33 protein-coding genes (1 of these 33 only partly in view) are annotated in these 47,239 nt (G+C 68.8%); 17 read left to right on the top strand and 16 right to left on the bottom strand.

The features are described from left to right. The first annotated feature begins 251 nt into the window (after window positions 1-251). Window positions 252-1,076: a helix-turn-helix transcriptional regulator gene (locus tag ABZ342_RS26305; RefSeq protein ID WP_155541175.1), complete on the top strand. Its 825-nt coding sequence runs from the start codon at window positions 252-254 to the stop codon at window positions 1,074-1,076. On the opposite strand, the gene ABZ342_RS26300 is transcribed toward ABZ342_RS26305, so the two are convergent. Continuing rightward, entirely contained in the window at window positions 1,071-2,276 is a 1,206-nt protein-coding gene (locus tag ABZ342_RS26300; protein WP_360478016.1) for a low temperature requirement protein A, read from the bottom strand. The two genes, ABZ342_RS26305 and ABZ342_RS26300, sit on opposite strands and share 6 nt — an antisense overlap. Before the next feature lie 154 nt (window positions 2,277-2,430). Between ABZ342_RS26300 and ABZ342_RS26295 the strand changes: the two genes are divergently transcribed. From ABZ342_RS26295 to fxsT (ABZ342_RS26280), 4 genes are all read left to right on the top strand, one after another. Beyond that, the gene (locus ABZ342_RS26295) at window positions 2,431-3,315 is read left to right on the top strand and encodes a hypothetical protein (protein ID WP_360478013.1); all 885 of its coding nucleotides are present in this window, start codon (window positions 2,431-2,433) and stop codon (window positions 3,313-3,315) included. Window positions 3,316-3,462: 147 nt separating this feature from the next. Next, window positions 3,463-4,896, top strand: coding sequence for a hypothetical protein (locus tag ABZ342_RS26290; RefSeq protein ID WP_360478010.1), 1,434 nt, complete (start codon window positions 3,463-3,465; stop codon window positions 4,894-4,896). Next, window positions 4,874-5,917: an AAA family ATPase gene (locus ABZ342_RS26285; protein WP_360478007.1), complete on the top strand. Its 1,044-nt coding sequence runs from the start codon at window positions 4,874-4,876 to the stop codon at window positions 5,915-5,917. Before ABZ342_RS26290 ends, ABZ342_RS26285 begins: the two co-directional genes overlap by 23 nt. Before the next feature lies 1 nt (window position 5,918). After that, window positions 5,919-10,361 carry an FxSxx-COOH system tetratricopeptide repeat protein gene (fxsT, locus tag ABZ342_RS26280; protein WP_360478004.1) on the top strand — a complete coding sequence of 1,481 codons (4,443 nt, stop codon included), beginning with the start codon at window positions 5,919-5,921 and terminating at the stop codon, window positions 10,359-10,361. An 8-nt stretch (window positions 10,362-10,369) separates the two neighbouring features. Here the strand turns inward: fxsT (ABZ342_RS26280) and ABZ342_RS26275 are convergent, their stop codons facing one another. Next, window positions 10,370-11,695 (bottom strand): HEXXH motif-containing putative peptide modification protein, encoded by a 1,326-nt coding sequence (locus ABZ342_RS26275; RefSeq protein ID WP_360478001.1) that lies wholly within the window; start codon window positions 11,693-11,695, stop codon window positions 10,370-10,372. Between the two features lie 872 nt (window positions 11,696-12,567). Here ABZ342_RS26275 and ABZ342_RS26270 point away from each other — a divergent pair. The 4 genes from ABZ342_RS26270 to fxsT (ABZ342_RS26255) all read left to right on the top strand — a co-directional run bounded on the left by ABZ342_RS26270 (window position 12,568) and on the right by fxsT (ABZ342_RS26255) (window position 20,422). Beyond that, a complete protein-coding gene (locus ABZ342_RS26270) occupies window positions 12,568-13,458 on the top strand; it encodes a hypothetical protein (protein WP_360478028.1) in 891 nt (296 codons plus the stop codon). A gap of 128 nt (window positions 13,459-13,586) precedes the next feature. After that, the gene (locus tag ABZ342_RS26265; RefSeq protein WP_360477998.1) at window positions 13,587-15,116 is read left to right on the top strand and encodes a hypothetical protein; all 1,530 of its coding nucleotides are present in this window, start codon (window positions 13,587-13,589) and stop codon (window positions 15,114-15,116) included. Continuing rightward, a complete protein-coding gene (locus ABZ342_RS26260; RefSeq protein WP_360477995.1) occupies window positions 15,094-16,137 on the top strand; it encodes an AAA family ATPase in 1,044 nt (347 codons plus the stop codon). The genes ABZ342_RS26265 and ABZ342_RS26260 overlap by 23 nt, the downstream gene beginning before the upstream one ends. Before the next feature lies 1 nt (window position 16,138). Further along, window positions 16,139-20,422 (top strand): FxSxx-COOH system tetratricopeptide repeat protein, encoded by a 4,284-nt coding sequence (gene fxsT / locus ABZ342_RS26255; protein ID WP_360477992.1) that lies wholly within the window; start codon window positions 16,139-16,141, stop codon window positions 20,420-20,422. A gap of 6 nt (window positions 20,423-20,428) precedes the next feature. Here the strand turns inward: fxsT (ABZ342_RS26255) and ABZ342_RS26250 are convergent, their stop codons facing one another. The 3 genes from ABZ342_RS26250 to ABZ342_RS26240 form a co-directional block, all read right to left on the bottom strand. Beyond that, window positions 20,429-22,225, bottom strand: coding sequence for an HEXXH motif domain-containing protein (locus ABZ342_RS26250; protein WP_360477989.1), 1,797 nt, complete (start codon window positions 22,223-22,225; stop codon window positions 20,429-20,431). A gap of 18 nt (window positions 22,226-22,243) precedes the next feature. Next, window positions 22,244-22,435, bottom strand: a complete 192-nt coding sequence (locus ABZ342_RS26245; protein WP_360477986.1) for a hypothetical protein — start codon at window positions 22,433-22,435, stop codon at window positions 22,244-22,246. 286 nt (window positions 22,436-22,721) lie between these two features. Next, window positions 22,722-23,903, bottom strand: coding sequence for a TetR/AcrR family transcriptional regulator (locus ABZ342_RS26240; RefSeq protein WP_360477983.1), 1,182 nt, complete (start codon window positions 23,901-23,903; stop codon window positions 22,722-22,724). A 149-nt stretch (window positions 23,904-24,052) separates the two neighbouring features. Between ABZ342_RS26240 and ABZ342_RS26235 the strand changes: the two genes are divergently transcribed. Together ABZ342_RS26235 and ABZ342_RS26230 are read left to right on the top strand one after the other, a co-directional pair. Then, on the top strand, window positions 24,053-25,264 hold the full coding sequence (locus tag ABZ342_RS26235; protein WP_155541188.1) for an acetyl-CoA C-acetyltransferase: 1,212 nt from the start codon (window positions 24,053-24,055) through the stop codon (window positions 25,262-25,264). An 8-nt stretch (window positions 25,265-25,272) separates the two neighbouring features. Continuing rightward, entirely contained in the window at window positions 25,273-27,444 is a 2,172-nt protein-coding gene (locus tag ABZ342_RS26230) for a 3-hydroxyacyl-CoA dehydrogenase NAD-binding domain-containing protein (protein WP_360477979.1), read from the top strand. A gap of 41 nt (window positions 27,445-27,485) precedes the next feature. Here the strand turns inward: ABZ342_RS26230 and ABZ342_RS26225 are convergent, their stop codons facing one another. Then, a complete protein-coding gene (locus ABZ342_RS26225) occupies window positions 27,486-27,935 on the bottom strand; it encodes a hypothetical protein (RefSeq protein ID WP_360477976.1) in 450 nt (149 codons plus the stop codon). A 327-nt stretch (window positions 27,936-28,262) separates the two neighbouring features. On the opposite strand from ABZ342_RS26225, the gene ABZ342_RS26220 reads away from it, so the two are divergent. Continuing rightward, complete coding sequence (locus ABZ342_RS26220; RefSeq protein ID WP_360477973.1) at window positions 28,263-30,596, top strand: GH92 family glycosyl hydrolase; 2,334 nt, start codon at window positions 28,263-28,265, stop codon at window positions 30,594-30,596. Between the two features lie 50 nt (window positions 30,597-30,646). Here the strand turns inward: ABZ342_RS26220 and ABZ342_RS26215 are convergent, their stop codons facing one another. From ABZ342_RS26215 to ABZ342_RS26205, 3 genes are all read right to left on the bottom strand, one after another. Further along, on the bottom strand, window positions 30,647-32,704 hold the full coding sequence (locus ABZ342_RS26215; RefSeq protein ID WP_360477970.1) for an MMPL family transporter: 2,058 nt from the start codon (window positions 32,702-32,704) through the stop codon (window positions 30,647-30,649). Between the two features lie 112 nt (window positions 32,705-32,816). Further along, entirely contained in the window at window positions 32,817-33,482 is a 666-nt protein-coding gene (locus ABZ342_RS26210; RefSeq protein WP_360477967.1) for a response regulator transcription factor, read from the bottom strand. Window positions 33,483-33,489: 7 nt separating this feature from the next. Further along, window positions 33,490-34,554 carry a sensor histidine kinase gene (locus ABZ342_RS26205; RefSeq protein ID WP_360477964.1) on the bottom strand — a complete coding sequence of 355 codons (1,065 nt, stop codon included), beginning with the start codon at window positions 34,552-34,554 and terminating at the stop codon, window positions 33,490-33,492. 318 nt (window positions 34,555-34,872) lie between these two features. On the opposite strand from ABZ342_RS26205, the gene ABZ342_RS26200 reads away from it, so the two are divergent. From ABZ342_RS26200 to ABZ342_RS26190, 3 genes are all read left to right on the top strand, one after another. Beyond that, entirely contained in the window at window positions 34,873-35,901 is a 1,029-nt protein-coding gene (locus tag ABZ342_RS26200; RefSeq protein WP_360477961.1) for a hypothetical protein, read from the top strand. A 463-nt stretch (window positions 35,902-36,364) separates the two neighbouring features. Beyond that, complete coding sequence (locus ABZ342_RS26195) at window positions 36,365-36,829, top strand: DUF3761 domain-containing protein (protein ID WP_360477958.1); 465 nt, start codon at window positions 36,365-36,367, stop codon at window positions 36,827-36,829. Between the two features lie 86 nt (window positions 36,830-36,915). Next, window positions 36,916-38,328 carry an MFS transporter gene (locus tag ABZ342_RS26190; protein ID WP_360477955.1) on the top strand — a complete coding sequence of 471 codons (1,413 nt, stop codon included), beginning with the start codon at window positions 36,916-36,918 and terminating at the stop codon, window positions 38,326-38,328. Here the strand turns inward: ABZ342_RS26190 and ABZ342_RS26185 are convergent. The 5 genes from ABZ342_RS26185 to ABZ342_RS26165 are packed head-to-tail and all read right to left on the bottom strand — an operon-like array spanning window position 38,325 to window position 43,769. Next, a complete protein-coding gene (locus ABZ342_RS26185) occupies window positions 38,325-39,131 on the bottom strand; it encodes an SAM-dependent methyltransferase (protein WP_360477952.1) in 807 nt (268 codons plus the stop codon). The genes ABZ342_RS26190 and ABZ342_RS26185 overlap by 4 nt on opposite strands. A 52-nt stretch (window positions 39,132-39,183) precedes the next feature. After that, complete coding sequence (locus ABZ342_RS26180) at window positions 39,184-39,987, bottom strand: SAM-dependent methyltransferase (RefSeq protein ID WP_360477949.1); 804 nt, start codon at window positions 39,985-39,987, stop codon at window positions 39,184-39,186. Then, on the bottom strand, window positions 39,984-40,781 hold the full coding sequence (locus ABZ342_RS26175; protein ID WP_360477946.1) for an SAM-dependent methyltransferase: 798 nt from the start codon (window positions 40,779-40,781) through the stop codon (window positions 39,984-39,986). The genes ABZ342_RS26180 and ABZ342_RS26175 overlap by 4 nt, the downstream gene beginning before the upstream one ends. A 43-nt stretch (window positions 40,782-40,824) precedes the next feature. After that, complete coding sequence (locus tag ABZ342_RS26170) at window positions 40,825-42,387, bottom strand: acetolactate synthase large subunit (protein ID WP_360477943.1); 1,563 nt, start codon at window positions 42,385-42,387, stop codon at window positions 40,825-40,827. Next, window positions 42,384-43,769 (bottom strand): FAD-binding oxidoreductase, encoded by a 1,386-nt coding sequence (locus ABZ342_RS26165; protein WP_360478025.1) that lies wholly within the window; start codon window positions 43,767-43,769, stop codon window positions 42,384-42,386. Before ABZ342_RS26165 ends, ABZ342_RS26170 begins: the two co-directional genes overlap by 4 nt. Window positions 43,770-43,949: 180 nt before the next feature. Here ABZ342_RS26165 and ABZ342_RS26160 point away from each other — a divergent pair, with 180 nt between their 5' ends. After that, window positions 43,950-44,771, top strand: coding sequence for an aldo/keto reductase (locus tag ABZ342_RS26160; RefSeq protein WP_360477940.1), 822 nt, complete (start codon window positions 43,950-43,952; stop codon window positions 44,769-44,771). Between the two features lie 540 nt (window positions 44,772-45,311). Here ABZ342_RS26160 and ABZ342_RS26155 read toward each other — a convergent pair. Then, a complete protein-coding gene (locus tag ABZ342_RS26155) occupies window positions 45,312-45,809 on the bottom strand; it encodes a DUF3830 family protein (protein WP_360477937.1) in 498 nt (165 codons plus the stop codon). 2 nt (window positions 45,810-45,811) lie between these two features. After that, entirely contained in the window at window positions 45,812-47,068 is a 1,257-nt protein-coding gene (locus ABZ342_RS26150; RefSeq protein WP_360477934.1) for an aminotransferase class III-fold pyridoxal phosphate-dependent enzyme, read from the bottom strand. A 92-nt stretch (window positions 47,069-47,160) separates the two neighbouring features. Between ABZ342_RS26150 and ABZ342_RS26145 the strand changes: the two genes are divergently transcribed. Further along, window positions 47,161-47,239, top strand: the start of a protein-coding gene (locus ABZ342_RS26145) for an NAD-dependent succinate-semialdehyde dehydrogenase (RefSeq protein ID WP_360477931.1). It continues 1,385 nt past the right edge of the window; only the first 79 of its 1,464 coding nucleotides appear in the window; it begins with the start codon at window positions 47,161-47,163; its stop codon lies off the right edge, out of view.

The raw sequence follows: 47,239 nt of genomic DNA, 5'->3' as shown, positions 1-47,239 counted from the left end.
CGAGGTGCCGGACCTCGACCTCGCCCGGCGGCGGCGTGACGCGGGCGAGGTCGCGCACGGCGAGGACGACCCGGTGTCCCCGGGCCGCGAGTTCCCGGGCGGTGATGGCGCCGAGGCCGCCGCCGGCCCCGGTGATGAGGTAAGTGGTCATGGCATCAGCGTCGCCGCGTCGCGGACGCCGTGGCAGAGCGCGCCGATCGGGGGATCGGCGATCCCTGGCGCCGGCCGTGAGAGCGCCGATAATCGACGGCGTGGACCGTGCCGAGCTCGCCGACTTCCTGCGCCGCCGCCGCGAGGCCCTGCGCCCGGACGACGTCGGGCTGCCGCTCGGGCAGCGTCGCCGGACGTCCGGCCTGCGTCGCGAAGAGGTCGCGACGCTGTCGGGCATGTCCACCGACTACTACACGCGGCTGGAGCAGCAGCGCGGGCCGCGGCCGTCGGAGCAGATGCTGGCCGCGATCGCCCGCGGCCTGCGGCTGACGCTGGACGAGCGCGACCACCTGTTCCGGCTCGCCGGGCACACGGCGCCGTCGCGCGTGTCGCGCGCGGACCACGTCAGCCCGGCGCTGATGCGCGTGCTGGACCGGCTGCACGACACACCCGCGCAGGTGATGTCGAACCTCGGCGAGACGCTGGTGCAGAACCGCCCGGCTCAGGCGCTGCTCGGGGACGAGACCGGCCACGCCGGGCCCGCGCGCAGCGCCGCCTACCGGTGGTTCACCGACCCGGCGGAGCAGCTCTTGTACCCGCCCGCCGACCGCGGACGTCACGCCCGGTTCCTGGTGGCGAGCCTGCGCGCGGCGTCGGGCAGCGACCCCCGGGCCGCGGAGCTGGCGCGGCTGCTGGCGGCGAAGAGCGCGGAGTTCGCGAAGCTGTGGGAGGCGCACGAAGTCGCGGTGCCGTTCGAGCGGCGCAAGACGCTCGTGCACCCGGACGTCGGCGAGATCGCGCTCGACTGCCAGCTGCTCCACACCGACGACTTCGCCCAGGTGCTCCTCGTCTTCACCGCCACGCCCGGCACCGAGGACGCCGAGAAGCTGCAGCTGCTGTCGGTCGTCGGCCCGGAGCTGTTATGAGTGCTCGGCGTGCACCTGCCGCCGCCACTCGGCGAACCGCAGGCGTTCGAAGCCGATGAGCCCGAGCACGAGCCCGGCGACGACCAGCAGCAGCACGGCCGCGGGCACGTGCTCCAGCAACGGCGTCGCGGCGACCAGCAGGACGCCGGCGGCCAGCCGCTGGACGTTCCAGCTGCCGAGGTTGCGCTTGCGCAGGGCGCTCAGCGCGACCAGGTAGAGCGCGAGACCTCCGGTCAGCGTCCAGATCGGCACGCCGTGCAGCGCTTCGCCGGGCGTGTGGTGCTCGGTGTCGGCGAGGTAGAGGAGCGACTTCTTCAGACCGAGGGCGACGAGCACGATCCCGGCGATCAGCGGCAGGTGCAGGAAGGTGTAGGAGTCGGTGGCGAGCTTCGTCCGCTCGGTGCCGGTGGCCTGGGTCAGCCGGTGTTCGGAGACGCGCGCGACGACGTCGAAGTAGGTCCACCACATCCCGGCGGCCAGCGCCAGCCCGCACACGGCGCCGCCGGCGACCAGCCACGACATCGGCAGCGCCCCGATCCCGATGCCGATCGCGACGATCGACTCCCCGAGCGCGATGATCACGATCAGCCCGAACCGCTCGGCGAAGTGCGCGGGCGAGTTCAGCCGCCAGCCCTCGGGCCCGGCGAGGTAGACGTTGAGGTAGTCGGCCAGCAGCGCGACGACCCACAGGCCCAGCTGCCACGGCCCGCTCAGCGCGGTGCTGACGGCGAGCAGCGCGACGGAGGGCAGCAGCCCCACGAACATCTTGAGCAGGACTTTGCGCAACCCGGGATCATGCCGCGCGGCCCCGAGGTAGGCGACGAGGTGCAGCAGCCGCACGAGCGCGTAGCAGACAACGAACAACCCGGGCGCGAACAAGCCGCCGGGATGGTCGACGAAGGCCTCGGGGATCGTGAGCGAAACGAGGAACATGACGGTCATGGCCCCGAACATCGCCAGCCGCGCGATCCCGTGGTCGACGTGGATGGTGGTCCCGAGCCAGGCATAGGAGCACCAGCACCACCACAGGACGGCGAGCATGGCGAGCCCCTGCCCGACACCCATGGGGCTCAGGTGGTCGGCCATCAGCTGAGTGGTCTGGGTGATGGCGTAGACGAAGACGAGGTCGAAGAAGAGCTCGATGGTGGAGACGCGGTGGTCCTCATCCGCGCTCACCAGGTGCAGGCGTGTCGTGGGCACGCCGAATTATGGCCGTCGCGGTACCACCGGCGTCGCGTTTCGGGGTAACGCCCTGCGCGAACATGGCCGAGCGTGCATACGTCTGGGACACTGAGTGCGGGACGTGGGGAGGTGGATCGTGCATTCCTATGCTGCCGCACACCACAAAACGATCATGGCCGTCGACATCGCCGGCTACAACAACCCGAACCGCACGCTGGTCCACCTGCACGAAGTGCACGAGGGACTCTGGGCGGTCCTCAAGGGGACTTTCGCCGAAACGGGCATCCCTTGGGACGTCTGCTTCGTCGAGAACACTGGCGACGGCGCGATGATCCTGCTGCCGCCCGAGATCGCGAAGGCGGACCTCGTCGCGCAGTTCCCGGAGCGGATGCACGCGGAGCTGCGCCGGTACAACGCGGTCCACTCCGAAGCCGCCCGGATGCACCTGCGGCTGGCGCTGAACGCCGGCGAGGTCGGTCAGGGCGGGCACGGTTCGGTCAGCAAGGCCGTGAGCTTCACGTTCCGGCTGCTGGACGCGCCCGAGGCGAAGGCCGCGCAGAAGGCCACGGGTGCGGAACTGGCGCTGATCGCCGCCGACGCGTTCTACCACGACGTCGTGACCGAGGACCCGGCCGCGGCTCCGGATGAGTACCGTCGGATTCCGGTAGCCGTCAAGGAAACCACGACCACGGCGTGGTTACGCCTTCTGGGTGCCCCGCCGATCGCACCCGTGGTGCCGGTATCGCGGTTCGATCCCCGCGGCGGACCGGCGCCTTTCGCGGTGCTGGTCGAAGCGCTGCTGGCGGTCACTTGCGTGCGGAACGCGGACAGCCGGCGGCTCCTGCTGGGCATGGTTCCCCGGCGGGAAATCGCGGCGGCGGTTCCGCACCAGGCGGAAGACAGGCTGCACGTGATCGAATTGGCGCGCACGTGCGAACGGTACGAGGGTGGCCTCGAGGAACTGCTCGCCGTGGTGCGACTGCTCGACCCGGGATCGCCGCAGGTGGAAGAGCTGGCCGCGGTGGTCGCGAGCCGCTCGGGTCCTCGAGTTCGTTAGCAGTTGTCCGGCTTTTGCCCCTTTTCCGGCGTCGCCTGATAGGTAGACTCCCGATCTTCGGGGCACTTCGCGGGGGCGGGAGGTGGTACGCCGGTGTCGGCAAGGCAAGGGCGTCCCCCCATCGGCATCGCGATTCGCCGCGCACTCGTGGACGTACTGGTGGTCGCGGGTTTCGCCGACGACAAGTCCATCCGCACATTGATGGTCGCGGAGTTGCGACGAGCTCTTGACAATCCCTTCACCGTGCCGGATCAGCTGGCGCCACGTGCCCAGTTGATCGAGATCGTCAACGGGTGCTGCTTGATCGAGGAGGGGCTGCCGACGCTCGCCGACGTGCTCGAATTCCTCCGGCCGGGTACGAAAGAGTGCACACAATTCCGCGATCTGGTGGATTCCCTGCCGCTGCGGGATGTGGTATCGGAATCGGAGCAGGAGCGGTTCCGGCAGCAACTGGAAGGATTCGCGCCGCCCGGCCTCCGGGCGGCCGTTCGCCGCGCCGCCCGGCACGTCTTCCCGGTGCCGGTCTTCCCGGACGCGGCGGAGGCTTTCTCCGGCCTTGCGGACTTCAACGCCGCGCCCGGAGAGCTGCCACCGGTGGTGGCTTTCGCCGAGCTGATCGCGGCCGAATGCGACGAACAGCCGGCCGCGAACCTGCGCAGGTGGGCCGATGGACAGGCTCACCGGCTTCGGCTCGAAGGGGCCCTTCGCGAACTTCGTTCGCAGGTCACTCCATTGCGGTCGGGCCGGCTGCACCTGACGATCATGATCAGCCCGGACCCGGTCGACGCCGATCGACACGAGATCTCGCACTGGCGGCAGGACGATCCGGACGAATGGCCGCCACCTCGCGGGGAAACCGTCGTGACCACGACGGCGGAACTCGAAGCCGAAGTGGCGAAAACGATCTCCGCGGCGGAAGAGGCGTGGTCGGAAAGCGACGCGGAGGTCGCCATCGAGTTCGTGCTCCCGCGCGCTTTACTGGATCTTCCGGTGCACACCTGGCGCACGGAGCGCGAGTTCGGTGGGCCGCAGCCGTTGTACATGACTTATCCGACGGTTATTCGTTCACTGGAGCGGATGGGTTCCCGGCGTTCGCACCGGGTTTGGCGACGACGCTGGGCCTCCTGGACGGAGGAACCATCCGTCGAACGGGTATATTTCTGCGAGCCCGGCGACACCGAAGATCAGCAGCACCTCGACGCGGTTTTCAGCGACGAGCGGTGGCTCATGACGGTGTTGACCACTACGCCGCCGGCGAACCCGATTCCCGGCCGGGACGAGCTTTTCGCCGCTTTGCGCGCGGGGTTGCCGGTCGTCGTTTGGCACCCTACGGTCTCTTCGGAAGTTGTGCGTGAGGTGGTAACCTGGTTGGCCGGAAGTGACGATTTGGGGAATTTGCCGGCACTGACCAGGAAACACCGGCTCGACGTGCTCCGAAATCGGTCGTCGTCCCCGGATGGCGGCATCCTGGGGGATCTGGTGGTGCTATGGGACGACCCGAACCGGATGCTCCCTCTCGCCGACGGCGGAACCGGTCCGGTTCCGGGAGGGGGTGCCGATGAGCACGACCGAGCGTCCTGAGAGCACGCATGACTGGTGGATCTATCGCGGTACCGGTCGTCCGCTGCAGGACACGCACCTGGCCGATCGGCTGCCGCCACCACCGCCGTGGCGCGACTTCCGACGGGACGACGATCCGCCGGCCGCCGACGTGCCCCAGGACGACGCCGAGACCGACCGGCGCCTGGGCGTGGAGCTGAGCTTCACCGCCGGGCACGCCGACCGTGCCGAGGTCGACATGGTCAATGCCGCCTTGTACCTGCGCCGTCCGCTCCTGGTGACCGGGAAACCCGGCAGCGGGAAATCGACCTTGGCCTACCGGATATCCCGTGAGCTGCGACTGGGGCGCGTGCTCCGCTGGCCGGTCACTTCGCAGACCACGCTGAGATCCGGGCTCTACGACTACGACGCCCTCGGCCGCCTGCAGGCGTCGCAGGCGCGTGGCTCCGGCGCGGAGGATCGGCCCATCGGTGACTTCTTCCGGCTGGGCGAACTGGGGACGGCGTTCTTGCCGCGCCGGCTGCCCCGGGTGCTGCTCGTCGACGAGCTGGACAAGGCCGAATCCGACCTGCCCCACGACCTGTTGTCGATCTTCGAGGACGGCGAGTTCCTCATCCCGGAGCTCGCGCGAGACGCCGGTCGCACGCCCATCGCCGAAGTGTTCACAGCGGACCCCGGCCACACGGCGGAGATCGAGAACGGGGTCGTCCGGTGCTCGGCGTTCCCCGTCGTCATCATCACCAGCAACGGGGAACGAGACTTCCCACCCGCGTTCCTGCGCCGGTGCCTGCGCCTGGAGATGAAGGATCCCGGGCCGGCGAAGCTGGCTGAGATCGTCGCCGCGCACGCGCTCGACCCGAAGCACCGCGCGGTGCTCATCGAGGACTTCGTCGCACGGCGGACCGCGCTCGGGGGACTGCCCGCGGACAAACTGCTCGACGCGATCTTCCTGGCGACGTCCGGGGCCTACCGGCCGGACGACCCGGGCTGGCCGGACCTGGTCGAGGCACTCTGGCAGCACCTGAACCAGCAGGGGCACTGAAATGCCGGAAATCCCGGGTGGTCCTGACGACCGCGAACTGACGGCGAGCGAGGTCGCCGACGGATTGTGGCTGATGGCCGCCATCGCGGCGAATTCGGCGGACGAACCTGAGCCGCCTGCCCCGACGGACCCTCCAACCCGGGACGAGCCGCCTGAGACAGCCGCGGTGCATCCTCCACCGATGGTCCCGCGAGAAGAACCTGGGCCCGGCGGTGATCGGCTGCCGCCCCCCGACCTGCCGCCGGTCGTCCTGACCGAACTCGGGAACCACCGGGCATCCGCGAGTGCGGGCGGTCTGCTCGACGGCGGAGAGGAATCACCGTCGGCCGGCGCGACGTCTCCGTTACCCGACATCGGGAAGCTCGTCCGCGCATTCCGGGCGTTCAAGCGGAAGGTCCCCTCTGGCCATCCGGAAGACGTCGAACTCGACGAGGAGCTGACGGTCGACCGCAGCGTGGAAGCGGGGATGGTCTTCCCCGTCACCAAACGGACACGCGTGCCTTGGCTGCACCTGACCCTGGTGGTCGAGCAGGCACCGTCGATGGCGCTCTGGACTCCGACCATCGCGGCGTTCGTCGCACTGTGCCAGCGGCGGCTCGGGATCTTCCGCTCGGTCCAGGTGCGGCTGCTGGAGACGGGAAAGACCGGGCGTGCCGAGGGCGGCATGGTCCTGGGACCGGTGCTCCGCGGCGGGACGCCGGACAGCCCGGCGCGTGGGGCAGGCGAACCGGTCGGCTCCTCCGGACGGCGGGTGATGCTCGTCCTGACCGACGGGATCAGCGATGCGTGGCGGCGCGACCTCGTGCAGCCCTTGCTGGCACGGTGGGGGCGCAAGGTCCCGGTCGCGGTGGTGCACCTGCTGCCCCGGCGGCTCTGGGCCCGTGGCGGCGTCGACGCGCAGAACGCCGAGATCACGACCAAGGGACCGGTGCGTCCCAACGCCTCGTACCTCGTCCGGTTGACCGATTTCCTGCTCGACGAGCTCGACCAGGCGGAACTGACCGCGAACTCCGTCGCGGTGCCGGTTCTGGAACTGGAAGAACGGTGGTTCCGCAGGTGGGCGGAGGTCGTCACCGGCCGGGCCGATGTCCCGCGGAAATGTTCGGTCATGGTGATTCGGGACCGGACGGCGGGAACAGTAACCGAATCGAGTGAAAATCCGGCTTCGGGTGAGAATGAGGTGAACTCGAGCGATCGAGTGAGGGACTTTCACAGTCAGGCTTCGCCGTCGGCGTTCCGGCTGGCCACCCTCCTCGCCGCGGTTCCGGTCGACCTCGACGTCGCGTCCGCGGTGCAGGCGGAGATGCTGCCCGGGTCCGGCCCGGATCACCTCGTGGAGGTGTTCACGAGCGGTCTGCTGCGACACGACGGTGATCGGCAGCCCTGGGACCGCAACACCCCGTGGGAATTCTCCGGTCAGACCAGGAGAGTACTGCTCAGCGGGGCGCGGAGATCGGATACCGCGCACGCGGTGCGGGCGGCGTCCCGGCAGTACGGTGAGCAGAACCCCACGCTGGCCCGGCTGCAGGCGGCGCTGGTCGAACCGGACTCGACGCCGGACCCGGAACCCGAGTCGGCGTCACGCGCTGAGATTGCCCTCGAACGAGATGTGATGAGTGCGTTGTCAGGTCCTTACTTATCGCGAGCCGATCGTTTGGCTAAACTGAACACGGGTTCTCCGGGTTCACCCGGTTTGCGGGGTTCCCCTACTATGGATAACGATGTTAGCGCTGCTAACATCCCGGCGGTGACGATGTCGCAGGAACTCAAGCAGTCGGGTATCCCTGGCGAGCCCGCAGCCACGGACGTGGCGGACCCGGACCAGACGGAACGCTCTTCGGAGACGAAAGACAAAACTGCGGGTCATACGAGTGTCGTTGCCAGCGTAGGGGTGTCCACCTCGCGCCAGGTAAGGCGTTCGGGTGAAGAGGTCCCGCCGGTCTGGGGAGCGATCCCACCGCCGAACCCCAACTTCACCGGACGTGGCGACCTGCTCGCTCAACTGAGTGACCGACTGGGCGCCGGTACCACCGCGGTCCTTCCCGCGACTTTGCACGGTATGGGCGGCATCGGCAAGACGCAGATGGCCATCGAGTACATCTACCGGCATTTGCAGGACTACGACATCGTCTGGTGGATCCAGGCCACGCGGCCGACCCAGATCCACGCGTCCCTCACCGAACTCGCTCAGCACCTCCGCCTGCCCGGCGCCGACGAGGCCATCACGGCCGTGCCCGCGGTCAAGGAGGCACTCCGCCTCGGCCGGCCGTACCGGCGGTGGCTGCTTGTTTTCGACTCGGCCGAAGATCCGGAAATGGTCCGCCCGTTCTTCCCGGTCGGCGGCACCGGCGACATTCTCGTGACCTCACGCAACCCGAACTGGGCGGGGGTGGCACGTCCGCTCGAGGTCGCCATCTTCGAGCGCAGTGAAAGCAAGATGCTGCTGAGCCGGCGTGGGCCCCAACTCGACGACCTGGACGCCGACCGCATCGCCGACAAGCTGGGCGACCTGCCACTGGCGATCGAGCAAGCCGCGGCCTGGCTGGCCGAAACCGGTATGCGGGCCGGTGAGTACCTGCAACTGTTCGACGAGAAGGTCGCGGAAATCCTCGAGACCTCGAGCCCGCAGGACTACGAAACATCGGTCGCCGCGGCGTGGAACGTGTCGTTCGACCAGCTGAGTGTCAGCAACCCGGCGGCCCATCAGCTGCTGCAGGTGTGCGCCTTCTTCGCCCCCGAACCGGTGTCGCGCAACTTGTTCGCCGGCGTTCGCGGGCTCACGGTGTCACCCGAACTCGACACGGCGTTGCGTGATCCGATCAAGCTGAGCCGCGCCATTCGCGACATCAACCGGTTCGGACTCGCGAAGATCGACCACCGCACGGACACCATCCTCCTGCACCGGCTCGTGCAGCTGGTCCTGCGCAACCGCATGTCGGAGCAGCACCGCAACGACATGCGACACGGCGCGCACCAGCTGCTGGCCAACCTGGATCCCAGGGACCCGGAATCACCTCAGCAGTGGCAGCGCTACCTCGAGGTACTGCCACACATCTACGACGCCGAGCTGATCGAGTGCACGGACCAGTGGGTGCGGCAGCTGGTGATCAACCTGATGAAGTTCCTCTACCACTGGGGTGACCACGACGGCGCGGTCACGCTCGCGGAACGCGCGGTGGCAGCCTGGCAACAGGATCGGCTCGAACGGCAACGCAGAGGCGAAGCGCCCATCGAAGACCCGCCGTTGCAAGAGCTGGCGGCGTCCGAGCGGCTGGCGTTCTTCCAATGGACTGTCGGGCGCTACGAAGACGCGGCGAGGATCAGCCATGACACCTACGACCGCTACCGGGAACTGATCGGTCCGGACCGGGAGGAGACGCTCGAAGCTGCTCTGACCTATGCGGTGATCCTGAAGGCACGGGGGGACTTCGCGGAAGCCGCCCAGCGCAATGAAGAAATTTACGTCAAAGCACGAGGCTTGTTCGGTAACGACGACCCGATCACGCTGAACGCCGGCCGTGACTACGTCGCGGCCTTGCTCCTGGTCGGCGACTATCGGCGAGCGAACGATTTGGGCATCGATACCTATCGCAGGCGTGTCGAGGTCTTCGGGTACGACAAAGCGACGACTGTCGCCACTCAGGTCCTCATGGTTATCGCCCGGCGCGAGCTGGGTGACTACCCGTGGGCGCGGATCGAGCAGCAGCAGATCACCGACCGGGTCGAGCAACTCTACGGTGCGGACAGCATCAGCACTCTGCGCCGCAAGTACCATCTGGCGGTCGCGTGCCGGAAGGACGGCGACCATGACGCGGCTCGCGCGATCTCCGAGGACGCGCTCCGCCGGTTCCGCATCCGATACGGTGACAAACACCCGAACGCACTCGCTTGCGCGCTCGGCTACTCGATCGACCTCCGGCACGCCCGCGAGTTCGCTCGGGCACGTGAAGTGGGCGAGGAGGTCTTCGATCTCTACCGCGAAAGCCTGGGGGAGAAGCACCCGCACACGCTTTCCGCGGCGCTCGATCTCGGCGTGACCCTGCGGCTGTCCGGCGACCCGTCGAGCGCGCGACTCCTGGACGAACGTTCGCTGGAGGAGTTCCGAGAGCAGTTGGGTGAGGACCACCCGCACACGATCGTGTGCGCGATCGATGTCGCGAGCGATCTCGCCGCGTTGGATCGCGTCGAAGAGGCCTCGGATCGCGACGCCGAACTACTCGAGCGTTCACGCCGGGTCCTAGGTGAGGACCACCCGACGACGCTGGCGGTTCAGCTCAACTATTCTCTCGACCTCAGAACCCAGGGGCAGGTGGAACAGGCGGATGAGCTGTACAAGGACGTCATGAACCGCTACCGCCGAGTCCTGGGTGAGGCCCACCCCGGCACGGTGGCGGCGTCGCGCGGCGTCCGCGCCGACTGTGATATCGATCCGATGCCGCTGTAAAGCCATGGTCAGTGGGTGAACCGGCCGATCCACCCGGCGACGGTTTCGATGTCGGGGGTGGCGTCCGCGCTCGTTCGCAGCACTCGGTGCACCGCCCGGACCAGTTCCGGGCGGTGCAGCAACGCTCGTGCCGCGGGGCCGGTGCCGCGCGCCGTCAGGGCCAGCCCGAGACCGACGAGCGCGGTGGGAAGATCCGGGTCTGCCACCAACAGCTCCCGGTAGCCGTCCACCGCCGACTCGTTGGCTCCGCTGATCAAGGCCAGATCGGCGCCGGTGACGCCGGGAACGTCAGGGCCGTGTTCGGCCAGCGTCGCACCGCCGTCCCGGCCCAGCCGGAGCCGGATCAGGTCGGTCCGGGCGTCGGCCCAGCCGCCGTCCGGAACCGGCGTAGGTGTCCGTGGTTCCGGTAGTTCGCCGAGCTTGGGCCACGAATCCCGGTAGCGCCAGGCCTCGGCGAGCGCCGAGACGGTGCGGACAGCCGGACGCAGATGCCGAAGACGCCAGGTCGCGTAGTGGTCGAGCGCGGCCGTCGTCGCCCAAGCTGCCGGTCCGGCCGCGACCGGTTCTTCCTGCCAGGGTTCGATTTCGGTCGCGATTCCGTCGAGGAATCGGCGTCCGGTGTCAGTCAAGCTTTCGTCCGAGTACACCGCGCGCAGAGTTCGCCAGGACGCCGATCGCCAGAAGGCGAACTCGAACGACGCGAGCGCGTTGTCCGGTTCGGTCGCGGCCAGCGCACGCCAAAAGGCGGTCACACCGAAGAACGCGTAGATCCCGTGCAGCACACCACCGATCGGCCGAGGATCGTCTCGCCAAGGCGCGTAGAACCGCTCGCGGGGATCGTCGGTGTGCAAACTGGCCAGGTGCTGGACACCGCCGAGCCGGATGTGCTGGAACTCGTGGACGAGGGCAGCAGCGAGCTGTTCGGGATCACTGCTGTACGCGACGACCGCACTGCCGAATGCTTCACCTGTCGACGCGCTGGGCAACCGGAAGGCGACCGCCGGGGCCGGTACCACCGACTCGAGACACTCGGGCAGCGTTTCGGCGACACCCGGGAGGTGGGTGGTGAGCAGCCGCCACGCGTCGTCGACGACGGTCCGCCACGACTCCACCTCGAACGTCGTGAGCCGTCGCGGGGGGACCGGTTCGTACAGCCCACGGTACGGATCGAGGTCGTCGAGCCTGATCGTCAGCTGGCGGTCGCCGTGCCGGCTGGTGACCCCGCGGATCGGGTGCCAGCCTGTGGTTTCGACGCTGAGGTCGTCCGGCAACCGGACCGTGTTCCGCCGGTCGAGGAAGGTGATCCCGTTGTCGTCGGCGACTACCCTCGCCACCCCGAATGCTTCCCCGCTGTGAAACCGAACCATCCCCAGGGTCGGTAGTGACACGTTTCCCTGCCAGATCGGGAGTTCCGCCTCGAAGAGGAGACCGGCGCGAACCGCCGCGGCCGCGGCCAAGCAGTGCAAGTGGCCCAGGTGCACCCAGAACGGGCAGACGCCGGTCACGTCCTGTCTGCACAACCGGGTGGTGTAGCCGGCCCAGGTTCCGGTGTACGGGTGGGCCAAAATCGTCTCGACCGCTTCGGGTGCCAGACGCTGTACGCCGGCCAGTAGTTCCCACGCCGACTCGGGCGACGGCAGCGGCTCGGACGCCTCGGGGGATTTCGCGGCCTGATCGACTATCCCTCTCAGCAGGAGCAGTCGCCTGCTCCGCTCGGTCGCGCGAAGCCGCCGCACCGGTTCCAGGCCGCCGGCGCCGTGAGCGAAAGCGTCGAAATCGGTCCACGACAGGTGATGGGGGACGAGTCCGTCGGAAGTCACGGTCAGTCGACTCGTTTGGCTCCTCCGCTCCCACTCGCCGTCACCGGGATATAAGAAACCCGCTCCGCTGCGTGTCGCAATGCTTTGCGCAATTCGCTGCCGTCCAAGGTGCGCAGCTCCGACAGTGGTACCGCACCGAGATCGAGGACTGCGGATTCGATTCCCGCTTCCTTGCCGGAGCGTGCAGCCTGCATCGCGATTCCCCTCTCACAGGGAGAACGGACCCCGTCGGCCCGCTTGGTATTGTCCCGCATTCCCGGCGATTGCGATAGGGACGGAGGCCGTACGCCGTTCGGGCGATGCCGCGACGTCGGTGGAGCGTAGCCGCTGACGGCTTGACCTGTGACAATGACAGCCTGCCGCGAACTCGGGGAGGTCCGGTGGTCATGGACTCGGCCGCGTACCACAAGACGATCATGGCGCTGGACATCGCCGGTTACAACGATCCCAGGCGCACCACGGCGCACCGCCTGGTGGTGCACGACGGGTTCTGGAACCTCTTGCGCACGTCGTTCGCGGAGGTCGGTGTGCCCTGGGACGTCCTCTTCCGGGAGAACACCGGTGACGGTGCGATGATTCAACTGCCCGCCCAGGCGGCGAAAGCGGATCTCGTGGCCGCGTTGCCCGACCGGATGCTGGCGGAACTGCGGCGCTACAACGCGGTGCACGCCGAAGAAGCGCACGTGCAGTTGCGCGTGGCCTTCCACGCCGGCGAGGTTTACCAAGCCAGTCACGGCACGGTCAGTGACGCGACCAGCCACGCGTTCCGCTTGGTGGACGCGCCGGAAGCGAAGAGTGCGTTGAAGAGGTCCGGTGCGGCACTGGCCCTGATCGTTTCGGATTCGTTCTACCAGGATGTCGTGCGCGCCGACCCTGCGGCGGACGCATCCTCGTACCACCGCATCCGTGTTTCGGTCAAGGAAACGAAGACGGAAGCTTGGCTGCGTCTGCTGGGCGCTGCCGTCAACGGGTTCCCGGTTCGTGAAGTGCCGCACCCGGTGGTGGCAGACGTGTTTTCGGCGTTGGTGGACGCTTTGCTCGCGGTGCCGTGCGTCCGAAAGGCGGAAAGCCGCCACCTCCTGCTTGACCTGTTTCCGCGCCGGGAAATCGCGGACCTGGTTCCGCACCACGCCGAAGACCGCCTGCACGTGATCGCGCTGGCCAGGACCTGTCAGCGGTTCACGCGTGGCCTCGCCGACCTGCTGGACGCGATCAGGACGCTGGAGCCGGAGTCTCCACAGGTCGACGCGCTCGCCGCGATCATCGAAGGGTTGTGACGCAACGGGTATTCGGCCGGTTGTCCCACCGCGCAGTACCTTGTGTCCATCTTTTGCCCCTATTCCGCCCGGGATCGATGGGTAAAATCACGGGTCCCGGGCACCCGGGCGGGGAGGTGGTTCGTCAGGTGTCGGCCGGTGAGCAAATCCGCGGACCGGGCCGGGAGCTGCACCTCCCGTCCACGGTTCGAGTAGCGGTCCGGGAGGCGATCGTCAATCTCCTCGCCAACGCCGGACTGGCCGCCGACCGGCCGAGCCGGTCACTGATGCTGGAATTGATTCACGACAATCTCGGGTTCCCGCTGACGCTTTCGGAACACGCGACCGGACGCGACCAGCTGATCGACATCGTCAACGCCTGTGCCCGTGCGGATGGTGGGATGCACGCACTCGATTACGCCGTGCGCATGTTGCGGCCGGCTTCCCCGGAATTCGAGCTCCTGCACCGGCTCGTGCATGAACCGCGGATGCACGACCTCCTGCCGGATTCGGAATTGTCGTGGTTGCGTTCCGTGCTGGTCGGATTCACTCCGCCCAGGCTCGGCATCCTGGTCCGGCGCGCGGCGAGCCCGGCGACGTGCCCGGCCGCCGAGCCGGGTGACGCCTGGGATGCGTTCTGCCTGTTGACCGAGCTCAACACACCCGCGCACGGGCTCCCACCGGCGCTGGCTTTCGTCGAGTTGGTCGCCGCGAAGTGTGCCCGCCCGCTCGGTGACGAACTACGGGAATGGAACACCTGGCAGGCTCGGCGGGTACAGGGCGAGGCGCGGCTGCGGGAACTCCGCACCGAACGCGAGCACAACGGCGGCGGTGAACTCCGCCTGCACCTGGTGATCATGGTGGAGCTGGACGGGATCGACCCCGACCGGCACGTGGTCTCCCACTGGCGCCAGGAAGATCCGCAAGAGTGGCCGCCGGCCCGAGGTGGCATCGCCACCATCCGCGGCGCGGACCTCGAGTACCACGTCGACCAGTTGATCGTCGACGCGGAACGAGCTTGGTCGGAATACCGCGAAGAGGTGGCACTCGAATTCGTGCTGCCTCGGGCGCTCGTGAACCTTCCCGTGCACCGGTGGTGCAAGGAACACGAAACGGGCGATCCCCGGCCGCTGTTCCTGGATTATCCGATCGTCATCCGGTCACTGGAACGGATGTTCTCCCGGCAGTGGCACCGGGCATGGCGAATCCGATGGGAGGCGATGAGCGGGAACCCCTCCGTTGAACGGGTGTACTACTGCTCGCCGCAGGAGACCGCCGGGCCCCATCGGCTCGACGCGATTCTCAGCGACGGAAAATGGTTGATGATGGTCCTCGCCGGTCCGCCGCCGACGCGGCCGCGCCCCGGCGGGGACGAGATGGCGACGGGGTTGCGTTCCGGGATTCCCGTGCTGCTGTGGCACCCCGACGCCACCACCGACGTGCTGCAGGAGGTCGTCGCCTGGCTGCTCGACAGCGGTGGTCTCGGTGACCTGCCCGCACGGACCCGGGATTCCCGGCGAGCGGCGTTTCGCGAGGTGACCATTCCCGTCGACCTGCGGATCGCCCGTGATCTGGTCGTCCTGTGGGACGACCCGAGCAGACTGCTTTTCCTGGACGACGGTCCTTACCTGCCGGACTCGATACGGGAGGATTCAGATGAACGCGGTAGAGCATCCTGAGCGGCCGGATTGGTGGATCTACCGTGGCACCGGCCGTCCCCTCCCCGGTGCCTCCCTGGCCGATCTGCTCCCACCGCCGCCACCGTGGCGGGCGTTCGACGGCGGCCCGCTGCCGGTAGAGGACGTCGTACCGCAGGACGAGGGCGAGGCGGACCGGCGGCTGGGTTCCGAGCACCGGCTGCCGGCCCGGCACGTCGACCCGCACGAGATCGACATGGTCAACGCGGCGCTGTACTTGCGTAGGCCCCTGCTGGTGACCGGCCGCCCGGGAAGCGGGAAGTCGAGCCTCGCGTACCGGGTCGCGCGGGAGCTGAGGCTGGGCCGGGTGCTGCGGTGGCCGATCACCTCCCGTACCACTCTCAAAGGCGGTCTCTACAACTACGACGCGATCGGCCGCGCCCAAGCGGCCGCCGGCCGCACCGCCGACCGGGAACCGCCGATCGGCGAGTACCTCAGACTCGGCGAACTCGGCACGGTCTTCCTGCCGCGACGGCAGCCGCGTGTGCTGCTGATCGACGAACTGGATAAGAGTGAAGCGGATCTGCCCAACGACCTGCTCAGCCTGTTCGAGGACGGCGAGTTCCTGATCCCCGAGCTGGTGCGGATGCGCACCCGCAGCCGCGAAGTCGAGGTGTTCACGGCGGACCCGGACGCGACGGCCACGATCCCGGACGGCCGGGTCCGGTGCGCCGCGTTCCCCTTCGTCGTGATCACCAGCAACGGCGATCGCGACTTCCCGCCGGCCTTTCTGCGCCGGTGTCTCCGGCTCGAAATCCAGGATCCGGACATCGAACAGCTGGCCGCGATGGTGGCCGCGCACGCGCTCGACCCGAGCGACACCCACCGGTCCCGCATCATCGAAGAGTTCGTCAGCCGCAGTGAGGCCTTCGGCGGGCTGCCGGTCGACAAGCTCCTCGAAGCCGTCTACCTCGCGACTTCGGGGGCCTACCACGAGGAAGGTGAGTCCTGGCCCCGGTTGGTAGACGCGATTTGGCGGCAGTTGAACTCCGTGGTGCCCTGAGATGGCCGGGGAGCCGTCCGAACGCCCGGCCCGCGTCGGGGCGTTGTCGTGGAGTGAGGCCGCGGACGCGGTCTGGCTCGCGGCGGTGCTCGGGGAGCCCGTGGCGCGACGAGCCGGCGAGTCGGTACCGGAGTCCGACCCACCCGAGCCCCAGCCATCGCGGGAGCCGCCGCACCCGGCTCCCGAGCCGGCTCCGGCCGGGGATCCGCCGTCGTCGTCACCGGTCACGGAGCCGGAACCGGCCGCCGGGCATCGTCGACGGCCGGTCTTCGGGGGATTCGCGCGGGACTTTCAAGAGCGCGGCGCCTGGTCGCCGGGAAACGGGCGGGCGCCTGGATCGTCGACGATGCGTGGTGGCCCGGACATCCTGCGGGCCCTCCGGCCGTTGAAGCAGCTGCGTCCCTCCTCGTGGGACGACGACGTCCAGCTGGACGAGGAACTGACCGCTGAACAAGCAGTCCAGGACGGTCTCTGGCTCCCGGTGCTGAAACCCGCCACGACGACCCGCGTCCTGGATCTGACGGTGGTGGTCGACGCCGGGTCGTCGATGGTCCTGTGGCGGCCGGAGGTCGGATCGTTCCTCAAGCTCGTGCAGCAGCTCGGAGCGTTCCGGACGGTTCGGATTCGGTACCTGGAAACGGAGACCCGGGCGACCGATGGCTCCCTGGCCCCGGTGCTGCGTGGCGGCACTCCGGACGCGCCGCAGCACAGTGTGGCCGAACTCCTGGACTGGTACGGCGACCGGCTCATGCTCGTCCTGACCGACGGGGTCGGCGAGGCGTGGCGACGCGACCTGGTTTCGCCGCTGCTCGCGCAGTGGAGCAGGGGCATGCCGGTCGCGCTGGTGCACCTGCTGCCCCAGCACATGTGGAAGAAGGCCGGCATCCCGCTGCACCGGGCGTTGCTGACGTCACCAGGTCCGTTCCGGCCGAACCGTCGCTACGGGTTCGACCTGCCGGACGCCTGGATGACCATGGCGGAGCCCGAAAAGGCCCTCAACGGCGCGGTGCCGATCCCGGTCCTCGAGCTGGGCGGGCGGTGGTTCAGCTGGTGGGTGCGGCTCATTTCGCGCTCGGTGACCGAGGCGGTGCCGGGTACCGTACTGCTCGCGCGTGACCAGCCGATGCCCGAGACGGGGGACGACGAAGAGCCGGTCAGACCGCCGACGGCCCAGGAACGGGTCCGCCGGTTCCTCGGTACCGCGACGCCACCGGCGTTCCGCCTAGCGACCCTGCTGGCCGCGGTTCCGGTCAGCCTGCCGATCGCCCGGTTCGTTCGGACGGAACTGGTGCCCGAGGCTGACACGTCGCATCTCGCAGAGGTGTTCACGAGCGGGCTTCTCGGTCCGCAGACAGACCGTCCGGATCTCGCCGGGGACGACGCCGTCTTCGCGTTCTCGGCCTCGGTCCGCGAGGCTCTGCTCACGGCTGGACGGCGCTCGGAGACCGTACAGGTCGTCATCGCGGCCGGAGAGCGGTTCGGCGAGCAGCACCCCGTTCTGCTGAGGATCGCGGACGCACTGGCCGATCCCGACCGGGCGGACCTGCCCGAAGAGGGCGCGGACGTGACCCTCGAGCGCGTGGTGATGCGCGCGCTTTCCGGGCCGTACGCCTGGCGCGCCGAACGGTTGCACGAGCGAGAGCTCGCGGTCGCGGCGGCGGAGACCGACACCGCCGGAGAGGACGACGCCGAGGACGCGGTGGGCCTGCCGGTGTCGGTCGAACCGGAAGTCGCGGACGAACGGCTGGTCGCGAAAGTCCGGGAGGAAGCAGCCACTTCCCTGCGCCGCGTCCGGCGGATCACCACCGACGCACCGGTGATCTGGGGCGCGGTCCCCGCGCGCAACCCGGAGTTCATCGGTCGCCGGGATCTGCTCGACCGGCTCGGAGCGAGCCTGGATTCGGCCGGCAGCGCGATCTTGCACGGGCCTGGTGGCCTCGGCAAGACCCAGCTCGCGGTTGAGTACATCTACCGGCGGCTCCGGGACCACGACCTCGTGTGGTGGGTCAGCGCGACCCAGGAATCCCAGATCCGGGCGTCCTTGATGGAACTCGCCCGGCAACTGCGCCTGCCGGGCACGGACGAGACGGTCGCCGCGGTACCGGCGGTCCTGGACGCGCTCCGCGCCGGCAAGCCGTACCGCCGCTGGCTGATCGTCTTCGACGCGGCCGACGAACCCGAGTTCCTCCGGCCGTTCCTCCCGGTCGGCGGTCCGGGACGGATCCTGGTCACCGCACGCGACGCCGCCTCCGGCTCCTTCCCTGCGGAGCCGATCGAAGTCGACCGGTTCTCCCGCGCCGAAAGCGTCGACCTCCTGCGCCGCCGGGACGGCACAGTCACCACGGCGGATGCCGATGCTCTGGCGGAGAAGCTGGGTGACCTGCCGATCGCACTGGCCCAGGCCGCGGCTTGGCGGGCCGAGACCGGGATGCCGGTCGCTGCCTACACCCGGCTGCTCGACGAGAAGATGGCCGAACTCTTCACCCTGTCCCCGCGGCCGACGGATTACGAGATTTCCGTGACCGCGGCGTGGAACGTCTCCTTCGACGGGCTCTCGACCCGCAACCCGGCCGCACATCAGCTGCTCCAGGTGTGCGCGTTCTTCGCCGCCGAACCGATTTCCCGCAGCCTGTTCGCCGGGGTCCGTGGCGTGTCGATCGCGCCGGAGCTGGACACGGCGATGCGCGACCCCGTCCTGCTGGACCGGGCGCTCCGGGAGATCAACCGGTGCCGGCTGGCGAAGCTGGACCACCGCAGCGGCACGCTGCTCCTGCACCGGCTCGCGCAGCAGGTGTTGCGGGCGACGATGACGGACGAGAACCGCGCCCGGATGCAGCACGGCGCCCACCTGCTGCTCGGCAACCTCGATCCGAACAACCCCGAGGCAGCCCTGCAGTGGCCGCAGTATCAGCTGGTGCTGCCGCACCTCCGCCACGCCGAGCTGATCGACTGCGACGATCCGTGGGTCCGGCGGCTGGTGCTCAACCTGATGAAGTTCCTGTACTTCTCCGGGGACCACACGGGTGCGCTCACCCTCTCCGAAGAGGTTGTCGCCGCCTGGACGGAGCGGTACGGCGCCGAGGACCCGCAGACACTTGCGGCGGCGGAGCAACTCGGATTCGTGCTCTGGGTGCTCGGCCGGTACGAGGCGTCGTCGGAGGTCAGCAGGCGGACGCTCCGGCTCTACCGACGGACCTTCGGCCCGGAATCCGAACAGGCGCTGGGTGCCGAGGTGCTGGTGGCGACCGGGTTGAAGGCCAACGGCGACTTCTTCGCAGCCCGTGACCTCAATCGGCAGACCTACGAAAAGGTCCGTTCACTGTTCGGCGACGACGATCCGACGGCGCTCGAAGCGGCCCACGACCTCGTCGTCTCACTGCTGCTGGCCGGCGACTACGAGCAGGCTCGCTGGCTCAGCGAGGACACCTATGAGCGCCGGTCCGAGATCTTCGGGTACGACAACTGGGAGACCATCGGGACACTGAACATCATGATCATCTGCCGACGGGAGCTTGGCGATTACTCGTGGGCGCGGATCGAACAGGAAAGGGCCGTGGAGCGCGTTCGTGGCCTGTTCGGCTCGGGAACCGACGGTGTCATCCGCCGCGATTACCACCTCTCGGTGGCCCAACGCAAAGACGGCTACCACGAGGCCGCGCTGAGCCTGTCCGGCAGCGCCCTTCAGCGTTTCCGGCTCAAGTACCGGTCGGACCACCCCAACGCGATGGCCTGCGCGCTCGCCCATTCGATCGACTTGCGCAACGCCGGCGAACTGACGGCGTCGCTGGAACTCGGCGAACAGGCGCTGTCGCTGTACCGGGGTAGCCTGGGCGACCGGCACCCGCACACGCTGGCTGCTGAGGCCGACATCGGCGTCACCCTGCGTCTGCTCGGCGATCCGGCGAACGCGCTGGTCCGGGACGAGCGCGCGCTCTCCGGCCTGCGTGATCGGCTGGGTCCGGCCCACCCGCACGTCTTGGCCTGCGCGATCAACACGGCGAACGACTGGTTCGCGCTCGGCGACGTGCAGCGATCGCTGCGGATGAACACCGACACGCTGGCGCGGTTGCGCCGCGCCCTGCCCGAGAGTCACCCCACCACTCTCGCCGCGCGACTCAACCGGGCCCTGGACCTCGAGCGGCTCGGCCGCGTCCGCGAAGCATTGAGCCAGCACCGGGACGTGCTCGTGGTGGCCGACCGGATGCTGCGCCCCGGCCATCCCGCGATCACGGCAGCGGAGAACGCGGTTCGTGCGGAGTGCGACATCGACCCGATGCCGTTGTAGCCAGGGTCAGGCCGGCGCCTCGCCGATCCAGCTGGCCACCTCATCGACGGCCGGTGACGTTCGCGCATCGCGCAGCAAACGGTGCACCGCGCGCACCAGTTCCGGCATTTCGAGCAAGGCGCGCTTGGCCGGCCCGGACGGCAGGGAAAGCCCGAGACCGATCAGCGCCGCGGCGTGCTCCGGATCCTGATCGAGCACGGCGCGGTAGGCGGTACGGGCTTCATGGTCCGAGCCGGCGATCAGCCAGCGGTCACCCTCGAGCACACCCGGCACCTGCGACCACACCTGCGACAGCCGGCGTTCGCCGTCCCGGCCGAACCGGACCCGGATCAGATCGGCACGGGCGTTCGCCCACTCCCCGTCCGAAACGGTGTCGAGACGGCCACCCGACGCCACCCGCGGGCAGGGCTCACCTTCAAGCCAGGTGCGAGCGAGATCCGCGGTCAATTCCGGCTCGGGGCGGATGTGACGGAGCCGCCAGCCGGCATAATGGTCCGCGGCCAGCTTCTCCGCCCAGTGCACTGCTTCAGGGGCGCCTGGTTCGTTTTGCCACGGGCCGAAAACGGTGGCGAGTTCGTCCAGGAACCGTCGTCCCGCGTCGGTCAGCGCGGCGTCGTCCCGGATTGATTCGAGGGTCTGCCATGTCTGCGCGCGCCAGTGAGCGAACTCGAAGGCGGCCAACCGGTCTTCCGGGTGCGCTCGTGACAGCGCGCGCCAGAAGGCCGAAACGCCGAAGAACGCATAGACCCCGTGCACCAGCCCACCGAGCGGGCGTGGGTCTTCCCGCCACGGGGCGTAGAGCCGTTCGGTGCGGTCGTCGTCGTGCAGCCGCGCCAATTGCAACAAGCCGCCAAGTCGGATGTGCTGGAACTCGTGCACCAGAGCCGCGGCGAGAGTGGCGGGCTCTTCAGCCTCGGGCGAGGCGATGACCGCGCTCCCGAACGCTTCGCCGGTCGAAGCGCTGGGGAGCCGGAACGGGACGGCCGGGTTCGGCACGATCGACGTCAGGTCCGCAGGTAGGATCTCCGCGTACTCAGGCAGATGCTCGACGATCAGTCGCCACGCTTCGCCGAGCAGGTCGTGCCAGCCCGACGCTTCGGTCTCCGTCAGCCGATCCGGCGGAATCGGGTGGTAGAGGCCGCGATGCGGGTCCAGGTCGTCGAGGCGCAGCGCCAAAACCCGGCCCTGGGACTCGAAGCGGAATTCTCGGAGGGGGCTCCAGGCCGGCGTATCGGGCGTGGCCTGGGAGCGATCACCGCCGATCGTGAAGGACCCGGCGGACCCGCGCACTTCGGCGGTCGTGAACCCGCCGCCTTCGGCCAACTGGGCGGCGCCCAGCGTCGGCAGCACGACGACGTCGTCCCAGACCGGGACTCGGATGGAGAAGTCCAGGCCCGCGTGGATGGCCGCGGCCGCGGCCAGGGTGTGGAGGTAGCCGTAATGGACCCAGAGCGGGCCTTCGCCCATCAGGTCCTGCTCGATCAAGCGGGTCGTGTAGCCCGCCCAGCTTCCGGTATACGGGTGGGCGATCACCCGCTCCAGCGCGTCCGGGTCGGTTTCCTCGGCCCGGACCAGCAGATCCCAGGCTGTTTCGACGGACGTGAGCGGACCTGTCAACCGTTCGTCCGCCTCGGCCAGGTTCACGAGACCGGACAGCAGAAGCAACCGGCGGCTGCGATCGGCGCTGCGCAGCACGCTCCCGGTGCTCATCCCACCGGCACCGACCGCCAGCTTGTCGAAGCTGTCCCAGGAAACCGAGTGCAGGTCCGGAACGGACGTCACATGATTCTTCGTGTGCACCATGAGCTCTCCGGAGCGCTTTCAGTCGACGCGTTTGGCGCCTTGGCTGCCGCTCGCGGTCACCGGGATGTGAGCGGTCCGGTCCGCAGCGTGACGAATCGAACGACGAAACGCGGCGGGGTCGAGTTTTCGCAATTCCGACAGCGAGAACGCACTCAGGTCGAGGAGTTCGGATTTGATCCCCGGTTGCTCATTGCCATCCGGCGACCGCATGCCGATATTTCCTCTTCCGTAACTACCGAATCGATGGGAACGCGCGTAAGTTATCACGCCGCACATTGCTCCAATAGGGTGGCCCCGGTTAGGCGTTTACGCTGGTTGCAGGGGTTTGCGAGCCACGTCTTGATCGAACGTGTATTCGATACACGCGCCGGCTCGGCCAAGCTGACCAAAATTGGGTACGCAGTGTTATGGATAGGTTGCGCTTGGGTACGACCGGGTGGGTGCAATTCCCGGTTGATTCCACCTTTGCGACGGCAAGGATCTTCTGCGGCTGGGGCTAGTCCTCGATGCCGAGGACGGTGTGCAGCAGCGTCGTCAGCTCGGCTTCGAAGTTCGGCCGCGCAGCCAGCCGGCGGGTGCGGGCCAGGTCGTTCGCGATGGTCAGCGCCGCGTGCACCGTGATCTTCGCTTCTCGCGGGGGCAACTCAGGTCGCACTGACGAAAGCAGCGTCACCCACTGCGCCACGTAGTCCCGCTGCACGCGCAGCAGATCGGCCTTGTCGCGATCGGGCATCGTCACCCGGTCCGCCGAGAACGACACCAGCAGCTCCGGCGTGTGCAGGATCGTGTGCACGTACGACGCCGCCAGCCGGCGCAGGGCGGAAAGCTCGTCGGACGTCTGCAGGGCTCGTTCGGCCGCCAGCGCCAGGCGGTCGGCCGCGCGGTGGCCGATCGCCACCATCAAGGCTGCCTTGCTTGGGAAGTGGCGGTAGACGCTCGGGCCCGCGATGCCCGTCGCCGCTCCGATGTCCTCCATGCTCACGTCGTGGAAGCCGCGCTGGGCGAACAGGCCCGTTGCCGCCGCCAAGACCTGCTCGCGGCGGGAGGGCGTGCCCAAGCTCAGTGCCGAAGAAGGCGATGGTGAAGACGGCGTCGGCAGTGTGGCGTTCAGCACACCCAAGGCCAGTTCGACCAGTAGCGCGGCGAACCGGCGGCGCGCCACCGACGTGTGGTGGACGCTCACGCTGCCGAACACCGACAGCGCCGCCCAGCAGAGCAACTCGGCGTCCTCGGCCGGCAAGTCCGGGCGTCGAGTCATCAGCGCTTTCGACCACGTCGTCAGCGCCAGCGTCGAACGTCGGGCGATCTCGCGCTGGTCCTCTTTGGGGAGATGACGTCCCTCCCAGCGCCACAGCGCCGCGATCTCGCGGCGCTCCACGGCCTGCGCCGCGAGTCGGCCGAGGAGGGATTCCAGCTGGTCAGCGGGCGAAACCGAGTCCGACAGGGCCTCCGCTGTCGCCGCCTCGAGGTCCTCGAAGCCGCTTAGTACGACGTAAGCCAGGATCGCCTGCTTGTCCGCGAAGTGACGATAGATCGCCGGGCCGGTGACGCCCGCCGCGTCCGCTATGTCCTTGATGCCGACTCCGGGGAAGCCGCGCGCGCGGAACAGCTCCGCTGCCACCGCGGCCAGCTGGGCCTTGCGGTCGCGGGGGCGTGCACTACGTACGGAGTCGGTCATGGTGAGTCGACGATAGCGGCTAACGGCACACCCGCAACCCATTGACACCATGGGGTTATCCGGCGATATGTTAATGGCCATTAGCGCTACTGGTCGGTATCATCGGCCAAGGTACGAAGACGTCCCACCCGCTCGCGAGGAGTTGTTCTGTGAGTAGCGAGGCCTACATCTACGAGGCGATCCGCACGCCTCGCGGCAAGAACAAGGGCGGTGCCCTGCACGGCACCAAGCCGGTCGACCTGGTGGTCGGCCTGATCAACGAACTCAAGGTCCGCCACCCGAACCTCGACCCCGCGGTGATCGACGACGTCGTACTCGGCGTCGTCTCCCCGGTCGGCGAGCAGGGCGCCGTCATCGCGCGCACCGCCGCGCTGAACGCGGGCCTGCCCGAGACCGTCGCGGGTGTGCAGCTCAACCGCTTCTGCGCCTCCGGCCTGGAGGCCACCAACACCGCCGCGCAGAAGGTCCGTTCCGGCTGGGACAACCTGATCATCGCCGGCGGCGTCGAGTCGATGTCGCGCGTGCCGATGGGCTCCGACGGCGGCGCGCTCTTCATGGACCCGGCCACCGCGTACGACAACTACATCGTCCCGCAGGGTACCGGCGCCGACCTGATCGCGACCATCGAGGGCTTCTCCCGCGAGGACGTCGACCGCTGGGCCGTCCGCTCGCAGGACCGCGCCGAAGCGGCCTGGTCCGGCGGCTACTTCGCCAAGTCCGTCGTCCCGGTCAAGGACATCAACGGCGTCACGGTCCTCGACCACGACGAGCACCGCCGTCCCGGCTCCACCGTCGAGAGCCTCGGCAAGCTCAAGCCCGCCTTCGCCGGCATCGGCGAGCTCGGCGGCTTCGACGCCGTCGCGCTGCAGAAGTACCACTCGGTCGAGCGCATCAACCACGTCCACACCGGCGGTAACTCCTCCGGCATCGTCGACGGCGCCGCGCTGGTGCTTGTCGGCTCCGAGCAGATCGGCAAGACCTTCGGGTTGACGCCGCGCGCCCGGATCGTGGCGACGGCGTCGATCGGCTCCGAGCCGACGATCATGCTCACCGGCCCGACCCCGGCCACCGAAAAGGTCTTGAAGACCGCGGGCCTCAAGCCCGAGGACATCGACCTGTGGGAGCTCAACGAGGCGTTCGCGTCCGTCGTGCTCAAGTGGATCAAGGACCTGCACCTCGACGAGGAGAAGGTCAACGTCAACGGCGGCGCGATCGCCATGGGCCACCCGCTCGGCGCCACCGGCGCGATGCTGGTCGGCACCGTGGTCGACGAGCTCGAACGCCGCCAGGCGCGCCGCGCCCTGGTGACCCTGTGCATCGGCGGCGGCATGGGCGTCGCGACCATCATCGAGCGGGTGTGAGGACCACAATGGCCGAGAGCAAGACCATCCGCTGGGAGCAGGACTCCGACGGCATCGTCACGCTGACCCTGGACGACCCGAACCAGTCGGCGAACACGATGAACGCCGACTTCCGCGAGTCGCTCGGCGTCACCGTGGACCGCCTGGAGGCCGAGAAGGACTCCATCACCGGCGTCGTCATCACGTCCGCCAAGAAGACGTTCTTCGCCGGCGGCGACCTGAACGACCTCATCCAGGCCAAGCCGGAGAACGCGGTCGAGCTGACCGAGGGCAGCACCCTGATGAAGGGGCAGATGCGCCGCATCGAGCAGCTCGGCAAGCCGGTCGTCGCGGCGATCAACGGCGCCGCGCTCGGCGGTGGCCTGGAGATCGCGCTGGCGACGCACCACCGCATCGCCGCCGACGCCAAGGGCAGCCAGATCGGCCTGCCCGAGGTGACGCTGGGCCTGCTGCCCGGCGGCGGCGGTGTCGTGCGCACTGTCCGATTGCTGGGTATCCAGAGCGCGCTGCTGAACGTCCTGCTGCAGGGCCAGCGCCACCGGCCGCGCAAGGCGCTCGAGCTGGGCCTGGTGCACGAGGTCGTCGACACCGTCGAGGAGCTCGTCCCCGCCGCGAAGGCGTGGATCAAGGCGAACCCCGAGGGTGGCGTCCAGCCCTGGGACGTCAAGGGCTACAAGATCCCCGGCGGCACGCCGTCGAACCCGAGCTTCGCGGCCAACCTCCCGGCGTTCCCGGCGAACCTGCGCAAGCAGATCAAGGGCGCGAACATGCCGGCGCCGCGGGCGATCCTGGCCGCCGCGATCGAGGGCGCGCAGGTCGACTTCGACACCGCGATCCTCATCGAGACGCGCTACTTCATCCACCTCGCCACCGGCCAGGTTTCGAAGAACATGACGAAGGCGTTCTTCTTCGACCTGCAGACCATCAACTCGGGTGGTTCGCGGCCGGACGGCTTCGAGAAGTACACCGCTCGCAAGGTGGGCGTGCTGGGCGCGGGCATGATGGGCGCGGCGATCGCGTACGTGTCGGCGAAGGCCGGCATCGACGTCGTCCTCAAGGACGTCTCGCAGGAGGCGGCCGAGAAGGGCAAGGGCTACGCGGCCAAGATCGAGCAGAAGGCTCTTTCGCGCGGCAAGACCACGCAGGAGAAGTCGGACGCGCTGCTGGCGAAGATCAAGCCGACCGCCGACCCGGCCGACTTCGCGGGCGTCGACTTCGTCATCGAGGCCGTGTTCGAGAGCGTCGAGCTGAAGCACAAGGTGTTCGGCGAGATCGAGAGCGTCGTCAACGCCGACGCGGTGCTGGGCTCCAACACCTCGACGCTGCCGATCACCACCCTCGCCGAGGGCGTGCAGCGCACCGAGGACTTCATCGGTATCCACTTCTTCTCGCCGGTGGACAAGATGCCGCTGGTCGAGATCATCTGCGGCGAGAAGACGTCGCCGGCGACGCTGGCGAAGGTCTTCGACTACACGCTGCAGATCAAGAAGACCCCGATCGTCGTCAACGACAGCCGCGGCTTCTTCACCTCGCGCGTGATCGGGACGTTCATCAACGAGGCCGTCGCCGCGCTGGGCGAGGGCGTCGAGCCGGCGTCGATCGAGCAGGCGGGTTCGCAGGCCGGTTACCCGGCGCCGCCGCTGCAGCTGATGGACGAGCTGACGCTGACCCTGCCGCGCAAGATCCGCAAGGAGACGCGCGAAGCGATCGAGGCCGCGGGCGGCACGTGGAAGGCGCACGCGTCGGAAGGCGTCATCGACCGGATGGTCGAGGAGTTCGACCGCAAGGGGCGTTCGACGGGCGCGGGCTTCTACGAGTACGGCGAGGACGGCAAGCGGACCGGGCTGTGGCCGGGGCTGCGCGACGCGTTCAAGTCCGGCTCGACGGAGGTCCCGTTCGAGGACCTCAAGGAGCGGATGCTGTTCGCCGAGGCGCTCGAGACGGTGAAGTGCTTCGACGAGGGCGTGCTGACGTCGGTGGCGGACGCCAACATCGGCTCCATCTTCGGCATCGGCTTCCCGGCGTGGACCGGTGGTGTCATCCAGTACATCAACCAGTACGAGGGTGGCCTGCAGGGCTTCGTCGACCGGTCCCGTGAACTGGCTGCGCGGTACGGCGATCACTTCGAGCCGCCTGCTTCGCTCGTGGAGAAGGCCGCGAAGGGCGAGATCTACGAATAAGCGCTGAACGTCGAAGGCCGTCACTCCGGTGGCGGCCTTCGTCATTTCACGACCAGATTCACTTCCTCGGCGGCTTCGGTCTCGGTCTTCCAGACGGTGGCGCGGGTGTTGTCGCCGGCGTGGAAGCCGTAGCGGGCTTCGCCCTTCTCGATACCGGTGAACCTGAACGTGAAGGTCCGGTTGTAGAGATCCAGGCCCGCGAGTTGCGGGTCGTCGAGTTTCACCAGCTTCAGCGTGGTGACGCCGATGATTTCGTTCTTCTCGTTCGCGACGGTGACCTGGGCGCCGTCGTCGATTTCGTCGTGACCCGACAGTCCACACGGGTAGCAGTTGTAGCTCACGCTGCCCTTGATCTCGAAGGTCGCCGGGCGGGCCGTGGCGATCGAGACGAGCACCGCGACCGCGATGGCCAGAACTGTGCCCAGGGCGAAGGCGAGGACCGGTCTTCTCGTCAGCAGCCGGGCTGGTGTGACGACTTCGGTTTCGGACATCGACGGCCTCCGTGATCGAACTTCACCTGAGGTCGCGCCACCGAGCCGGGTTGTTGCCGGAGTGATGGACTTGTTACGCGGTTGGCCTGCCCCGCGTTTCCGAGCGGAAGCTGCGCCCGAGTTCCGGGCCCAGCCCGAAGTAGTGCCGGAAGTGGTAGATCAGCGGACTCCACGCCGCCGGGCACGACCGCGGCTGGGGCAGTGTGCAACGCGACATCGGGGCCAGGGTCGGGCTGCTGTCGTCGTTTTCGCCGCGGCCCGAAGTGTCCGGCAAGCTGTCCACCCGGAGTTCGCCGCGAAGCCAACAAAGCGGGTTAATCTCCGCCCATGCGCCGTTCCGTCACGGTGGCACTGGCTGCCGCCTTGTTCGCCTCAGCTTTGACAACGATGTCAGCCGCCGCCGATCTGAGTCCCGCCGACTTCGTTGATCCGCTGATCGGTTCGGCCGGGGACGGGAACACCTATCCCGGCGCTACTGCACCCTTCGGCATGCTCTCCTGGAGCCCGACCAGTACGCGTGGGGACCAGACGAGCACCGGCGCCGCAAACGGCTACCAGTACGACACCACCCGCGTCCGCGGCTTCGCGTTAACGCACGTTAACGGCGCCGGCTGCAACCCCGGCGCCGCGGGTGACGTGCCGATCCTGCCCTTCGCCGGCGACGTCACCTCCTCGCCGACCGCCGACACCACCGACGCCGTCTACGCGAGCAACTTCAGCCACGCCGACGAAGCAGCGTCGCCGGGGCGGTACCGTCTCGGCCTGGCCAACGCCGTGACGACCGATGTCGCGACCACCGAACGCACCGCGATCGGCACCCTGCAGTACCCCGCGGACAAGCCCGCCAGCCTGCTCTTCCGGACGTCGAACTCCCTCAACGGCAGCGAGGACGCCGAGACCCACATCGACGCGCAGCACGGCAAGGTCACCGGGTCCGTCCTCACCGGCGCCTTCTGCGGTCGCCGCGCGAACGGCGGCGTCAACAACCGCAAGTCCTACTACCGCCTGTACTTCACGGCGCAGTTCGACCGGCCCGTCACCGGCACCGGGACGTGGAAGGACGCGACACTCCAGCCCGGCGGCACCGACCAGACCGGCGGCGAGGGCTACGCGACCGGCAAGGACCGCGCCGGACGTGGCTCCGGCGGCTATGTCACCTTCGCGCCCGGCAGCAAGGTCACCATGCGGATCGCGATCTCGTACGTGTCGCTCGAAGGCGCGGAACGCAACCTCCGCGCCGAGCAGCCGGCCAGGTCCACTGTGGACAGCATCGCGAACAAGACCAAGCAGGCCTGGAACTCCGAGCTGAGCCGCGTCGATGTTCAAGGCGGCACCGCCAACCAGCGGATCGTCTTCACGACCGCGCTTTATCACGGCCTGCAGCAGCCCAACCTCGTCAGCGACGTCGACGGTCAGTACCTGGGGATGGACCGGAAGCCGCACCGCGTCGAACGCGGGCAGGACGCGCAGTACTCGAACTTCTCCGGCTGGGACCAGTACCGCGCACAGATCCAGCTGCTCGCGCTGCTCGAACCGCGCGTCGCCGGGAACTTCGCGCAGTCGCTCTACAACTACGCGAAGCAGAACGACGGCGTCTGGGACCGCTGGGTGCACGTCAACGGCGCGACGCACGTCATGACCGGCGACCCGTCGGCGGCGACGATCGCGACCTTCTACGCGATGGGCGTCCGCAACTTCGACTACCGCGGCGCGTTCGACTCGCTGTACAAGCAGGCGACGGTCCCGCGTCCGGAGGGGCTGCAGGACGGCGGCTGTCCCGGGCAGTGCGTCGGCCAGCGCCCGAACCTCGCGCAGTACCTTACGTCGTACTACGCGCCCAACGACGTCTGCCACTGCTGGGGCGGCGCCGCCGAGACGCTGGAAGACGCGGTCGCCGACTCCGCAATCGGACATTTCGCGGAGCAGCTCGGCCGCTCTCGCGAAGCCGCGGAGATGCGCGCTCGAGGGGCTTACTGGCTGAATGTGTTCAACCCGGGGACCGGGTACATGCAGGCCCGGAACGTCGACGGCGGCTGGGTGACACCGTTCGACCCGGCGAGCGACCGCGGCTTCGCCCAGGGCAGTGCGGCCGCCTACACCTGGATGGTCCCGCAGGACGTCTCCGGCCTAGCCGACGCGATGGGCGGCAAAACCGCCGCGGTCACCCGGCTCGATGGCTTCTTCCACGACGCGAACGGCAACTGGCAGCTCAAGGGCGGCGGCCCGCTCAAGTATGACCCGACCAACGAGCCCGACATCCACGCGCCGTGGCTGTACAACGAACTCGGGCAGCCGTGGAAAACACAGGAAACCGTGCGGCAGCTGGTGAACTCCGTCTACGCGACCGGACCGTCGGGGCTGCCCGGCAACGACGACCTCGGCACGATGTCCGCCTGGTACGTCTTCGCCGCGCTCGGCATCTACCCGCGGACGCCGGGTTCGGGTGACCTGTTGCTCTCGAGCCCGCTGTTCCCGAGCGCGGTGATCCGGCCGGCGGGTGGCGCGCCGATCCGGATCACGACGTCGGGCAGCGGAAAGTACGTCCAGGACGTCCGCCGTGGAGGCAAGCCGCAGCGCGACTGGAAGGTCGACGCCTCGTTCCTGCGCGGCGGAAGCCTGGACTTCCGCCTGTCCGAGACCCCGACCGCCTGGGGGAGCTGAATTCCGTGAAGGGCACCTTCATGGCGGTGAAGGTGCCCTCCGGCGGCAATTCAGGAGCGCGGTTCCAGCGCGAGGTGCGGCAGCCGGTGGTCCAGCCACCGCGGCAGCCACCACGCGCGTTCCCCGAACAGCCGCATGATCGCCGGGACCAGCAGGCACCGGATCACCAACGCGTCCAGCAGCACCGCGACCGCCAGGCCGAGGCCGAACTGCGCCAGCATCCGCGACGGGTCCAGCAGGAACGCGCCGAACACCAGCACCATGATCGCGCCGGCCGCGGTGATCACACCGCCGGTCGACGCGAGACCTTCGCGCACCGCGAGCCGCGCGTCGCCGGTGCGCCGCCACTCCTCGTGCATGCGCGACACGAGGAACACCTCGTAGTCCATCGACAGCCCGAACACGATCGCGAAGATCATCACCGGCACGAACGCCTCGATCGGGCCGGGCTGGGCGCCGAACCAGCCGTCGCCGAAGACCAGCGTCATGACACCCAGCGAAGCGCCGATGCTCAGCAGGTTCAGCAGCGCGGCCTTGAGCGGGATGAGGATCGAGCGGAACACGACCATCAGCAGCAGCGCGGACAGCCCGACGACGACCAGCACGAACAGCGGCAGCCGGTCGGCGACGGCGCCGGCGAAGTCCGTCGCGGCCGCGACCGAACCGCCGACCAGGTAGTGGCCCGGCAGCGTCGGCAGGACGTCGGTGCGCAGGCGCGTCACCAGTTCGGCGGTCGCCGCGTCCTGGGGTGACGTCGTCGGGAACGCGAGGACGGTACCGTTAACCGGCGTTAACACGCGCGCGACTCCGGGCGTCTCGGTGAGCTTCTGCTGCAGCGCGACGGGGTCGCCGTCCTCGGTGACGATCGCGAGCGGTCCGCTGAAGCCCGGCCCGAAGCCCTCGGCCAGCAGGTCGTACGCCTGCCGCGTCGTCGAGCCGGCCGGGTCGGTGCTCGCGTCGGCGAACCCGAGCCGCATGCCCGCGGCCGGGATGGACAGCCCGACGAGGAGAACCAGGCCGATCGCGAGCGGCGCCAGCGGACGCCGCTGGACGCCGTCGGCGAGTCGTCGCCACCAGCGGCCGTGCTCACGGCGGACGGCGTGCTTGCGGATGCCGCGTTCGAGCCGCTTGCCGAACAGCGAGAGCAATGCGGGCAGGAGCGTCACGGACGCGAGCATCGTCATCAACACGGTGAGCGCGACGGCCACCGCCACCCCGCGCAGGCCACCCAGCCCGAGCGCGAGCAGGCCGAGCAGCGCGATGATCACCGTCGTCCCGGCGAACAGGACCGAGCGGCCGGCGGTGTCGAGCGCCCGCCGCGCGGCCGTGTCACGGTCGTGGCCGGCGAGGATTTCGGTGCGGTAGCGGGAAAAGATCAGCAGTGCGTAGTCGACGCCGACGCCGAACCCGACGAGCATCATCAGCGGCGAGGTGTAGCTCGCGATGTCGACGTAGTGCGAGACGACCGTGATCACGCCAAGCGTGCTGCCGACGGCGAACACCGCGGTGAGCACCGGCAGCCCGGCCGCGAGCAGCGACCGGAACAGGAACACGAGGATGACCAGCGCGGCGAGCAGCCCGACGCCTTCCGCGGGGCCACCACCTTCCGAGATGCGCTCGACCGGGTCACCGGCCAGCGCCACCTCGACGGGGCCTGCCTGCTTCGCCGTGTCGGCGAACTTGACGATGTCGTCGTACGGGAGGTCGGTCGAGGCCGCGTCGAAGGTGACGGTCGCGTAGCCGATCCGGCCGTCGGCCGACAGCGTCTCGAACGGCCCGGTCACCGACCGCACGTGCGGCTGCAATCGGACATTTCCCAGAGTGGTTTCGACCGCGGCACGCTGCGTCGCGAGCCCGTTGTCCTCCTTGAACACGATCTGCGCGCTCGCGCCGGACTGCGCGGTGTTCTTCAGGAGGTCGACGACCTGTTGGGACTCGGTGCCCGGCAGCGAGTTGTCGTCGTGGAACGCGCTGCCGGTGAGGCGGGAGGTGACCGTGACGCCGATGAGGACCAGCGCCCAGAGCGCGACGGCGAGCCACCGGTGGCGCTGCGCCCAGCCGGCCACGCGGGCCAGCGTTCCCCCGGTGGGGCGAGTGATGGTGTCCATGGGGACAAGGATTCGCCGCGGGGGCACTGCTTCGCGTCGAGCGGCGGAGGACACTTGACGTGCTCCCGGCGGTGTCCCTTAAGGCGATTCCCGTACACCCGGGGGAGTACGGCTAGGGGGTGAGCCACCTCGGCGTCACCGCGCCGGACTCGTAGGCGAGGACGACGAGCTGCGCGCGGTCGCGCATGCCGGTCTTCGTCATGATGCGGCTGACGTGCGTCTTCGCCGTCGCGGGACTGAGCGTGAGTTCGCGCGCGATCTCGTCGTTGGACAAGCCGGCCGCGACCAGGGAAAGCACTTCGCGTTCGCGGTCGGTGAGCCGGTCCAGCGCCGGAGCCGGCGACGGACGCGTGACGCGCGCGGCGAACTCCGAGATCAGCCGCCGGGTGATCGACGGCGCCAGCAACGCGTCGCCGCGCGCGACCACGCGCACGGCGTGGATCAGCTCCGCGGGCTCGGTGTCCTTGACCAGGAACCCGCTCGCGCCCGCGCGCAGGGCGCCGTAGACGTCTTCGTCGAGGTCGAACGTTGTAAGAATGACGACCTTACTGTGTACGGCAGGGTCTTCGAGCAGGTGCCGCGTGGCGGCGAGGCCGTCGAGCACCGGCATCCGGATGTCCATCAGCACGACGTCCGGGCGGTGGTCGTGCGCGGCCTGCAAGGCCTCGCGGCCGTCGGCGGCTTCCGCGACGACGTCGATGTCGGCCTCACCGTCCAAAATGGACCGGAAGCCGGCGCGGACCAGCCGCTGGTCATCGACGAGCAGGACCCGGATCATCGGCTCATCATCGCACCGGCAGGCGGGCGCGCACCCGGTAACCGCCGCCCTCGCGGGGCGCCGCGGTCAGCTCGCCGCCGAGCGCCCGCGCGCGTTCGGCCATGCCGCGGATCCCGGTGCCCGGCGGGGCGTCGCCGCCGCGGCCGTCGTCGTCGACCTGCACGGACAGCGCGTCGGTGCCGTAGCCGAGCCGGACGACGACGGTCTTGGCGCCGGCGTGCTTCGCGACGTTCGTCAGCGCCTCCTGCACCACGCGGAACGCGGCGTGCTCGACATCCGGCGGCAGGTCCCGGGCGACGCCGTCGATCTCGGTGCGCACGGTCAGCCCGGACGCGCCGACCGACTCGGCGAGCTCGGCGACCCGGGACAGGCTCGGCTCGGCCTGGCGGAGCATGCCGAGCGTCGCGCGCAACTCCTGGAGTGCGGTCTTGCTGGCGTCCTTGATGGTGCCGAGGGCTTCCTCGGCCTGCGCGGGATCACGCCGGTGCAGCGCGGCGCCCGCCTGGACATTGATCAGCGAGAGATGGTGACCGAGGACGTCGTGCAGCTCGCGGGCGATGCGCAGGCGTTCGTCGGTGGCGCGCGCCCGGGCTTCGGCCTCCTTGGTGCGCTCGGCCTCGGCGCGGTAGTGCGCGACGGCACCCCCGGCGACGAGCGCGACGAACCAGCCGGTCATCAGGAAGAACGCGAAGTTGTCGACGTGCCGGCCGCTCCGCGAGCTGATTTCCCCGGCGGCGACACCCGCCATCGCGGCGACGACGAGCAACGCGGCCCCGCGGATCCGCCCGGCCGCGGCAGCGTTGTAGAGCGTGTAGGCGAAGGCCAGCAGGACAAGACCGTCGGGATCGGTTAGCGGGTAGTAGAGGGCGCAGCAAACGAGCGTTAACCCGGCGACGCTCAGCGGATACTTCCGGCGGAAGAAGACCGCGGCGCAGGCGAGCGCGGTCAGGACCCAGCCGAGCGCGGCGTGGTGGGCCGGCTTCGCGCCGTCGTTCAGGACGGCGAACAGCGAGCCGACGAGCACCGCGACGGTGACCGAGGACTCGGGCGCCCAACGCCGCAACCGGGACATATGCCGAGTCTAGGACCAGGAACTCGAGGTAGCGGTGCGAAGGTGTTGACGACGTGGACGGGCGTAATGACACGACCTGGTGGGAGGTCGATGCCACGATCGAAGCGGCGCGACTTCGGTGTGTAACAGCGCATCGCTGATGTGCGACTGTTCAGCGACCGCTCGGGGTGCCCGGACGTGGAGGTGTGAGCATTGCGCAGCCGAATTCACTTCTCGGCCGATTTCGCGTGCGTGTCAACTGGCGGCTCGTTCGCTACCCTCTTCTACGCTGGTCCATAGTGGACGACGAAGGGAGGTGAACGGGGTGGACAACTAGCAATGGGGGAAGTCGTGGCTGGCAATGATCAACCCGGTGCGCGTCGAGTGAATAACCAGCCGAAGCGTGCGGTCGTGGTTCGGTTGATACTTGTCGGCTTTCTCATCGCCTCGGGCATCCTCTACGCACTGGTCTTCACTGTGTTCCATGAGGGCGTCGCTTACGAGGCGTTGCACTCCATCGCGGAGGCGCTGCTCGTTGCGGTGGTGCTGGGTGTGGCAGGTGACCTCTACCTGAAGTTCCGGCTGGCGGAGGACTCGGTCAGGCGTGGTGTGCAAGCGGCGATCTCGGAGACCTTCGGGTTTCTCGATCCCGCACAACCCGCCGCACTTCAGGCTGCGGTGAAAGAGTTCGCTTCGGCACGGCTCTTTGCCAGGTCCACGCGTTGGACACTGGTCTTCGACTGGGAGGATCGCGAAGCTCAGATCCTCGGCATAAGGCTTTCGGTCGAGAACAACGGCTTGAGCCTGCACGACGACGGCTATCTGCCGGACTCGGAACTCTGGGCTCTTCAGTCGACCATGAGCTACAAGACGAAGTATCTCAAGTACAGCCTGCATTGTCCGGATTGCGAGATCAGCGTCGACGAGACCGAGGCGACGCTCGAACCCTACTTGGATCCCCAGGACAACCGACTGGTGCTGGATCAGGTGAAGTTGCTCCGCGATCGTCTGGGTTCATCGGGGAGGATCGTCTACGGCAAGTCGTTCAACAGTGGCCGGGCGACCCAGATGTACCGGCATGCCTGGGGACATGTTCCGTTGATGCACTCGAACTTCGAAATCGAATGCAGCCTGGCCATCGACGGTGGTGCGCTGGACGACTTGAAGATCGCCGTCTTCCAGCCCAAGAGTGGCAGCAGCGAGCAAGAGTGGCACTTCATCGGTCGTGAAGCCGCAAACAAGCCCATGCGACGTGTCTGGCGAAATGTCACTCCTGGTCAGGCGACGATCGTGAGCTGGGGCTTGGTCGACTCCGAAGCGAAACGCGTCATGCCGATGGCTCGTCCTCAAGATGAGGACCGGCTCTAGCCAGCTTCGATTGCAGACAAGTCCTGGCGGCCGCGCGGAAATTCCTCTCGCATCGCGAGTGAAGCGTCGGTGTGGCCGACGACAGACGATCTCGACGTCGAGCGCGAACAGTCGCCCAAACGACTCGAGGAGGGTCTCCCGGTCGGCGTTGAACGCCCGGTGATGGCCCGGTCGTCCATCTGCGCGACGATGTCGCCGATGAAGGGGACGCCGTGTTCCGGGGGGTGTGCGGCAATGCGGCCGGGATCGCCAGGGCGGCCGCACCGCTGCCGAAGTCGAGGACTTCGCTACACGGTGACCGCGAAGTGATCTCCATGGTTGCACGACTGGGGTCGGCGTCGCGCAATCGGGACGGGATTTGCTCACGGTGTAATCGCCGTCCGCGAACAGGATTTTCGTCTGTAACAAAAGGTTTCGGTACGCCGACTTTGGCGGCATTGGTTCGTGCTGCTAAGGAGTTCTCGTGGGAAAGAAACTGGGGTTGATCCTGGCCGCCGGCCTGCTGGTCGCGGGCTGTGGCGTCGGTGCCCCGCAGGTCAAGGACACGGGCAACGTCGGCGTCCTGGACGCGCCGTCGTCGACGTCTTCGGCGCCGGCCTATTCCGTTCCGGTCACGACGGAAGCGCCGCCCACGACTTCCGAAGCCCCGGTCGTCACGACCGCGCCGACGCAGGCGCAGGCCGTCGCCCCAGCGCCGAAGACGGCCGCCGCCAAGCCCAAGGTGGCGCCGAAGACCACCGCGCCGGCCGCCCCGAAGCCGGCCGAGTGCGGCGCCGACTACTACGTGAACTCGTCCGGCAACTGCGTCCACCGGCCCAGCGACAACCCGGCCGGGGCGACCGCGATCTGCAAGGACGGCACCTACAGCTACAGCCAGCATCGCTCGGGCACGTGCTCCGGCCACGGCGGTGTCCGTAGCTGGTTGTGACGAGAGCACCAATCGAGCGGAAAACCCCCCAGTGCGTAGGTACAGTGCATGAAGTTGCATGACGTGTACTAACTACACACTGGGGGTTGCTGGTGTCCCGACCCGGACGGTCCGATCGCGCGATCGTCGTGGTGCTCGCCTCGTGCGGGCTGGTCGCGTCGTTCATGCAGACGCTGGTCGTGCCGCTCATCCCGGTGTTCCCCCGGCTGCTGAACGCCTCGGCGGCCGACGCGTCCTGGGTCGTCACCGTGACGCTGCTGGCGGCGGCCGTCATCACCCCGGTCAGCGGGCGGCTCGGCGACCTCTACGGCAAGCGGCGGATGATCCTCGTCAGCCTCGCGCTGCTCATCGCCGGCTCGATCGTCTCGGCCACGACGAGCGAGCTCGCGTTCCACATCATCGGCCGCGGGCTGCAGGGCTGTGCGATGGGCGTCATCCCGCTCGGCATCAGCATCATGCGCGACGAGCTCCCGCCCGAACGCGTCGGCGGCGCGATCTCCCTGATGAGCGCGACGCTCGGGGTGGGCGGCGCGATCGGGCTGCCGGTCGCGGCCGTCGTCGCCGAGAACGCCGACTGGCACGCGCTCTTCTGGATGGCCGCCGGCCTCGGGCTGTTCTTCGCGCTGCTGATCGTCAAGTTCGTGCCGGAGTCACCGCTGCGCACTCCCGCGCCGTTCGACTACTTCGGCGCGCTCGGGCTGGCCGCCGGCCTGGTCTGCCTGCTGCTGCCGGTGGTCAAGGGCGCCACGTGGGGCTGGACCAGCGTGCCGACGCTCGGGTTCGCCGCGGCGGCCGTCGTCGTCCTGGCCGGCTGGGGCACCTACCAGCTGCGGCGGCGCGACCCGCTGGTCGACCTGCGGGTGTCCGCGCGCCGCCCGGTGCTGTTCACGAACCTGGCGTCGATCATGGTCGGGTTTTCGATGTACGCCATGGCGCTGTCGTTCCCGCAGTTGCTGCAGGCGTCGTCGTCGACCGGGTACGGGCTGGGCCAGACGATGGTGGAGTCCGGGCTGTCCCTGGCTCCGAACGGCCTGGTGATGATGTTGCTCTCGCCGGTGTCGGCGCGGCTCATCAATCGTTTCGGCCCGCGCCCGACGCTGATGAGCGGCGCGGGCGTGATCGCCGTCGGGTACCTGTTCGCGATCGTGCTGATGGACAACGCGGCCGAGCTGATCACGGCGTCGGTGATCATCGGCGCGGGCGTCGGGATCGCGTACGCGGCGATGCCGGCGTCGATCATGGGCTCGGTGCCGGTCACCGAAACGGCGTCCGCGAACGGCCTGAACTCCCTGATGCGCTCGGTCGGCACGGCGGTTTCGAGCGCGGTGATGGCGGCGATGCTGGCCCAGCTGACGATCACGGCCGGCGGCCTGACCGTGCCGTCGCTGTTCGGCTTCCGGGCGACGTTCGCCGTGGCGGCCTTCGCCGCGCTGACGGGTGTGCTGCTGGCCGGGCTGGTGCCGAAGACGAAGGCGACGCGGGAACTGGTCGCCGTCTAGTTCTTCCGCGCCACCAGGGCCAGCCCGCCGCACTCGGCCGGGTTCGCCGGCACGTCGGCCGGGTCGTCCGGCCGCCACTGCGGGATGAAGACGACGCCCGGGTCGAGGATCTCGAAGCCGTCGACGAGCGCGCGCAGCTCGTCGGCCGTGCGGGGCGTCACCGGGTTGGCGCTCTTCTGGTACATCGCGACGGCGCGGGCGGTGCCGTCGCTCTGCTGCTCCGGGGTCGCCGACGACATCGCCAGGTAGCTGCCGGGCGCGAGCGCGTCGCGGTAGGCGGAGACGATCCGGGCGGGATCGCGCTCGTCCGGGATGAAGTGCACGAACAGCGCCATCACGACCATCACCGGCTGGTCGAGGTCCAGCATCATCTCGGTGGTCTCGTGCTCCAGGACGTCGTCCGGGAACTCGGCGTCGGCGTGCACCATCACCGCGTTCTCGTTGTCTTCCAGCACGATCTCGCTGTGCGCCACGGCGACCGGCTCGTTGTCGACGTAGACGACGCGCGCCGTCGGGTCGATCGCTTGCGCGACCTCGTGGACGTGCCCGACGGTCGGCATGCCCGAGCCGATGTCCAGGAACTGCCGGATGCCCTGGTCCAGCCCGAACCGGATGGCCCGGCGCAGCCACTGCCGGTTCAGCTGCGCGCGCTCCCGCGCGTTCGGCTGGGCGGCGAGCACCTGGTCGGCGAACATCCGGTCGACGGCGTAGTTGAGCCGGCCTCCGAGGATGTAGTCGTACACGCGCGCGGGGTTCGGCTTGTCGAGGTCGATGCCACGCCGCGCGTACTCGTCTTCACTCATGGCCGCTCCAAGATCCGGGGGTGACGGCGAGAATAGCCGACGTGAGACATCCTCAGTTCTTGCGCGCCACCAGGGCGAGCTGGCTCGCCAGCTCCGGGTGCTCGCCGACGTCGGCGAGGTCGTCCGGCCGCCATTCCGGCGTGAACACGATCCCCGGCGGCAGGATCTCGAAGCCGTCCAGCAACGCCCGCAGCTCGTCCTTCGAGCGGGCCACCACGTTCGTACCGCTCTTCTGATACATCTCCGCGGCGCGGCGGACCTCTTCGCCCTGGCCCTCGAACGTGCCCGACGACAGCGCGAAGTAGCTGCCCGGCGCGAGCGCGTCGCGGTAGGTGGCGATCAGCCCGGCGGGGTCGCGCTCGTCCGGGATGAAGTGCACGAACGCGGCCATGATCAGCATGATCGGCTGGTCGAAGTCCAGCAGCATCTCGGTCGTGTCGTGCTCCAGGACGTCCGCCGGGATCTCGGCGTCGGCCTGCACCATCTCGGCGTTCTCGTTGTCCTTCAACACGATCTCGCTGTGCGCCACGGCGACCGGCTCGTTGTCGACGTAGACGACCCGGGACGCGGGGTCGATCGCCTGGACGACCTCGTGGACGTGCCCGACAGTCGGCATGCCCGAGCCGATGTCCAGGAACTGGCGGATGCCCTGCTCGGCGCCGAACCGGACGGCCCGGCGCAGCCAGCGCCGGTTCATCAGGGCCAGTTCCTTGGACTCCGGCCGCACGGCCAGGATCTTCTCGGCGAACATCCGGTCGATGGCGTAGTTCAGCTTGCCGCCGATCAGGTAGTCGTACACGCGCGCCGCGTTCGGCTTGTCGAAGTCGATCTCGCGCTTCGCGTGTTCGTCGGTCATCGCCGCGCCACGAGTGCCAGCCCGCCGGACTGTTCCGGCGGGTCTTCGAGTGGCGCGTCCGGACGCCACTCAGGCGTGAACACCACGCCCGGCGGCAGGATCTCGAAGCCCTTGACCAGCGCCCGCAGCTCGTCGGGCGACCGCAGCGTCAGGGGCGTGCCGCTCTTCTCGTACAGCGCGACCGAGCGCTTCGACTCCTCGCCCTGCCCTTCCCACGTGCCCGACGACAGCGCGAGGTAGCTGCCCGGCGCGAGGACGTCGCGGTAGGTGGCGATCAGTCCCGCGGGGTCGCGCTCGTCCGGGATGAAGTGGACGAACGCCGCCATGATCACCATCACCGGCTCGCTGAAGTCGAGCATCGCCTCGGTGGTCGGGTGCTCCAGCACCTCGTCCGGGTACTCGGCGTCGGCCTGGACCATCGCCGCGTTGTCGTTGCCTTCCAGCACGATCTCGCTGTGCGCGACCGCGATCGGCTCGTTGTCGACGTACACGACCCGCGACGTGGGGTCGATCGCCTGGACGACCTCGTGCACGTGCCCGACCGTCGGCATCCCCGAGCCGATGTCGAGGAACTGCCGGACACCCTGCTCCGCCGCGAACCGCGCCGCGCGACGCAGCCACGCCCGGTTGGTCAGCGCCATGTGCCGCGCGTTCGGCAACACGTGCTGGATCTGGTCGGCGAACATCCGGTCGACGGCGTAGTTCAGCTCGCCGCCGATCATGTAGTCGTACACGCGCGCCGCGTTCGGTCTTTCGAGGTCGATGCCCCGCTTCGCGTGTTCGTCTTCGCTCATCCGCCACTCCCCGGGCTCAGGTGTGACGGCGAGGATAGCCGGGTCAGAGCAGCGGCGGCACCGCCGCGTCGATGAGGTGCGGACCCGGTTCCGCGAAAGCCCGCTGCAGCTGCTCGGCGAGTTCCTCGGCGGTCGTCGCCCGCGTCGCCGGCACGCCCATGCCCTCCGCGATCTTCACGAAGTCCATGTCCGGTCGCGAGAGGTCGAGCAGGTCGTTGGCCTTCGGGCCGCCCGACGCCGCGCCGACGCGCTGCAGCTCCAGCCGCAGGATCGCGTACGCGCGGTTGTTGAGCAGCACCGTCGTGACGTTCAGGTTCTCCCGCGCTTGCGTCCACAGCGCGGAGATCGTGTACAACGCGCTGCCGTCCGATTGCAGGTTCAGGACGGGACGGTCCCGTCCCGCCACCGCCGCGCCGGTCGCCACCGGCATGCCGTAGCCGATCGCGCCGCCGGTGAGCGTCAGCACGTCGTGCCGCGGCGCGCCGGCCGTCGCCGTCGGCAGCAGCAGGCCGGACGTGTTGGCCTCGTCGGCGATGATCGCGTTCTCCGGCAGCAGCGCGCCGATGACGTCGACCCAGTTCTGCGGAGTCAGCGGCCCGGACGGCAGTGCGGGCCGGGACGGCTGCTGCAGCACCGGCTCGGTGTCCGCGGCGACGGCGTCCGCGACCTCGTTCAGCGCGCGCGTGACGTCCTGGCCGACGGACGCGAGCGTGTGCACCTGGGCGCCTTCGGGCACGAGGTCGCTCGGCTTGCCCGGGTAGGCGAAGAACGACACCGGCGCCTTCGTGCCCGCGACGACGAGGTGCTTGACTCCGTCGAGCTGGTAGGTGACCTGCTCGGCGAGGTATCCGAGCCGTTCGATCGTCGGCAGGCCCGCGCCGCGCTCGAGCCGAGATGGGAACGTCTCGACGAACACCTTCGCGCCGGTGGCGGCACCGATCCGGCTCGCCGCGCGCAGCCCTTCCTCGCGGCACGCGGCGCCGCCGATGAGCAGCGCCACCGACTCGCCGGTGCCGAACACCGCGGCGACGTCCTTGACAGTGGTCGCGTCGACGGCCTGCGGCACGCGCGGCGGCACCGGTGCGCACGTCTCGCCGCCGTCACCCCACGAAGCGTCGGCGGGCAGGATCAGCGTCGCCACGCGGCCGGGCGCGTCCTGCGAAGCGGCGACCGCGGCGGCGGCGTCCGCCCCGACGTCCTTGGTGTGCTCCGAACGGCGCACCCAGCCTTCCAGCGAGCCCGCGAGGGCCTCGATGTCCGACTCCAGCGGCGCGTCGTACTGCTTGTGGTAGGTCGCGTGGTCGCCGACGACGTTGACGATCGGCGTGTGCGCGCGCCGCGCGTTGTGCAGGTTCGCCAGGCCGTTGCCCAGGCCGGGGCCGAGGTGCAGCAGCGTCGCGGCGGGCTTGTCCGCGATCCGGGCGTACCCGTCGGCGGCGCCGGTGACGACCCCCTCGAACAGCGCGAGCACGCCCCGCATCTCGGGCACGGTGTCGAGCGCGGCGACGAAGTGCATCTCCGACGTGCCGGGGTTCGCGAAGCACACCTCGACGCCGGCGTCGACCAGCGTGCGGATCAGGGACTGGGCGCCGTTCAGCTCACTCATGCGGTTCCTTCGGGGAAGAGAACGCCGGGGTTGAGGATCCCGGCGGGGTCGAAGCTCTGTTTGATCCGGCGCATCAGCTCGATCTTCGCCGGGTCTTCGAGTGCCTGGTGGTAGCTCGCCTTCGTGCGGCCGAGGCCGTGCTCGCCGGAGATCGCGCCGCCTCGTTCCATGGCGTCCGCGAAGATGTCGGTGAGCAGCTGCTTCCGCTTGTCCGCGTCCTTGCAGAAGATCGCGAGGTGGACGTTGCCGTCGCCGGCGTGCCCGCAGCCGATCGCGCCGCCGCCCGCGGCCATCGCCAGCTCGCGCGCCTTCGTGATGAACGGCGGCATCGCGGTGCGCGGCACGACGACGTCGATCACGTCGTCGGCGCCGGCCGCCTTCGCCGTCCAGAAGGCCTTCTCGCGTGCTTCGATCAGCTTGCGCGCGGCGGGGCCTTCGAGGACGTAGACATCGGTGGCGCCGAGTTCGCCGAGCAGCTCGCCGACCGTCTCGATGTCCTCGTGCAGGCGTCCGTTCTCGCGGTTCTCCAGCGCCACCACGAGGTAGGCCTCGCTGGTGTCGCGGATCTTGTCCGGGACGCCGAGCTCGAGCTTCTCGTTGTAGACGATGGCGGCCATCGTCATGTTGTCGATGTACTCGAGGATGTGCGGCCCGAGGCCGCTGGAGACGATCGCCGGCACGGCGGCCATGACCTGGCCGAAGTCGCCGAACGGGGCGAGCACGGTGGCGCCGTGGGTGAGCCGCGGGTGCAGCTTGACGGTGATCTCCGTGGCCAGCGCGAGCGTGCCCTCGGAGCCGATGATCAGCTGCGTGAGGTCGTAGCCGGTGGAGATCTTCGACGTCTTGCCACCGGTCCGGAGGATCTCGCCGGTCGGCAGGACGGCCTGCAGGCCGAGGACGTTGTTGCGGGTGACGCCGTACTTGACGGCCCGCATCCCGCCGGCGTTGGTGCCGACGTTCCCGCCCACGCTCGCGCTCAGCTCACCGGGGTAGACGGTGTAGCTGAGTCCGGCTTCGGCGGTCTTGACGTCGAGCTCGGCGAGCGTGACGCCGGGCTGGACGACGGCGACGTGGTTCCCGGTGTCGACTTCCAGGACCTGGTTCATCCGCTCGAAGGAGATCAGCAGTCCGTCTTCACGCGGTCGCGCGGCGCCGGAGAGCCCGCTTCCGGAGCCTCGCGCGGTCACGGGCACGTTGTGTTCCGTCGCGACCTTCAGCAGCTCCGCGACTTCTTCCGCGGTTGCCGGCTTCGCGACGTATGCCGGCTTCTGCGGCTCCGCGTTCAGCGCTTCGTCGTGCCCGTAGTCCTCGGAGATCGCTTCGCCGGTCAGCAGGTTCTTGTCCCCGACTATCTCGGCCAGCCGTGCCGCCACGTCGCCCATCGACAGCTTCTCCTCCGCGCCGTTGCTGTGGTTACCGCAGCGTAGTACGTACCGCCGGTACGCCGCCATGAAGGTTTTTCACATTCTGGATGTGTGGCTGTGATCGGGCGGTTACGGAGCAGGATTTAGCTCAGGCTAAATCTCTGGTGGGCGACCCCGCGCCGGGTGAAGCTTCCGGCTATGACATCGACGTACACCTTCGACGACGGCGTTTCCGTGCGGCGGCTCGGTTTCGGCGCGATGCGGCTCACCGAGTGGGACCACGTGCCGGCCGGTGCCGCGACGGTCGCGCGCCGGGCGGCCGAGCTCGGCGTGACGTTCTTCGACACCGCCGACGCCTACGACCTGGGGCTGAACGAGGAGTTGCTCGCCGACGCGCTGCACCCGTACGCAGGGCCGCTTATCGCGACGAAGTGCGGGCACGCGCGTCCGAGCCGGGGCGAATGGGTGCCGCTCGGCCGGCCCGAATACCTGCGGCAGCAGGCGGAGCTCTCGTTGCGGCGCCTGCGCGTCGAGCGCCTCGACCTGCTGCAGCTGCACCGGCTCGACCCGCAGGTGCCGCTCGCCGACCAGATCGGCGCGCTCGCGCGGCTGCGGGACGAGGGCAAGGTCGCGCGGATCGGGTTGTCCGAGGTCAGCGTCGCGCAGCTGGCCGAAGCGCGGTCCATCGCGCCGATCGAGAGCGTCCAGAACCGGTACAACCTGACCGACCGCGCGTCCGACGACGTCCTCGGCTACTGCGAGCGCGAAGGAATCGCGTTCGTGCCCTGGCTGCCGATCGCACGCGGTGACCACGCCGCGGCGGGGGGAGTGCTCGGAAAGGTCGCGGCCGGTCTCGGCGCGACACCCGCCCAGGTGTCGCTCGCCTGGCTGCTGCGCCGGTCGCCGGTGGTGATCCCGATTCCCGGCACGTCGTCGGTCGCGCACCTGGAAGAAAACTGCGGCGCCGCGGATATCACGCTTTCCGACGACGATTTCGCGAGGTTGTCCGAGCAGGCGTGAAAACGGCCCGGCCGCGGTTTCCCGCGGCCGGGCGTCCGGTTGCCGGCTGGATCAGACGAGCCAGCCGAGAACGTGCACCAGGTGGGCCACCGCGCCGGTCAGGATGTCGTGGCAGTAGTGGGCGTGCTGGGCGAACATCTGCATGGAATGACTCCTTGATGAATAACTCATGATTTCCCTGGAGAGCTCCCGGTGGGGAGCGAAATCAGGTTTTCACCACGCCGACGAACTGTCAAAAGAGCCATTTCGGGAAGATTCGGGTGTCGCGAATCTTCCCATGCTAAACACGTAATCCCTTCGTGTTTGACGCCGGGGTGCCCGCTTCGGCGGTCAACCACTGTGGGTAACAACCAGGCGGAATCTCACTGTCGGTAATTCCGACCTTGATCCGGCATCCTGGGCACTCGCGTAACTCGATCCGGTGATCACCGGCCACGAAAGGTGAGCTGGCGATGATCACCCTTTCGGGTAACCGAACGCAGGAAAAAGGGGACGCCAGGAGCGGTGACCGCCCCGGCGTCCCCTTGCGGGACAAAGGATTCAGGCTCGCGCGAACGAGAGCGTCTCGCCTTCGACCCCTCGCAGCCAGAGGTCCTGCGCGGCCGCCGCCATCTCGGCGAGGCCCTCCTCGATCGTGGCGAACACGTTGCCGGGCACCCAGCCCGCGTCGCCGTTGATCAGCAGGTTGTTGCGCCCGTAGAAGATCGCGAGGTCGGTCGCGCCCTGGTCGCCGTGCGCCTCGCTGTCCTCTTCGTAGCCGTACGCGGGGTTGCCGATCTCCCAGGCTTCGAAGCCGAAGTACACGACATCGCCGGGGATCGGCGTGATCGTCGGGTTCTCCCGCCCGGGCTTCGGCTCCGCGAAGGGCGGCACGAGCGTGTAGACCTCGTTGCGCGCGTACTTCGCGTGGTAGGCCGAACCGCTCTGCGGCAGCGCGGCCCACACCGCCTTGCAGGTGCGCGGCGCCTCGTCGTCGAGCAGCCGGGCCCGGCAGGAAACCCCGCGCTTGTCGAGGGTGATCGTGATGTACCGGGCCATGCTCAGCTCCCCGTGACGGACGCGACGACGTCGCCCCAGATGCGCAGCGCGTCGTCGACCTGCTCGGCGTTGACGACCAGCGGCGGCACCATGCGGACGACGTTCATGTACGGCCCACAGGTGAGCAGCAGCAGGCCGTTCTTGGCCGCGGTCTGCTGCGCGGCCGCCGCGGTCGCGGCGTCGGGCTCGCCGTCGGCGGTGGTGAACTCCGAGCCGACCAGCAGCCCGAGCCCGCGCACCTCGCCGATCGCCGGCGTCTTGTCCGCGATCACCCGCGCGCCTTCGACCAGCTGGCGCCCGCGCTCGGCGGCGTTCTCCACCAGGTTCTCCCGCTGGATGACCTCCAGGGTCGCGATCGCCGCGGCGCACGAGACGGCGTTGCCGCCGTACGTGCCACCCTGCGAACCCGGGAGCGCCTTCGCCATGAGCTCCTGCGAAGCCGCGATGCCCGACAGCGGGAAGCCGCTGGCCAGGCCCTTCGCGATGAGCACGATGTCGGGGCGGACGTCGAAGTGGTCGTGCCCCCAGAACTTGCCGGTGCGGCCGAAGCCGGTCTGGATCTCGTCGACGACGAGCAGGATGCCGTGCCGGTCCGCGCGCTCGCGCAGGCCCGCCATGAACTCCGTGTTCGCCGGGACGTAGCCGCCCTCGCCGAGCACGGGCTCGACGAAGATCGCGGCGGTCTCGTTCGGGGCGGTGACCGTCTGGAACAGGAAGTCCAGCTCGCGCAGCGCGAACTTCGTCGCGGTCTGCTCGTCCCAGCCGTAGTGGTAGGCGTAGGGGAACGGCGCGACGTGTACGCCCGCCATCAGCGGGCCGATGCCGGCGCTGAACCGCGTTCCCGACGTCGTCATGGTCGCCGCCGCGACGGTCCGGCCGTGGAAGCCGCCCTGCATGACGATGACGTTCGGGCGCTTCGTCGCCTGCCGCGCGAGCCGCAACGCCGCTTCGACGGCTTCGCTGCCCGAGTTCGCGTAGAAGAGCGAGTCGAGCCCGCTGGGCAGGACGTCGCCGAGGCGCTCGGTCAGCTCGAGCAGCGGCTTGTGCATCACGGTCGTGTACTGCCCGTGGACGAGCTTGCCGATCTGCTCCTGCGCCGCGCGCACGACGTGCGGGTGGCAGTGCCCGGTGCTCGTGACGCCGATGCCGGCGGTGAAGTCGAGGTGGCGTTTGCCGTCGACGTCGTAGAGGTAAACCCCTTCACCGTGGTCGACCACGACGGGCGTTGCCTGCTTGAGCAGCGGAGATAGCTGGGCCATGGCAGCGTGCTCCTTGGTCGGTTGAGCGGGTTGTCGATTGTTGACAATATCCATAGCATGGCCCTCGGGACAACACGTGAGGAGCAGTCGGGATGAGCGCGAGCACCGAGTCCGGCGTCGTCGAGGCGGTCGGCAAGGAACTGTTCATCGGCGGCAAATGGGTCGCCGCCG

The organism is Amycolatopsis sp. NPDC005961, from assembly GCF_040629235.1.
Classification (GTDB): domain Bacteria; phylum Actinomycetota; class Actinomycetes; order Mycobacteriales; family Pseudonocardiaceae; genus Amycolatopsis; species Amycolatopsis camponoti.
The sequence above is the reverse complement of the archived record's forward strand: the minus strand, read 5'-3'. Positions and strand labels throughout refer to the sequence as shown.

Bases quoted from the DNA above. Each gene is read 5' to 3' on its own strand.
- ABZ342_RS26175 (WP_360477946.1), bottom strand. From the start codon at position 40,781: ATGAGCGAAGACGAACACGCGAAGCGGGGCATCGACCTCGAAAGACCG.
- ABZ342_RS26250 (WP_360477989.1), bottom strand. From the start codon at position 22,225: ATGGTGCACACGAAGAATCATGTGACGTCCGTTCCGGACCTGCACTCG.
- ABZ342_RS26155 (WP_360477937.1), bottom strand. From the start codon at position 45,809: ATGGCCCGGTACATCACGATCACCCTCGACAAGCGCGGGGTTTCCTGC.
- ABZ342_RS26215 (WP_360477970.1), bottom strand. From the start codon at position 32,704: ATGGACACCATCACTCGCCCCACCGGGGGAACGCTGGCCCGCGTGGCC.
- ABZ342_RS26245 (WP_360477986.1), bottom strand. From the start codon at position 22,435: ATGCGGTCGCCGGATGGCAATGAGCAACCGGGGATCAAATCCGAACTC.
- ABZ342_RS26210 (WP_360477967.1), bottom strand. From the start codon at position 33,482: ATGATCCGGGTCCTGCTCGTCGATGACCAGCGGCTGGTCCGCGCCGGC.
- ABZ342_RS26240 (WP_360477983.1), bottom strand. From the start codon at position 23,903: ATGACCGACTCCGTACGTAGTGCACGCCCCCGCGACCGCAAGGCCCAG.
- ABZ342_RS26285 (WP_360478007.1), top strand. From the start codon at position 4,874: ATGAGCACGACCGAGCGTCCTGAGAGCACGCATGACTGGTGGATCTAT.
- ABZ342_RS26295 (WP_360478013.1), top strand. From the start codon at position 2,431: ATGGCCGTCGACATCGCCGGCTACAACAACCCGAACCGCACGCTGGTC.
- ABZ342_RS26160 (WP_360477940.1), top strand. From the start codon at position 43,950: ATGACATCGACGTACACCTTCGACGACGGCGTTTCCGTGCGGCGGCTC.
- fxsT (WP_360478004.1), top strand. From the start codon at position 5,919: ATGCCGGAAATCCCGGGTGGTCCTGACGACCGCGAACTGACGGCGAGC.
- ABZ342_RS26185 (WP_360477952.1), bottom strand. From the start codon at position 39,131: ATGAGTGAAGACGAGTACGCGCGGCGTGGCATCGACCTCGACAAGCCG.
- fxsT (WP_360477992.1), top strand. From the start codon at position 16,139: ATGGCCGGGGAGCCGTCCGAACGCCCGGCCCGCGTCGGGGCGTTGTCG.
- ABZ342_RS26165 (WP_360478025.1), bottom strand. From the start codon at position 43,769: ATGGGCGACGTGGCGGCACGGCTGGCCGAGATAGTCGGGGACAAGAAC.
- ABZ342_RS26220 (WP_360477973.1), top strand. From the start codon at position 28,263: ATGCGCCGTTCCGTCACGGTGGCACTGGCTGCCGCCTTGTTCGCCTCA.
- ABZ342_RS26170 (WP_360477943.1), bottom strand. From the start codon at position 42,387: ATGAGTGAGCTGAACGGCGCCCAGTCCCTGATCCGCACGCTGGTCGAC.
- ABZ342_RS26150 (WP_360477934.1), bottom strand. From the start codon at position 47,068: ATGGCCCAGCTATCTCCGCTGCTCAAGCAGGCAACGCCCGTCGTGGTC.
- ABZ342_RS26205 (WP_360477964.1), bottom strand. From the start codon at position 34,554: ATGTCCCGGTTGCGGCGTTGGGCGCCCGAGTCCTCGGTCACCGTCGCG.
- ABZ342_RS26260 (WP_360477995.1), top strand. From the start codon at position 15,094: ATGAACGCGGTAGAGCATCCTGAGCGGCCGGATTGGTGGATCTACCGT.
- ABZ342_RS26225 (WP_360477976.1), bottom strand. From the start codon at position 27,935: ATGTCCGAAACCGAAGTCGTCACACCAGCCCGGCTGCTGACGAGAAGA.
- ABZ342_RS26230 (WP_360477979.1), top strand. From the start codon at position 25,273: ATGGCCGAGAGCAAGACCATCCGCTGGGAGCAGGACTCCGACGGCATC.
- ABZ342_RS26200 (WP_360477961.1), top strand. From the start codon at position 34,873: ATGGGGGAAGTCGTGGCTGGCAATGATCAACCCGGTGCGCGTCGAGTG.
- ABZ342_RS26270 (WP_360478028.1), top strand. From the start codon at position 12,568: ATGGACTCGGCCGCGTACCACAAGACGATCATGGCGCTGGACATCGCC.
- ABZ342_RS26180 (WP_360477949.1), bottom strand. From the start codon at position 39,987: ATGACCGACGAACACGCGAAGCGCGAGATCGACTTCGACAAGCCGAAC.